We start from the raw sequence: 44,735 nt of genomic DNA on the forward strand, positions 1-44,735 counted from the left end.
AATAAGCGATACTGACGTAGGAGCGTGGCGATTTCACGTCGGGCCATCTCTGTTCCTTCTGTCAGTCCAATAGAGTTTATCGCAGCTTCAATAAGTAGCTTTGCTTTAGGTAACTGCGGAACTCTCATCCCCTCTACCTGACGGTAGAGAAAAACAAGCTGTTCAGCACTTTTCTGTTCAATATCCTGTGGCAACGGAGTCATTTCAAGCGTGGCAAGTGCCATCTTACCAAAAGACGGAAAGACTTGAGTAAACTCTGGAAAGTAACGATCCAGCCAACGAATGATTCGATATTTAATACTTGCTAAGTCCTCCGTTAATTTGGAACGAAGGGCAGAACCTTGCCGTTAAAATAACAAACACCGAAATTTGTCACAAAAATAACTACTTTTCTTTTCTATAAAATCGTTCACCTGTTTCTGCATTATAATATACTCTTTTTTTTTCACCCGTAACAGGGTCAAGATTCACCTCATTCGTTACCTCAAAACCTTTAGGAACTTCTTTTCCATGATTGCGTTTATATCGTTTGTCATATATAAAGTAACCAAGTAAGATACAAACGAGAGCAATACTAATTTGAAATAACAAATATATACCTATCCCCAAAAATGTCGTCATTTTAGCTTTTCCACAACAACTGCCGTTCCGTATGCAACAATTTCACTCATGTTTTTACCCATTTCACCAGAATCATATCGCATCATGATAATAGCATTCGCTCCCATTTCGTTGGCATTCATAATCATACGGTCTATAGCTTCTTTTCTAGAATCTTCAAGCATGGCAGTATATTGCTTGATTTCCCCTCCTACTAATCCTTTTAAGCCCGCCATAATATCCCCGCCTAGCCCCCTACTTCTTACAATCAGACCAAATACAGAACCTTTTACTTCGACAACTTTATACCCTTCAATGTGTTCTGTTGTTACTACTAGCACATTCATCATCTCCTATGTTCTATTTATTATGTTAGACTCCGAAATCAATTATCATCTTTCATCTGAATTATAAAAAAACATAAAAATTAATCTACCGTCTATTTAAATAAGTTATTTGGAATTCAATTGTTTTCCGGAATTATCAAATTGAATAATCCCCTACATTTTTCTCCCCCAAATTGTTTATTTACCCTTAATACGGTTACGTTCGTCTAATCGTTCACTCACGAAAAAATAAATAAAAAAAATATCAGGAATTTGATCCTGAGACCTTTCTTTTAAATATTTTTCTTGCAAAAACAAGGTAGATAATAAGATACGCTGGAAATTGAATAAGGCCTAAAAAGCCCCATAGCCAAGCATTGTGTCCCCTCTTCCGTGCATCCCAAAACATCCATGAGCTCTGACAAATCAGAATGACTGCAATCACGACGCATAACCAAAGCGGTGTGCTACTTAGTTCGTTTGAGTTCATTCATTACTGACCTTCTTTCTAGTTTTGTTAAGAGCTAAGGGCAATAAGATAATCCCCACAAGCTGAAAATAAAGAAAAAGAATTGGCTGACGATAAACGACAGCAATCCCAACCAAAAGCACAAATACTGCAACAGACATAAACGTGAGGAGGTCTTTCCATTGTTTTTTTTGTATTCTTTTTTTCTCTATTTCAACATTCTGTTGAAACCATTGTAAGTTTGGAGTAGATACTGGATTCCATTGATCCAGTTTTTCTAAACCATCTATTAATTGCTTAACCGTTAATTCATCTTCATCATCCAACATAGAATTGCTATTTTTAGAATCATACTCCTTCAAGTTCAGCCAACTCCTTTCGTACACTTTTTAGACCATTTGAAACTCGAGATTTTACTGTTCCTTCTGCAATACCCATCATTTCTCCAATTTCCTTATATGAATATCCGTAATAATGCTTTAACACGATTGGCATACGTATTTCTTCATTAATTTGAGCAAGTACATCAAGTACATCAGTCCATTCTTCGTTCATATTGGCTGCATTCCATTTCATTTTTCGGAGCGCTTGTTCCTGCTCTAGCCAGTTTTTCTCCCGCTTCTTTCTACGCTGTTGATCGATAAAAAGGTTCATTGCAATTGTGATAAGCCATGAGGAAAACTTGGATTCACCATTATACAGTTGGATTTTTTCAATACACTTCATCATCGTCTCTTGTGTTAAATCTTCTGCGATTTGTGGATGAAGGGTAACTTTCATTAAATACTTTACGAGGAACGAATAATTCTGTTGTAGCAGTTTCGAAAGCGCCAATGTATCTCCTTTTTTAGCCTTTCGAATTAAATCCTTTTCATCCATGAGATCTACTCCATACAATAATAATCTATATGTAATACGACTAACTGGGAAAAATCGTTCATTTTCAAACTAAAGAAACACAACAAAAACGTTTAGCCACCTATTAGTATTTATTAAGTAAGTTTACTTGAAAGTTATATATTTGGCCAAAAACCAAAGTATTGTTGCTCATTCAACGAGTTCAGAATACTTGTTCAATTATTTTAGTATTATCAAACTACTCACATGATTTGTTTAAGTATGTCTTCTTTAACTAACCTGTCCCGTTAGTTTAAGTACATTACTTCACAATCTTTATAGTAACATTAACATAAATATCCAATAAGAAAATCATCTCACCCGGTGAACATTACGAAGAATTGCTTGAATAAGCAATAACAAGAAGGTACGTGTTTGAAACATGTTTTTTTTCAGTGTTAAATTCTTTCACCCTTATTTGCTAATTATTCTCTAAGCCTTATGAATTATTAACTTACAAAATGGAGATAATGGATACCTGCACCAAACTCTAAAAGAAAGTGAGGATATTCAATGAAAGGACATTTTTACAAGAGAGGTTGTAAGTGCAAGAAGAAAAAATGCAATTGTGGTTCCAAATGGGCTTTTACCATCGATATTGGAATAGATCCTGAAACCGGAAAGAGAAAGTAAAAGACAAGGAGTGGTTTTAAGACTCAAGAAGAAGCTAAATCAACTGCTACCTCTCGCTTCCACGAAATAAACGAAGGAACCTATTTGGAAGAAACAAACCAAACGTTTAATGCATTTGCAATAGAGTGGCTTACGATCTACAGTGAAGCAAAAGATGTAAAGCCGGGAACAGTTCGCGTAAGGTAGCATGAATTGATAAGTTGATGCCTTATTTTGCTCAACTAAAATTGAAGGATATCACAAGAAAGCTCTATCAAGATGCTCTCAATGATTTAAAAGACAGAGGGTATTCTGACAGCACAAGGGAGGGAATATATCGAACTGGGAGGATGATTTTTCGGAAAGCATTAGAATTAGAGCTGATCAAGAAGGACCCCACCGAGTTTGCCTATCTCAAAAAAGGTAAAAAAACCATTGAACAGCTTGAGGAAGAAGAAATCCCTAAGTACTTGGAAAAAGAAGAACTTGCACTGTTCTTAAAAACCGCTAAGAATCAAGGATTGGCCCTAGACTACTTGATGTTTCTCACCCTATCCTATACAGGAATTCGCGTTGGTGAACTAGTAGCTCTCAAGTGGAAAGATATCGATTTCGTAAATCAGACAATCAGCATTACCAAAACCTATTACAACTCCAATAATAATACTGTTCAGTTTCAGTTGGTGACACCAAAAACGAAAAAATCTAGACGAAAAATTGTTGTGGACGAAGATGTGATAAAAGCTTTAAGCTTTCACAAAGAAACTCCAGAGAAAATCATTCAGCAATTAGGTGATGCTTATTATAATCAAGACTTCATCTTTGCTAAAACAGAGAGACAACCCGGATATCCTACAGTTATCAAAATGGTACAACTCAGGATGGCAAGACTTCTTGCAATCGCAAAATTAAATCCTGACTTAACACCTCATTCATTGAGGCATACACACACTTCACTATTAGCAGAAGCAGGTGTTGCACTCGAACAAATAATGGACAGACTTGGTCATTTAGATGATCAAATCACCAAAAACGTCTATCTCCATGTAACGAAAGAAATGAAAAAAGAAGCTTCCCAAAAGTTTGCACAACTAATGAGAAGCCTCCATTACTATCCTTTATATTAGCAAAATGTTAGCATTTCACTCTCACCTTACATACAAACCCTTATATATCAAGGGTTGCAGCGGCTTATTACATCATGCCGCCCTTAAGACCTTTTTCTTTTAGAAAACAGTACACATGAGTTGATGGTTGATGTGATTCATTTTTTCTCTAACTTTTTAAGAGTTACATCATTTCACTGTCCCCGTACATCAACATTCTTTTCCAAAGTTATCAAGTAATGCACGCACTTCATCTGTTGATTTCGTGTTCATCAATTGATTTCTTAATTCAGCTGCTCCAGGGAATCCTTTGACATAGATTTTGAAAAAGCGATGAAGCCCTGTGATTGAACGTGGTAATACTTCCGCATATTGATCTTGAAGGTCGAGCTGCAGTCTTAATAGATCAAGATATTCTTTACTGCTATGCTCTTTTGGCTCTTTTTCAAAAGCAAAAGGATTTTTAAAAATACCTCGCCCGATCATAACACCATCAATCCCGTATTGTTCAGCAAGTTGCAGCCCAGTTTGACGGTCAGGAATGTCTCCATTAATAGTTAGTAACGTATTTGGTGCGATACGGTCACGTAATTTTTTGATCTCTGGAATCAGCTCCCAATGCGCATCTACTTGGCTCATTTCCTCTCTTGTACGTAAATGAATAGAAAGGTTTGCAATATCCTGTTTAAAAATATGAGTTAGCCACTCCTCCCACTCATTTAAATCCTTAAAGCCTAGTCGTGTCTTCACGCTTACAGGCAGTCCGCCCGCTTTTGCCGCTTGAATAAGTTCTGCCGCAACGTCTGGACGTAAAATAAGACCACTACCTTTTCCTCTCGATGCCACATTCGGTACAGGGCAGCCCATATTAATATCGATGCCTTTATATCCTAGCTCCGCCATACCAATACTCATTTGACGGAAATATTCGGGATTATCCCCCCATATATGTGCCACCATTGGCTGTTCATCTTCTGTAAAAACCAAACGGCCTTGCACACTTTTCATGCCCTCTGGATGACAATAGCTATCCGAATTTGTAAACTCTGTGAAAAATACATCCGGTCGACCGGCTTCACTTACTACGTGACGAAAAACAACATCTGTCACATCTTCCATTGGTGCAAGTACAAAAAATGGTCGTGGTAAATCACGCCAAAAATTATCTATCATTTTAAACTCAAATCCTCTCACTATGACTACAACTTCAAACTCTAGGTCAAAAAATATAAAGCCAAATGTCCCACTTCTTTTACACTTATATCATGTTTAATAACTTATTATCAAACACAAGTACATTTGGAAATTAATAAATTTGTGAAAATCGGCAATGTTTATTTTAACGCAAATCTATCCTGAATGGTATTCTTATCACAAAAAAGCAGATGATATAGATTTTTTCTATATCATCTGCTTTTCTATTATACCAACTCCAACCACGTGACCGCTTCGACTTAATAGGTTTGAATTCTTTGTTGTGACGTTCTTGTTTCAAAACAGAAGCGTCGTTTCATAATCTTTCATAATTCTTAGGATAAAGATTTAATTTCAATGTGGCATACATCTTTACAAACTTCATGGATCTAATGTATTTTTTATCATTACATCAAAATGACTAGAAATGGCTAAAAAAAGAGGTTGAATAGTATTTTTTAGAACTAAAAAACAAAGCACGAAAAGATGCTACATACTATTCAAATTCTTTGTCAATTCACACAAACTATTTGTAGTGTTCCTCTGGTTTTTTCATTTTCAGAATAATCTTCTTGTTTCCATTTAGTACAGTACCCGCTTTAACACTTTGTTTTTGTACATAGCCTTCGCCGTTAATTTCTATTTTAGCACCAGCCATTGCTTGATACGTTAAAACGTTGCGGAGTGACCAATCTGTAAAATCAGGTACTACTGAATCCCCCTCTGTTTTCAAAAATACAAAACCGCCTGATAAGATTGCTGTTTTTTCTGCAGGGTATTGATCCGTAATTTTATTACCATTACCTATAATAACTGCTTCGACTCCATTTCCTTCAAATGCTTTTTCAACATCCTCAACATGTTGGCCTTTTAAGTTCTCCATCGTTTGAGATTTCGTTCTATTAATTTTTTGAGGCTTAATATTTAAGTACTTTAAACTACTTTCCATTACTGTATTAAATACTTTAGATGTTGGCTCAGAGCCTATTTCTGCTAGACCAAGTTTCGGTTTTCCCACAGCAATGTACATCACTAACTGAGGATCATCTGCTGGAGCCATACCTAAAAATGAATACAGAAAATAATTTTTCCCTCTTTTATCGTATTCGCCTGTTGAAGGGTCTGGCATTTGCGCAGTACCTGTTTTACCTGATACTTCATATTCCTGACTTGCAAAATCTTTAGCGGTTCCAAATTCAGAAGTAATAGTAGTAGTCAAAATCTCTCTAACTTCTTCTGACGTTTTCTTAGAAATTGGTTTACCTTTAATAGTAGGCTTGTTTTCTTTGACGATTTCCTTCGTATTTGGATTTACAATTTTCTCAATTACATATGGTTCCATCATTTTGCCATCGTTCGCAATAGCTGAAACAGCTTGTATTAATTGTACAGGTGTAACTGTAGAGCCTTGTCCATAAGTTGTTGTTACACGGTTAATAGGATACTTATCTAAGATTTGACCTGTAGCTTCATTTGGTAAATCTATTCCTGTTTTTTCACCAAAACCAAATTTATTTACATAAGAAATAAATTTATCATCTCCTATTAATTTCAATAGATGAGCCATTCCTACATTGGAGGAACGTTGAATTCCTTCTAAATAGGTGATTGTTCCCCAACCTTGTCTGTCATTATGATCTCCAATTGGTACATTTCCTACCAAGTATTGACCAGACTGAAACGTAGCGTTAGGAAACCATTTTCCTTCTTCGATTGCAGCTGCTAATGTAAATGTTTTCATCGTAGAACCTGGCTCTATCGTCAACTCTGTCAGTTGGTTTAACCAACTATTTTCAAGTCCAGTACCATCTTGTGGATTATATGTTGGTCTTTGCGACACAGCAAGTATTTCTCCCGTCTTCGGATTGGCAACGACTGCTACCATCGAATCAGGATTATATTCCTTATAAACTTTAGACATTGAATCTTCTAAAAAGTTTTGAATGGTTTTATCAATCGTTAGATATACATCCGCTCCATCTTTTGCAGGTTCTACCATCTTATCGCTATTAGGTAGCAAATACCCCCATATATCACTCTTATATTGAACCCTTCCATCAGTACCGGACAATTCTTTGTCGTAGATGGATTCTAGGCCCATTTTACCTACAGTTTTAGTTTGTCCATCTTGCTGAGTATCCCTTTGAGCTAAGCCGATTAAGTTCGATGCAAAGATACCATTTGGATAAAACCTCTTTGTTTCTTCCATGAAAATGATGCCTGGTAGCTTTTCACTACTAATTCCCTCCATTACTAAATGACTAATATTACGACCTGCAGCACCAAATTCTACTTGACGAATTTCATTACCTTGCGCATTCTTCGCTTTTGTATTTAATTTATCAAATATATCTTTTTCACTAATAGGAATATATTCCGATAAAATTTTGGCAGTTTTTTCTTTATCTGCGACGTGCATAAGAGTTTTAGTTCCTTCAGATACTTTAGGACTAATTACAGCTACTAAGCGATAGTTAATAGTATCTTCTGCAATAACTTGCCCTTGCCTATCGAAAATGTTCCCTCTATTAGCTGTAATTACTTTTGATCTTTCATATTTTGCTGCCGCTTTTGCCGCCAAAGCTTGCCCCTCTACTTGTCCTGATGCTTGGATAAAAAATATACGGAAAAACATAGCAAAAAAAAGTCCTCCGTAAACGATTAACATTAGAAAAGCTCCCCATTGAAATCGAAACTTTCTCTTCATTGGCTATACATTACTTTCACGATATTTTCGTTTAGCTTCAAGTCTAATGAGTTCGTAAATGACAATAATGCAATTACGATTATTATGGCATGGAGAACACTTTCTACCTTAAACGATATTCTTTTAGAAGGTCTAGATGTTGGCTGCTGGATGTACTTTTGTTGATACCGATTTTGTAATGCCATTTAATCACTTCCCTTTTTCTTTAATTTTTTCTTCTATTCTTATTTTTGCAGTGAGAGGTCATTTAAGATTCGCCTTTTAGATAAGGATGAGAAAATAAATTGGTTTTATAAAGAATTCACATTATTAGGAATTCGCACTTCTCTCCTAATCTACTTGAAAAAATGAATCATTAGAAGAGAGGACATCTGTTACAGTTAAAGATTCCATCTTGGTTGAAGCGTAGAAACGTTCCTATTATTTAAGACGACTTCTCTTTTTTTCTAATGTTCTTCTTTTCTACGTAAAAATCCTCAATTTTAAATATCACCCCAAATAAAATGACTACTCTATGTGAATAGTGTCTATATTCATTGGGAAGAAAAGCAATTAGTAGTATTGACGTTATTAAAATGGTGGCATAAGTATCTAGTAACACTTATTTTGAAAATGTTTAATTACAGTTCCCTCTTTTTCATTTTGGCTATGGTCTGTTCATAAATGAATGTTCTTATTAAACAAAACTGCAAGGTTAGTTTAGGTAATTTTCTTCACATTGATTTTAACATATATATCCAACAAAAAAATCACCTCTTAGAAAAACTAAAGAGATGATTTTCATCAAACTTTATATTAATGATCAATCTTTTCCCATTTATCTAGTAAATCCGAATTCAAATTACTGGATTTAGTTTAGTTGTATGGACACATTGGAGATAAGTCCTTCATCCTAGAATCTAACAGCAAAGCTTTATTAATCCTTACAAACCAATTACTTGACTCTCCAATATAGACTAGCGAGGTATGAACAAAAACACACTTTTACATATATCATCTATATTTTTCTGCATGCAAATAATTAAAATGAATTAATTGTTAGCTACATTCCATTTGGCTGGAATAGGTTCGCATTTGCTACTTATAAAATCACTTTTGCTAAAGTTCATAATTACCATATATGTCTTTAGAAAAACTCTTTTAATTGTAAAACATTAGTATACAGTAAATAAAATTTTGAAATCCCCACATAATAAAACGCGAGTTAAGATCAAAAAAGGAGGTGTTTTTTTGAAGCTCTTTCTAAAAGTAGCTATACCCCTATTTTTAATTTCCATATGTTTTAGTTTTTCACAATTTGCCCAAGCAGAAGAAAGTCATTTAGGAGAGATAGCTACAAGTGAAGGTAAATTAGTTTACAGATTTCAATATAATTATGATGAAATTTGTAAATTATTAGGTTTAACAACCAAAGAGTATGACGTTTATTGGAAAGAAGGTCTTTCTATAGGAGAGATGGCTGAAAAACAAGGAATTGCAAGAGGTGAATTAGAAGAATATTTTGTAACCTTTCACTATAACGAAATGGAAAAGTGGAAAGCTAAGGGTTTATTGGTAGGTCAACTTTACTTCACTCAAGTTTATGGCTTGAAAAGAGAAATAGATGATTTTATAGACAGGAATCCTGTATATAAAAAATAATCTATTTTATATAAATAAATAGAACTCTCAAAAATAAGAAGATCTCTTAAATGAAAAAACTGTGCTTAATACTTTTCATTCTATTTTTCAATGTGGCGAACTAGATTGCGGCAAGTCAATGCAAAATTTCAATGCAGGCGAGCTTAAACAAAAAACGTAGTCAAAAGAAACATTAAATCTTGTCTTTTAACTACGTTTTTAATATTTATATCATCGATTGTTATTGAGCAGTATATCCACCATCAACTAATAATGTCGTACCTGTTACAAATGAAGAATCTTCACTTGCTAAGAATAGTACCGTTTTTGCTACTTCTTCTGGTGTGCCAAGGCGGCCCATTGGATGTAGAGCGATTAGATGTTGGTTAATTGCTTCATCACGCCCTTTAATAAGTGGTGTATCAATGTAACCTGGGCATACTGCATTTACGCGGATACCTTCTTGAGCGTAATCTAGGCTAAGAGATTGAGTTAACAGTTTAACGCCACCTTTTGCTGATGCATAAGCTGTTACGCCTGCTTTACCGGCATGGCTATGAATCGATCCACAGTTAACGATGACGCCTCGATTTTCTTGTTTTAGCATTTGTTCAATAGCAAATTTATCACTTAAGAAAATACCTGATAAATTGATGTCGATTGTTTTTTGCCAATCTTGTACTGATAATTCATGAATCGGTCCATCTTGTGCAATACCTGCGTTTGCATACATGACATCTAAAGAGCCAAAAGTTTCAACTGTTTTAGCAACCATGTTTTTGACGTCGTCTTCACTTGTCACATCTGTTTTTACAAATAAAGCTTCAAAACCTTGTGCTTTTAAATCGGCAACTACTTCTTCGCCACGTTCAGAGAAATCAGCAATGACCACTTTTGCGCCTTCTTGTGCAAATAAACGGACCGTTGCTTCACCTATACCACTTGCTCCACCAGTCACTACTGCTACTTTGTTTTCTAATTTCATTATTTTTACCCTCTTTCTTGATTTGCAATTGTGTAATATGGCATTATTGTAACACTCATATTGTTTTAGTAAAATTTAATAATATTTAATCTATCTTTAATATTTCTTAAGGATGTGTGGAATTTGAAATTAGAGCAATTGGAATACATAGTGGAAATTGCACACTGTGGATCTTTGACTAAGGCTTCAGAGAAGCTACATGTGACGCTTTCTGCTGTAAGTCAGTCGTTATCTACATTAGAGAATGAGCTACAAATCACCATTTTCCACCGTTCTCGCCAAGGTACTGTCGCAACTGAGGAAGGAAAGAAGATACTAGAAAAAGCAAATCAAATTATTCAGCTTATGAAAGAAATGGAATCAGAAGTGGAAAATCTACAAAATGAGCTTACCGGACATTTGCGAATTGCGACAATTCCAAGCCCTATGCACCTATTTGTGAGTGCTGTTTCTGATTTTAAGAAGGTGTACCCAAAAGTAGATATAGATATTTTCGAAGGTGGTTCAAAGGATATTCTATCAGATTTGCTACAAGACCGGATTGATATTGGCGTCCTGATTCTGTATGAAAAAGTACTTGATAAATTAAATGGTCTAACCATTGAAAAGCTTAGTGATTGTAAAATGGTTGTAGGTGTACCATCTAATTCGCCATTAGCAACGCAACAAAGCATCACCCCTGAACAGTTGCTTCAATATCCACTCGTTGTTTATCGCGATGATTTTATCTTATGGTATTTAGACAACATCATTGCGCGTTATGGTAAACCTGATGTTCTCTTTAATACGAATAATACCGTTGCAATTCATAATGCTGTTAGAGATGGTGCACTAACTTTTGGCTTGGATTACTCTTTTCAAGACCAGGGTGGCATGATTGGATCTTCTATGGTGACAATTGATTTGGATATTGCAAACTTTTCCTTCATTCAATTAGGTATTGTTCATATGAAGCATCGTTATATGTCTCCATCAGTGAGTAAATTCATCAAATTGCTCCAAGAAAAGATATGATATTCATTTATTGGAAAACAATTTAAAAAGCCATTTAATCCTATATAGTGATTGAATGGCTTCTAGTTTTAAACTTAATACCGATATAGTTTTACTAACTCTTATTCACATGTTGTCTCCATTGGCAATTCTATTTGACCAGATGAATAAGGAGCGATTTCATATATTTGGAAAATAAGATTAATCCCTGATTCTGAATTCGTCCAGTAATATGGCGTCAAATTTAAATTCAAATTTTCATCAGCTAAAGGGTATTTTTCTTTATCGGTAAGGATTTTTTTAACAGTGCAAGTTGCCACTTTATTATATGCAGCAGTTGTTTTAAAATTTTGTTTCAGTGTCACTTCTTTTCCAGAGTTCGTATTATAGTTATAGCTTTCGCTGTAATACTCACCATGCGCACCGCCAGTATAGTAATACTTTGTTTTCACAATACTGACTTTGTTATTTTGATTGTATTTGACTGTAAAAAAAGTTTTATACTCATATGAAGCATAATCTTTTTTTGATATACCAAGTTCTTTTCGATCTTTGTCGTATCTTTTTAATATCTTCTTGCGCTCTTTATAATCTTGCTTAGCTAATTTTTTGAAATTTATATTGATTTGTTTTTGTCGTTGTTTATTCTTCATACCGCTGATTTGCGGATATTTTATATTGCTATCAAACATAAATTTGTGTGTTTTTACCGTCACTGCTTTTTTCGTTTCAGCATGCATTGTTAAAGGGCTCAATGTAAATATTAGTAACATGGCAATTAGTAAACTAAACAACATGGTAAGTGATCTTTTCATACGTCACAGCCTCTCACGGTTAATGTATTAACAGTATACCCTTATTTATTTTTACGATGATATTCATTAAGCCAGGTTTTTCTTTACAATTATGTACCTCAATCATTTATAATTTATCGCTAAATGGAGTACGGCCTGTTCCTCTGTTAAGTTTTTATAAGAGTGTTGTTCACTTGCAACAAATTGAATTGAGTCAAACTTATTAAGTGTATAGGATGACTTCCCAATCGTTATTTCGACTTCTCCCGCCATTACCGTCGCAATTTCTATAGCACCTGGATGATGTGCTTCTGGTTCATATTTACAGCGAGGTTTCAAGTATGCACGATACATTTCCGTACTTCCTCGAACATCATTAAATAAGGGCTCAATAACCCACTCCTGATCATTTCCAAATAATTTTGGTCCTTGTCCCGCACGTAAAACATTGATATTATTCTCCGGTTTCAAAAGTGCCATTAGAGGTACTGAAAGACCATTCGCAACTTTCCAAATCATCCCTAATGTAGGATTTGTTTCACCACGTTCAATGTTCCCTAGCGTTAATTTACTTACACCTGTTTTAGCTGCCAAGTCCTCTAAACTTAATTTTTGTTCCTTTCTTAGTTCACGAAGTTTCGTTCCCACAAATTGAATCAATTGTTGTGTTTCATCCTTATTTGAACTCATATTTCTTCACTCCTTATTTATATACACTTAACTTTTTATAATATTTAATAAATTATAACATACCTATTCGAGTCAAAATAAACTATATATTAGTATATTATACTTTACTTTATACGAAAATAAGTATAATATTTATCACCGTGAAAGAATTAAAATTGAGGTGATATTTAATGAAAGCAGTAGTAGTTGGGATCTTATCTTCCCTATTTTTTTCAGCTACATTTATAATAAATCGAGCAATGAATCTTGATGGAACAAGTTGGGCATGGACAGCTTCTTTACGTTTTATTTTGGCCATTCCATTCCTTCTTCTTATCGTAGCATTCAGAAAAAATCTAGGACAATTATTTCGTGAAATGGGAAAAAACCCTTCTCAATGGTTATTATGGGGAACACTCGGTGGAGTAGGTTTTTATTCATTATTAAGTTTTGCAGCTGTTTATGGTCCATCTTGGTTAACATCCGGTACTTGGCAAGTTACTATTTTAGCAGGTGCATTACTTTCTCCGTTGTTCTTTGTAACGGTACCGTCCGTTGATGGCGATAAAAAAGTTAGACAAAAGATCCCTTTTAAAAGTTTACGAGTGTCTGTAATCATTTTAATTGGTGTAATTTTAATGCAAGTAAATCAAGCGGGGCATATCAGTGTTAAAGCATTTATTTTAGGGTTTATACCTGTTGTCATTGCCGCTTTTTTATATCCATTAGGCAATCGTAAAATGATGGAGTTGTGTCAAGGAAGAATCGATACTTTCCAACGTACATTAGGAATGGCCATCAGTAGTTTACCAGTTGCTATTTTATTTGGTATTTATGGAACTGTTACAGTTGGATTACCTACTGGCTCACAATTCGGACAAGCATTACTATTAGCTTTATCTTCCGGTGTGATTGCAAGTCTTCTTTTCTTCTTAGCTACAGATATGGCAAAAAACAATATGGGTCTACTTGCAGCTGTTGAATCAACGCAAGCTGGTGCAATGATCTTTACCGTTATTGGTGAAGTGATATTACTAAATGGATCTTTTCCAAATGGTCTTTCCTTGTTCGGCATGATTCTTGTTATTATAGGAATGGTTATTAATAGTTTAGTTAATGGAAAGCAGAGAAGTATTAGTAAAAGAAAACTTGGTTAGATGATTGAAAATCTCCCCCTACCTTTATATCATTCTGACGATCTATATTAATGTTTGATAGATTCAGTTATTATAGGTTCAAGTTGGATGGAGTTAATGGTTGGAAATATACCGAGCGATCTACTCTTTTTAGAGTTGGTCGCTTTCTTTATGTTCCCCATTTCAGGTTCTAATGAGAAAAATGTTTATTTATTCAAATTTAATGTAGAAAATGGAATTGAAACATCTGATACTTTATATATGTATAAAAGTAAAAAACAAAATACGGAACTATCTCACTTTCAAGCTCGTCCTATTAATTACATGCTCTATGGAAAGATATCTTTGCTTTCCTTTATCTAATTGCTTTACAATAGTTAGGAATAGTAAGACTTTAATATTTTTCGATAATATATGGAAGGAGGAAGGTTTTGCAGATTTGCAATACCATTAAATGAATGAAACTACTAGCAAAATTACTAACAGGTATACTCATATTTTTCGCGATTATCGGCATAGGTATTTATGTACTAGTGCAGCAATTTGAAAAATCACCTAACGAAGCCAATACTTCTGAACAAGAATACGTTGAAGAAACAAAAAGTGTCGAAGAGTTTATCGGTTCCATTTCGGAAACTGCTCGTACACTTGCAGCAGAAAATGACCTATACGCTTCTGTGATGATTGCTCAAGCAACTTTAGAGAGCCAATATGGACAAAGCGGCCTTGGTTCTTCGCCAAACAATAATTTATTTGGCATTAAGGGAAAATATAAAAACGACTCAGTGAAACTTGAAACGTCTGAAGATGATGGCAAAGGTAATATGACAACAGTAATGGCTGATTTCCGCAAATACCCTTCCTACGAAGAATCTTTGGAGGATTATGTACGTTTACTACGGAATGGTCTTTCTTGGAATAAAAAGTTTTACACAGGCGTTTTCAAAAGTAATACAAAATCCTATAAAGATGCCACAAAGCATTTAACAGGATCTTACGCGACTGATTCAAAATATAACAAAAAACTAAATAAACTCATCGCTGAATATGACCTCACTCAATATGATAAACCAGTAAAAAATAAAACTACCATTAAAGTAGAAGACGGCGACTCACTGAATCATATTGCAGAAACCTATAATGTTAAAGTTACTTCCATTAAGCAATGGAATAAATTAAACACAGAAACTATTGAAGCTGGACAACAGTTAGAAATTTTCCAATATTAAAAGAAGATGATCCCGAATTATGTGGATCATCTTCTTTTTTCTATACCCTATCAACTATTTAAGAAGAATTATTTATAAAAATAACTCCTGAACGATTTTGGCTCTTACACCTGAACAACAACAACAACAACAACATGTATGTGCTTTAATAGAAAAACACCAGGAACCAATGCCGGATTATGTCAAAGAATACATCTTATCAAAAAAACGTACTGGTCTATCCCCTAACACACACTTACAGTATCTATGTAGATATAAGCATTTCTTCAAATAGCACTGATTTATTATTTCAGTCTCTTTAATTCATTTATCTTATTTTCTATAACTGTAGCCTCTTGATCAGTCAATAACTTACCAGGAATTATATTGAAAAATAATATATATTCATATAATCCAATATTATCTTCATCCAATTCAATTGCTTTTTTTGCATGGAAAAATGCAGATTGATAAGCTCCATCTATGTGACATAATGGCTGAGAAAGTAGTACTGAAGCAATATAATGTAATGAAGCTGTTTCATTCTCTATTATAAGATTAAGTATAAATGAGTAAGTTACTATACTCTGGGTATTAAAAGCAACTTCAAGTAACTCATCTTCAATTTCTTTTTCCGTTAAAGAATTTATTATACTCTTAGCCTCTGTAAACTCTAATGTAAGTATCAAATTTTCTAATCTATTCATCATTTATTCACCACGCATTTGAAATTCTGATTTTCCCCTTTACTCTTACAATATGCTTAAAAATATTTCCTTCGTAATTTTATTGTGTAGTTGCAATTGAATATTTTAAATTACAAATCACTATCTTCACGATTTAAAACCAAATCTGTTGGCATAAATGGCAATAACTTTTTAGGGGAATTTTTATTTTCATCTATAGTCTGTATGATTATACCTATTTCCGTTATCTTTAGGAATGTCTCTACTTCTTCTGCATTTAAATTGGGGTAGTCTATATTATTCTTTAAGTCATTTCTAAAGAGATGATTGAACGGGATTTCCTTTTTCTCACGTCCTATAATAATATCGATTTCCATTCCATTTAATGCATTCATATAGATAATTGGCATTATGTCTTTGAATTGCATTTTTGAATTAATCATTGCAATTAATGTCTTATTAACTCTTATTAACTTCATTTTATTTGCGATAACTTCATCCAAGGGAAATAATTCATCAAAAACAACAGTGCATGGATAGTCCGTTATTTCAATCAGCACTTTTTTTAAGTTAAGTTCTTGATGTTCCATAGAAAAACCTATTGCTATTAATGAAAAGTTTTGATCATCTCTGAAATTTTCACCTTTCCATATATTCGTTGCATTTTGAATAAAAAATTCATTATTCATTATGTTCCCCCCTCCCTAAAGAATCCTTATTTTATAATTTAATATCCATAGGGTGCTAAGAACCATAGTTATGATGTCCTCCAATTGGAAGATGATAGTTCCAATACCCTGACTTCTCTCTTTACCTTTCTTCCTATTTTTATTAGGAGCAATCCCATTATCAATTGCAATAAGATAAGTATACAGCAGCATTTGGATAGAGTAATGGTATCAGCCCTACAAGCTTCATCATAGCTTTGCTGTGGATTTCATTCACAATGATGGCGACACTATCCTTCTTCGTGATCAACTCGGTCATAATGACATTAAAACAATTTATCTATACACTAACATGACGAATACAGAAAAAACGTTAATTTTTATTTGCAATACTTTGCATAATTAAATTTCTTGCAATTGTAACGAAACCCACTACAATACATAATATTAATGCTGAAGATATTATCCCCACTATAATCCAATTAATCATAATTCTCATCTTTAATAAGATTAGGTAGCTCGTAATTAATCCTAAACAAATTGCAAAAGCAGTCCATACAAATATTTCCTTAGATAAATGAATTAGTATCCTCTTTCTAGTCCACCCAATAATATGATACATATTAAATTCTGCTCTTCTAGCATAAAACAAAGTGTTTAAGCATTCAGTTAGGCCAAAAGTCGATAAAATGAAGGTGGAAATTAAAATGAATAGTTGAAACCAAAAGATTACATCTACTGTATATTGTCCTAATGTAGTTTCTTGAGACTGGAATAGCGTATTACCAAAACTTGCTATTTGAACAACTAATAAGATTGTAGAAATAAAAAGAATGATCATAGTAGGAATAATAATATGACTATGATAGAAAAGAGACGGTGAATGTTTATAAGCTATCACACGGTCAAATTTTTTCCTCTTAATTGAAAAAATAATATTTATCATGAGAATTGCAATAATTAATATGCATGAAGAAATGAGATAGGCATTTATTTCCATATTTAATATACCGATAAATAAAATACTTAAAATAAATGCTATAAATAATAAAAAGTATTGTTCTAGGTAATTTCTTCGGATAATTTTTTCGCGTGGCCATCCTAATATAGTTAATAATTCATCTTCTTTTTCTACCGTGCCCTTTTCAAATAGTAATCTAGATACAAACCATACAAAAACAAAGGTAACAAATAATATCGTAGTTAATAGTGTTAAACCATTCCAACTTTCTTCTAATTCTTGTGCCACCCCTAAAGTTGTCCAAGGAGCTATTATTTTGCCTATCCCTTCAACTTCTAAAGTCGCATTTTTAAAAGAAGACCCTGCGACAATATCTACTTCATAACCGTCTTGCAGAAGTTCGGTTGCTACTTTTTCAATTTTTCGCTGTGCCAATTTATTATATTTGGAAATTCCCGAGACTCGAACTCTTATTGCGTCTATAGGCTTTGATCCTTTTATTATTTCAGCAGATTCAAGAGTTATTAATCCCCCTGCTGGTTGAGGAATAAAGCTTCCAGGTACAGTAGTTGGCTTTAATATTTGACCTTTTTCAGTTTTAATATTAGATGTTGTATAAATTCCCAAGGGACTCGAAGTAAAATTGTTTTTTTCATTAATCGGGGAAAATGTCCCTACTTGCTCAATAAGGAAGGGAGGAGTCGATTCATATAAACTTCTCCCCTTTTTCGTTAAACTTTTATATGAAGGAGGATTACCGTTTTCAACTATGCTTACGTTTAAACCTTTTTCTGAAGTATTATAATTAAGCTTTTCAGCTACATAGTAAATGGATGTCTCTCCTCGATCAGAAGCAAAATCAGATGCTGACTCTATATTAAAATCATTATTTATTTTAAGAGCGGTACCGTCAAAAGGTTTTTGAAAAGAAGAAAGATCTAAATTATATTCGGATGTAGTTACAGGCTTTTTCTTAATCAATTCTGCCATTACGTCCTCTTTATTTTGTAGGTTTGCTGACATAATCCATTCTTGGTCAGAAACTTCTAATTTTCTTCTATAGTTTGAAAGTTTGATATCCAGTTTGTCTACTTTTAATTTCATCATTATTGGAATATTAATATCTTTTCTTTGAATGACTTTAATAACTGGCATATCCCCAATGTTTTTGGTTATCATATCGAGTTCAAGAGGGTTTACTTCATTTTTTAATTCTGAGTAATCAACATTCGTTAGTTTATGCTCACTTTCAATATCGATTGCTGATAACAAATGATAAGTTGCAGGCAGCATTACATCCATACTGGCTCCTATGGCTGATTCATTTGGAATAACCTTTAAATACTCTATATATCCTGGTGATGATTCTTCGAAATAAACTAGATTTTGTGGCTTACTTATTGGATACTCTTTTTGTCCATCTGATGTATAAAACTCGAAGGTATATCTTGTAGGATCATCTAATTTTGGAAATTGGACGGTCAGCTTTTTACCACTGAAATAACCAATTGAAGCAACTGGCGCTGCCACTTCAACTGCAGGATTTTGTTTGATTCTTTCCCATTCTTTAATAGATATACCACCTTGACTATCACCTATGTAATTTTCTTCTACCATACCAACTTCTTTTTCTACTTTTGTTCTTGAATGACTTGGTCTTACTAGAATATCATAAGTGCCTCTACCTTGTTCTGCAATTGAATTATCAACAGCTAATTTTGTTTCATTTGTGTTTTGAAAGCCTATTGGTATCAGTAGGAAAATTCCAAAAAGAGCTAAAATGATTGTAAAGGAAACCAACTTCCTGCTAATTATTCGATTCCAAACTAAACGCATCATTTTTTTTCAACCTCTCTTCCAAAAAACCATTAGATAACCTGTATACTAAATCTCCTCGATTTGCCACTTCTTCATCATGCGTCACCATTATGATTGTCTTACCAGAATTTTTAAATTCGCTTAATAAATCTAGAATTATATTACGATTATTAATATCTAAATTCCCTGTTGGTTCATCACAAATGAGAACGTTAGGATTTGCTATTAGCGCTCGTGCTATCGCAATTCTTTGCTTTTCTCCTCCAGATAAGGCTTCGGGTAATCTATTAAACATTTGCTCTTTAATTCCCACTATTTCTAATAGGTTTTTAGCTTTAGCGTATAGGGATTTTTTGGGCTCATCATAAATTAAGGGCAATGCTACATTATCCAATACTGAGTAATGCGGTAAGAGTTTGAAATCTTGAAATATAAACCCAATATTAAGTCTCCTATACTCACTTTTCACTTTATCTTTTAGACTATAAATATTTATTCCCTCGTAAATAATTTCACCATCATCGGGTTGTAAGAGCCCCGCAACACAATTTAAAAATGTCGATTTTCCGGTGCCTGAAGGACCAATTATCGTACACCACTGGCCTTTATGAATACTTAAAGATATGTTATTAATTATTTTCACTTTTTCCGAAAGGTGGGTATAAGTTTTACTTAAGTCTCTGATTTCTATCATGGAATTTCCCCTCCAATTTCTTTTCTTTTTATGTTTCTTAAATTATTCCAAGACCAATCATTATCTAATAGGTTCTATTAAATAAAATATTGTATAATTTTACAATATTTTCATATTGTCAATTATAAATAAATATACAGTTTTTTGGTAGCCTCTATTATTTCAAAAACATATCATGATACTTTAAAGAACGGACATTAATTATAGAAGCAGAAGCAACATCTATAAAATATTTATCTTTCAATATGAAAAAGTACAAGAATCTGATGACGAAAATATAAAAAAACAGGAGATAACCAATAAACCTAATCAAAATAAACAATGGCCAAAAATCGTTAGTAACTTACACAGTGTGATGGCAGGAAAATCAGCATATGAACTAGAAGGTATTTAGTTGTAAAACAGAAGATGATGTCACTCTAATTGAAATAAAGACAGGACTAGAGAATAATGAAGATACCCCAATAATAATAAATGAGATAAAAAAAGCTCTTAACTCATATTTTCTTCAAGATTCTAACTAAAATGATGATTAATAATGACAATTACGAGGTTCGTATTTACGATAAAGATATGAATGAAATTGAAAAAATAGATAAATTCACTGAAAAATAGTACGCTGAATTATAAATAAATCTATAATATATAGAGGTGATAATAATGAAGTCAGTAGATAAAAAGAAAATCCAAAATCTCTACCGAAAACAAATATCAGAAAAACGAGAAAAAGAAAAGAACTTCATCGAAACACTTTTAATTATAATTGTAGTTGGTGTACTCATCTCAATAGGCGCATTTATCGGAGATAGATAAAAAGAAATTGTCTTCCATGTCGTACCTAACTAGCTTACGAACAATCACCAATCTATTTATAAATCAGCTTGATAATTCAAAGAGAGCTTCTATTCTGGGAACACGGCTTAGAATCCACTTCACTTGCTCAGTTGCGCGAAGCGATTCAACAGTATATCACTACTTATGGACAGGTTTCGGAAAGCGAGATATTCTTGCCAAATAACGAGAAAAGGTTCGCGATTGGATTAAGGATTGTATCGAACGGGCCGTAGCAAATGGGGAGTTGCCTAATTCTACGGATATTCACATACTAGCAATCTTATTTGATACATTTCTTCGAGGAATTTCGACACAAGCTCTGGACGGTGTTCCATACCAGATAATTGATGCTGCCATAACTAAATTGATGAGCATCTGGGATACATTGTCTACTAGCTAAGCCAAGCGTTTAGAGGCTTTTTGAAGTTAAACTAAATGGCGGGCAACTTGGTTTAAAACACAAAATTTGATTAAAAATGTATTTTAAATGTTAACTTTTCTATTAAATAGAGCTTCAACGGACTTGTTCAACTGCATTACTTGTACATGCACACCTTATAGGATAAAAATGAAAAAACCTTTGAGTGATTGTTCATTAAACAAGAAGCTCGATTTAATACATAAATACACTATTCTTTCCAGTTTAGATTTTCCACATGCCAATCGACAATCTGGTTTGGGTGGATAGAGTTTTTTTGTTTTGTGACAAACTCCAATCCATATAGAGGTCCGTTGGTAACCACTAATAAGTCTTCTTCATTTTTCATTTGAATTTCATCATTAAATTTTCTTTTATTAAAGCTTGAAATCTTATACGTTTTATTTTGAGAGAAAATCAAACCTTTTCCATCATATCCCGCACCTGTGTCATCTTCATTAGCATCTAATAGCTTAATTTTATTTGACTCAGTGTTCAAAAGAAGCAATCCTTCAGGTGAGTTGTGAATGGTATATTCAAAAAATGCTACAATTTCATCATCAACCGGTTTTAAATGTCCAATAAATTGAAATTGTGTTTTATAAGTTTCCAGTTTTCCACTCTTTAAATCTAAATTTTTGATGATTGCTTTATCATCGTATTTCCTATTATCTATATACCACATTTTATTTTCTGAAAAACAGAGTGACTCATTTGGATAATGGACTGTTTGTATTGTATCAATTTTCTTTTGATTACCAGTAACAATATCATAGCCAATAATTGTTGCAGAATATGTACCTAATTTCATTGTGTCACTCTCATTGTTACTCGGCTCTTGGTTTACGATTTTTGTGTTGTCTTCCTCTATCCAATAAATTGTTTGATTTTTAATGAAGGCCGCATTAATATTTCGCTTCTCCGAATCTTTATACGTTTTAATGACCTTTTCCTTTTTAATATCGTAAATCACCAATTCATTTAAATAGTCAACACCATTATTATCTAACCATATAACATATTGGTCATTTGCGGTTATATTACGAACCCCTCCCCCTTTGAACTTTGTATCATAAATCTGCTTTGTTTCGCCATCCTTCTTGTCAACTTGAAGTACTTTTCCTAACATAGTTTCATCCTTCATAATTGACGTAAAGAAGTGTCGTTTTGTATTTGCTACATTGAAAAGTGAATACTCGTCACTGGTCGTATAAGTAGTACGATCTTTATGATGATTAATGGCAAATGAAATTTCCGTATTAGACTTTTTGGAGTAATATATATATACACTTATACTCATAACTAAAATAATAATGGCGAAAATAAATTTATTTTTTTTCATAATTCTCCTCTAATAGATGAAGACCGGATTTGGACTACTTAAGTTTTTTTCGTACATTGCTTTTGTCAATGTTCCTTTTTTTCCTTTTCCAGTGCCAATAGGTTCCCACCATTTTGTAAAATGTTTACCATTTGTATCATATAAATAAGCTTGATGTTCATCAGCTACCTTCTTTACTGATCCAACAGTTAAGTAGTGACCTGATTTTATATTAGGGTTAACATTTTTATAACCATCTAAATAATACTGATGAACCAACACAATAGGTGCATTTGATTTTTTCTTTAACACACCATCTAATCTAGTTACAACTTTATTTGCTGCATCATTTCCAAATTCTTTTAATATACCAGTTTATTGACATTATTCTTGAGATAAATACAACCAATTTTTTTCATCAATTGATTGGATTTTATACTTTGAACCAACTATATCTAACATTCTTTGATAAGTTTTAATATCCCAAGAATCGTCCACATGTTCATATAAGTCTTTTTTTATAAATTCTTGAGTAATATAGTTTGTTACAGAACTAGTGTTAACTAATTCTCCAAAAAACTGTCTTAACATAATCGAATCCTCTTTTTCTAAAGGTTCATCTGATAGGAGATAAATTCTAAATACATTAACAATTTCATTTATATCTTCGTCATCTAAAAAACAAAGTGGCTCTAACTTTTTATCTTCCTCTGTAAAGGGTCCTCTAGTATCTTCAATAATGACATACGCCAGCATTTTGTTATCTTTAAAGAAACGAAAAACTTCTAAATCTCGTAATCTTAGTTTTCTATCGATCGAAATCATTTTTTTCACCTATCCCAATATGAATTTATGACCTGCAGTAATATCTATACATAATCTTCAGTCTAAACAGATTCCCCTTCTGAAACTATAAAAAACAGATATTTTCTTATTGAACTAACCTGCTCCTTCAGTACGCCTAATGTGTCAAATGCGACATAAAACCTCTACTTCTCTTATTGAATTTAGTTGAATAAAAAAGAGCTGTCTGAACAGCTCAAAGGTCTTATTACTAAACAACCCGTTAGTTGAACAAGCACTTTAGTTTCTAAATAAAGCGATATTTACGTGAAGATTGTGTGATAACCAAAATAATCGTTAAACCAACAACTAGATACCACATTATTTTAAAAGGAACTATGAATATTAATACACCAAATAATATAGCTGTTAAAGTACTAACTGTAATTGATTGTACACTCGTAAATTTATCTTTAATAAAATAAAATAAAGTGAATGGTAGTGCTAAAGTAAATATCGGAATATAAATTGTTATAATAGATGTTTTAATGAGGGAAATTGAAAGTACTGCTATTATGAAACCTATTGACGTAGTAAGCGTTCTTCCTACAAATGCTTTACATGAAAAATAGCCGTATAGCAGAATAAATATAATAGTTAAACTAGCACAAATTCCCGTTATTAAAACAAATGAATGGCCTATGAAGAAAGCTGACATTGAGAAACAAACTAAAGAAACGAATGGCAACAGCAATATTGAAGGATTTTGCGCTTTTTCTATATTCATTATATTTGTAAAACCTACAAGAAATAATAAAGTAAATGGAATCGTCAAATATCCTAATTCGATGTGATTACCTAGATTAATATGACTAACCTCAAGTTTGCCGACCATTATTATAACAAGTGATGCATAAACTTGACCAATCAACCCCCAAATGCTTGATAAATTAAAAGCTTGAGTAAGCTTATTCGTAATTACTATTGAAACGATGCCAATTAATAAAGATAAATATAACAAATTTTCCCATCCCAAAATAATCTTTTTCATTTTTCGATATTTACTAAATTATGTATACACCATGTTCCACTATCCTGCTCGTTAGTTCAATAAGAAAAAGAGTTACCTAAGCAACCTTTGATCTTCAACAAAAGCCCCCGTTAGCTTAATAAGGAACTGCCTTCTTTTTATTTTTGATTAGATACATTACCCACCAAACAAGTAGATATAAAAAAGCAATGATTACAAAAATAGACCAGAAAGAACCTTGTTGTAATTGAGTAACTAAATGTTCAAACTCGTTAACTCCTTTTTCTCTCCCGATACTGTTTGCAAAGCTAATTATCGGAACACTTACTGCAAAAACGATAGTAATAACGGATAAACTTACCATTTTCATTCGAATAACATTAAAAATTGCAGTTCCAAACGTCGTTATTAAAAATAAGTAGTAAATTATCCAAAACCATTTTGGTAGACTCTCCCAATACATTTTTCCACCCCGTTCAATTTTCAATTAATTTCACTCTTAAATCCAAGTGAGGAGATTAAAAATTTCTACACTAATTTAAGTAAACTTCGCCTTTACTTTTAAACGTCTGATATGAACATAGGTTCCAATTATAAATAATTTTTCCATAATGAGTAAACGAAAATCCGATTCTGCTTATTGAACTAACCTGCCCCTTTAGTTCAATAAGCAAAAAAGAGCTGCATATGCAACTCAATGATCTTCAAGGAAAGCACCCCGTTAGTTGAATAAGCACTGTTAAACTTTTTCATATCTACCCAATTTCTTGATGGATTTAGGAACGGAACTATATGTTATAGATTTCTTTTTAAAGACGCACGTCTTGTTTTCCCCCTAATTCCACTTAGTAGGAGTCTCGTCAGATTTATGCGGATTTACAATGTCCATTAAATGCTTTCCCAATCTCGCTTTGGGGACCTCTGTGCTGTTTAATAAAAATAGAGCTGAAAATTCTAAGGTTCACGGGTTACTTTTTTTGCTAATGCAATGTAAGCCCCTAACATAGCTAGTATTATTCCTATAATCAGATTAATAGAAAGAGTTGATTCCCCCATCATAACGCTGGCAAAGCCTCCAATCGCCGGGAACATTGCAACCATATAACTACTTTCAGCAGCACCCACATTTTTAATCAAATATAAATAAAATAACCACGCTACAAATGAAGCTAAAATAGCTAAATAGAGTAATCCAATCCAATAATTTATAGAACTTGGTAAACTAATGTCTTTTCCACTTACTAACGTTATCAGTGTAATTAAAATAATTGCTGAAAACATTCCAATGGTGTTAGCTGTAATCGGCTCAATTTTCTTTTTATTATTATAATAAGACAAGGTATCACCAACTGAAGTGATAACCGTTCCAACGAAAGCCAAAATAATTCCTAAAATAAAGTTTGAAGAAATAGTATGAATATCTGAATATAAAATAATGATTACGCTTAGTAAGCCTAGCGAACCTCCTAGGTATATTTTACGTTCTAGTTTTGTTTTAAAAACTATGCTTAGAAAAATAGGTGTGATAATAGCTTTTAAAGAGAAGATTAACGTTACTAAAGCAGCCGTACTATAAATCGTACCGTAGTAAAGTAATAAATAGCTTATTGCAAAGTTACAGACGCCGAAGCCAATAACTGTTAAAAAGTTAACATTTTCTTTTAGAATCTTTATTTTCTTTATCTTCAACAATATGTAGAAAAGAACAAATGCAATAATTGATCTGTATAATAATGATGCTTCTAGTGGAGCTTCTGTTCCTTGAATTTTAACGGCTATAAAATTCAATCCCCATATAAGCATACATGCTATGTACATAAAATAATTCAAGTAAACCATTTCCTTTATATATAAGAATCGTATTCTAAAAATCTCAATAAACCCTCGATATACATTACATAATATTCCATATTATAATATAGAATGTAGCGATACGAAATTATTTTAAATATAACAAAAATTAAGCTGTGTATTAGTAATCTTTTGTTTCGTTTTAGTCCTCAACTTGAATTTTCACATCCATTCGCTCCATAAAACTCACAAACCAAAGCCCCTTATTCCTTTCCATTTTTTAATATGTCCATGACAATTCACGTTATTGCTATACTGATTTAAGCAGTTCATGACATTATTTCAAGTATGTTTTCAAAAAAATAAAGAAGAGGGATTAGCATGCAGATTATTATTTCCAACAGTCCAAAGGAGCCGATTTATGAACAAATTACGAGTCAAGTTAAGTCGTCTATTTTAGCAGGTGAACTACAGGAGGGGGCAGCAATACCTTCTATGCGTAACCTCGCAAAGGATTTACAAATTAGTGTTATAACGACGAAACGTGCCTATGAAGAATTGGAGAAGGCGGGCTTTATCTATTCCATTGTCGGGAAAGGTTCTTTTGTCGCAGAGCAAAATTTAGAGGCTATAAGAGAGAAGAAGCTAAAGGTCATTGAGGAGCAATAGTTGCTTTGTATCTGTTGCTTCAAGAACGTACCACTTTCCCTTTTTATACTTATTGGAATCCTGGCACATATATATATTCATCATATGGCAGATTATCTCCCCAAACATCATAGCCCATCTTATAAATTTCTATCATATCCTCTTTTGTTGCTTCCCTAATTTTTTTCAAAGTACCTCTCCTTGCTTTATACGGTTTATACATTCTTTTCGACATTAAGGTTATCAAGACCTCTATTCTAATTGTGCTAAACGGCCCCTTTAATTGAATAAAAAAAAGCTGTCTGGACAGCTCGACGAATTTGTACTAAAGCACCCGCTAGTTTAAGAAGAACAGAGACGCTTATTAAACAATCGCGTCCGTTTGTAAAAACCTTCCGATTTTATTTTTTGGTCACAATTAGAGCCCTTTTCTATAACCAAAAAACACGTATCCACTCAGACATAACTGAAGAACGCTCAAAACTAAAAACGGACCATTTACTATATATGATTCCTCTAAAATAATGCGCTGAAAAATCAAGCTAAACAAGAAAACTGCTCCCATAATGGCAGATACATACCACGAACTGTTATGCCTTTTTTTAAAACTAAACACCGCCGCTAGTATGTTACCCAGTCCAAATATGATAATTGCAAGAACCCCAGGCATAACCCAACTATCAAAAGGGAGCCTGGATGCCCAACTATCAGGATATTCCTCAGCAAAGATTCCACTACTTGACATCACCATTTGGACTCCGAACCAAATTGCACCTGTCGCCAAAAACAAATCATAAATGCCCAACATTCTTGCTCTTATTGTTTGCTTCATCTTTTTTACCCCCCATAGTTTTCTTAAAAACCTCCTGCGATATTCAACAATCTGGACCCATTGTTGAACGCAAGTTAAATTAATCTGCCCCTTTACTTTAATACGTTTCAAACATACTAAAGTTCCAATTTTATATAAATTTTCCATATAAAATTATCTAATATCCATTTTCTCTTATTGAACTAATCTGTCCCGTTAGTTCAATAAGAAAAAAAGAGCTGCCTAGGCAACTCAATGATCTTTAAGTAAAGCACCCGTTAGTTGAACAATAGCTATCTTTTAAAGGCAATAAATTTATTATTGTACTTCTTACACTATAAGCTTTAATATACCGTCTTTGTACTCAAATAAATAATCATTCTCTTTTTCTAACAGAACAGGTAAGTACTGAAATACCATTTCAGCAACCCCTAAGTTATTCGGGTTAATTATCCAATCTATTTGTTTCCAATCGAGAATCCCTTCTCTTGTTTTTTGTATGGGTTCATTCCCTAATGTCGCATCTACTTCGAATAAGTACACATATAACCCATCTTTTTCCCCATCACTTTTATTCCATGTAATTACACCTTTTGAGTAATATTTGTTTACTTGGATACCTGTTTCCTCAAACACTTCACGTATTGCACCTTCATCAGCTTTTTCTCCTGCTTCATATTTACCGCCTACCCCGTTCCACACACCCATAATTGGTGGCTTTTCACGATTCAGCATTAGGATTCGGTCATTACTTTTCAAAAAACATACATTATATTTAAACACGACATCATCTCCACAATTAAATTAATTCATTATACTTCAACTAATATTGAACTAATTGCCCCGTTAGTTCAATAAAGAAAAAAGAGCTGCATATGCAACTCAATGATCTTCAAGTAAAGCACTCCTTAGTTTAAGTACAATTCTTCACACTCTCTCTTTCAAGGTAAGAAAAAAACTACCCTATTTATTTTAAAAATGTATCGCACATCCATTCATAAAATTTTTCCTTCTCTTCAAATTGTGGATAATGCGCTGATTGCTCAAAAGTAATAAATTCTTTTTTATTGGCTTCAATCATATCAAAATATTTTTTTGCTTCATTTGACGTAGTCATATAATCATATTTACCCATAACAAAATAAACCGGTAATTCAAGTTTCGTTTCGTTAGTAGGTAATGAATTTTTTAATATGTCCTCTAACAAAAACTTCTGAGAATAGGCCAACCCACGATTATAACGGATTAGATCTAATAAGTTATACTCACTACTGAGTAATATACCTAAGTTATCTCCATCGGGGTTATTAATGAGTCTGACACTTCCGCCATATTTCATAACATAATTCCGTGGGGTAAACATATCGCCATTTTTAATTTTTTCAGTTAACCCTTGTAAATATAAAACATCATCCGTATTGCCAGCTTTTTGAGCCTGCTTAATAACGTAGTTTAAACTTTCAATCTCGCTTTCTACTTGATTACTCATTTGTCCAATACCAATATATGCTTCATACTTCTCAGGAGCTTTATGGGCAGCCTGCGTGCCAATATATGTACCATAAGAATGACCAATTAGTATTACTTTTTCTTTGCCGAGCCGTTCTGATATATAATTCGTCAAAGCCAATAAGTCCTCCACCAGTAAGTCTGACGAAAGATTAGAATAGTCCTCAAAAAAATGATAGGATTTTCCACTTGCTCGCTGATCGTAATTAACAACCGTAAATTTAGTTTCCAGTAAGTCTTGGTATTTTTCTGCATATGGTATTTCCGAGCATCCAGGTCCTCCATGGACAAAAATTATAACAGGATTATCCTTATCAGTGCCACGTATCATTATTCCATGATTACTTCCATTTATCTCTACTTGTTCTAATGCACTTATACTGTTATCACCTTTTATATGCGAAGTCCAAGTAGGGTAAAAAAGTGCTATGATTAGTCCTATTATAATAATGGCTCCGATATATTTTATTAGCTTCTTTATGGTTTTCATCTGTTCTTCCCTTTCTTCTCATTTTTTTGTAAGTTGAATTGTCGAATCTTTATTTACGTCTTCTCCAACTTCATCAAAAATACATACTGTATTGATTTGAGCATGCTTTTTGACATCTATTATTAATTTTATTTCCAGACGTGTTGATTAATTGATTTTTACCATTACTATTAAAGTAGAAAGTTGATTTCCCTAACTAACATGCCTGTTTCATTTCATATTTCCACTCTACAGATGAAAGGTCATATACTGTAGTGTCAATAAGTCATTTATAAGTCATAACTATTTTGAAAAAATGACTAATTATGAAGATTGGCTATAATCTAATAGGCGATCCACGTAAGATTTTTTGAATGGTGGACCTTATGAATTGCCCATGATGTAAACAAATTCAAAATAACATTCCAGTTCGTTGCAATTAAAAAAGAGTGAAGACAAAGTTAATTTGACTTTGTCCACACTCTCTTACTTCAATATTTCTTATCTTCTATAAGACTCTCTTCCATTGCTTTCATAATAGCTGAGGATCTGTTTTTAACATTTAATTTCGAATAAATGTTAGAGACATAATTTTTCACAGTTCCTACTGAAAGAAACATCTTTTCTGAAATGTCTTTATTGGATAATCTTTGAGTTAAACATTTTAATACTTTTAATTCTTGATTATTTAATTCATATGGGTTTTTCATAGAGTTATGGTCAAGTTGTTTCGAGTGTTCGTTTTTAGTTAATTGTATCTGACCAAACACCTCTTTTGCTAATTGTTGAGGAATGAGGGAACCTCCGTGATACACCATTTTAATTCCCTGAACCAAAAATTCAGGATCAACAGCCTTTAATATGTAACCCTCTGCACCAGCATTTAAGGCATTCAAAACGTGTGTAACATCTTGAAAAGTAGTAAGTATAATAATTTTTATATTGGGCCATCGTTTTTTAATTTCTTCTGTCGCCTTTACACCATCCATCACCGGCATTTGAATATCCATTAGAAGAATATCAATATTTTCCCTTTCACATAAAGCAATGGCCTTCTCTCCATTTTCCGCAGTTCCAATAATCTCAATATCAGAAATGCTTTCAATTACAATTTTTAAGCTCTTTCTTAAAATCTCTTGATCTTCGACGATTGCCGCTTTTATCATGATAATGACACTTCCTTTGCCGTAGGTATGTGACACGTTATCCTCATACCAGCATTCAATTTCGAATAAAATTCCACTGTACCTGCCAATGCCGATATTCGATCTTTCATTGAACGTAAGCCAAACCCTAAATGCAATTCACTAAAGCCCATTCCATTATCTTCAATAAGAACAATCAATTCTTCTTGATTAAACGAAATAGTTACATTAATAATGGTAGCCTGCCCATGTTTTTTCGCATTTGTAAGCCCTTCTTGTATACAACGAATAATGGCAAACTTTATCCTTTCGCCTACTTTGGTCGCTTCTCCTTCGACAATCAGTTTTATATCCGTTGATGTATGTTTCATAAAATCAACAATCAATTCTTGCACAGATTCAATAAGTGTTTGATGAGTCATGGGCGACATCTGGTGAATTGTCTTTCTCACATCATGCAATCCATCTCGTGCTAAATCCGAAATCTCTTTTATACTTTTTTCTGCTTCTATTTTATCTGCCCGATATAGAAAAGGAAGAGCATCTAAACTCGTTATGACTGATGTGAAAATATGGCCTACTGTATCATGCAAATCTTGTGAAACTCTATTTCGTTCTTCCTTAATCGTCAGTTCCTCAATCTTTTTTGAGTAATATTCCAAGTCCTCGTTTTTTTCCTCAATAGAAGCAATTAACGTTTTATTGGCGTTATTGACAATGGTCATTCTTCCTAAACATAACCCGATACCATAAAAAATAGTTGTATCAATGAAGCGAGCAAAGAAACCCTCATCAGCGAAGAGATCGCCGGCCAATGTGCCAGCAAAAAAAATAGAAATATATAAGAAAGGTCCTAACCAAATTAACGGCTTCACTTGACAAGCATAAGCTACAGTAAGCATAGGCCAGAATAGAAAACCGTAAGTCTCTGATATTTCATATTGGATCGATAGGTAAATAAACGCTGAACCCGTTAGCAATACCTCGGCAAATACATACTTTGGGAATTTTATAAGCCCGGGCCTATAAAATAGGTGAGGTATTATGTATAAACTACTAGCCCACAAAAGTAAAATCCACTTGTTCAAACCTGTCGTACCTATGAATATCAAGTAGCCAATATTCGTAATCCATATTGTACGAATGAGAAATAGAACATAGTCCAACCAATGCCATTTCCTTTGTTCCCTTACTGCATTCATACTTTTATATCCCCCAACTTCCGCGTCTATACCATCATTCCTAAAATTACTTTGCCATTCTCGTTCGTATAATTGATTATGTTTAGTTTATCTTCAAGGGAGAAACTTGTATAGTTCTTCTTTAAAGCTTCCAGGCATAATAATGATATTTTCCCACCCAAAATGTAATCACTTCAATACTTTTTTGAGAGATTTAGCAATAATATCAATATTTCTATTAAAGCACCCTTTAGTTTAAGTACATTATTTCACAAACTTACTTTGAATTAATATGAACATTCTTTACAGGAATGCTGCCCCTTTAGTGAAATAAAAAAGAGCTGCCTAAACAGCTCAAAGATACTCTAAACTCTATGCTACTTTTTGCACCTCCATTTCTTATTGTAATAATGTACCTCGATAGTTCTATAAGATATTGGAATAAGGTTCCATACTTATTGTTTGGCTAACTAAGAAAATGAATCAGGGTAGCGAGCTAAAAATTGAATCATTTCATCTGAAATTTCCCATTTAAATATTGCAGTCAGTGTTGGGTTTCTAAAAAATGAATTCACAGCATTATGATTAAATTCTGTATTGTAAGTTTCAAATTGTTCAGTAACATTTTTTGCTCTAAGGCGCTGAAGATCGACAGATTGAGAAAGTGATCCATTGGCAAAATCAAAATCAACCATTTTTATAGTTTTTCTCTCGGTATTTCGGTTGGTATAAGCATGAACTTCCATTCGGTTAATATCATACACAAGACTAAAGACTGTATCCTCACGCTTTGCAGAGTTTAATACTTCGAAAGCAAAATCAATTACATCGACATGATTTGAATTTTCTTGCATTCTTTTCGAAACTGTTAATAGTCGTTGCATTGAGTTCTTCTGATATTCATCACAATCAGACCAATTTGTTTTTCCACTCTCGATTTCTTTCAACGCTTCCTCATAAGGGGAATTTACCATTATAGGAATAACCAGGTCCCCTTTGTATAAGGTCATTTTTCCATTTAAAAATTCTATTATTGCTCGATTTCCACTTCTATCTGCAATCAGATAGTGTAATTTAGAAGTACTCTGGTCAATCCGAATGGACGGGGCTGCTTCCAGGACTTCTTGAACTGTACTACATGTATCTAACAAATATTGAATCCATTGTAACTCGTTTATCGCAGGACGTACGTCAGAAGCAGGATATTCAGTTTGCCAAAGAGTGGTCTGTTCCACAACAAGACCTTTTTCATTAATACCGCCATTCGGATTTTCTTTTCCTATCTGTGAAACGGTCAAACTTCCAAAAGCAGAGACCCAAGAAGCTGGGTGAGTGGGTGGCATCATTAAAGCAGTCTTTCGAACACCACGTTGGTTTGTAAATAAATAAACCCCATCGTAGATCACATCTTGATTCTTACAAACAAAATAGTCACCGTTTTGTTTGATTTGAAAAGCTGTACTCATGTATTTTCCTCCTTCGAATTTAGTAATTGTTCAAGTAAGAAATAATTTCCGTTTTCCATTTGATCTAAAAAAGTTTCGCAAATTCTACAGGTTTGTTCCTTGTTTTGACTAACTATGGTATCAAACCTACTAATTAGGATATACTTTTCTTTTTCTGTTTGAAGAAAAACTAATTTTTCACGATACTCTTCAATTTCAACTTCGTTCTCACCTTCATCTAACTTTTGATTAAGGAAAAGAATTTGAATATCAATCTTCTTTTCTTGTGTTAGTTCTTGTAATTAATTTTTTTCATCGATTAATAAATTTGCCTCAATCTTAAAATACTCAGCTAAAGATTGTAGCCTCTCCTTAGGAACAGGACGACGCTTTTTAACCCAATCAGAAAATTGTTGTGGAGTAATCCCTGCAGCCCTACATACATTAACATACGAAACTTGATTGATTAGAGCCAAGTATTGTAAGACTGTTATTGATTCTTGAGAATTCATTTTCATCTTAATCACCTCATGACATAATATATGTCATTCATAACATCGACGTATATTATGTCAATTAGAATTTTGAATTTTTGAAATATTTTTGTTCCACTTTCTCAAAAAATTGAAATAAACCAGGTTATGAACTAACCTGCCTCGTTAGTTCAAAAAGAAAAAGGCTCTACTCCTTATTGAAGTAAAGCGCCCGTTAGTAAAAAATCATTTGTTTATTAAAGTAAAATCTTCGCTATTTCCATTCCAATCTACTTTTATTACTAACTCATCTTTTACAGTTGTAGATTGGCTATTCGAGACCGATAATTTATATATATATATGCCTTCTTTATTTAAAGATGCATCATTCTGACTAAAATCAAATACTCCGTTATTTTTTGTTTCAACATAGTAACTAAAAGCTTCAATATCATGAATGCTATGCCCTTTGTAGTTTATCTGAATTTGATATGTTTCGTCTCCGTCAGTCTGATTAACAGTTACTTTAGAGGACCAATTTTCACCCTCTCCAACAAACATTAAATCATTCTCATTTGCTTGACATGCAAACAATAATAGGATTACCAAAAAAATAGTTGCTAAAGTTAATTTTTTGACAGAAATCACACCCCTCAATCAATTAGTTTTATCACAACTTCCGTAATACCTTTATTCACTAAACTGCCCTTTAGTTGAATAAAAAAAGAGCCGTTTAGACAGCTCATAGAACTTCCACTCAAGCACCCGTTAGTTCATTAAGAATTCGGTTAGAATAAATTCAGTTATCTTTTCTGCGAAGCATCTTTATAATAAGTGCGAAAATAACTATACCAGTTAAAGAACCCACAGCGTATGACCAAGAAAAGTAATCAAAGATAAAGTAAATTATTAACATACTAACAAAATATCCTGCTGAAAAACCTATTAAATATTTTATCAATTTCACTTCCCTCTTCTCTCAAAATATTACATATACTTTATCATAAAACATGTGTTTCTTGTTCAACTTTCCTGCCCCTTTAGTTCAATAAGAAAAAAAGAGCTGCAGATGCAACTCAATGATCTTCAAGTAAAGCACCCGTTAGTCTAAGTATGATTCTTCACAAACTAATATTTATCTCTCAAGATATTTAATAATCCAACACTAAATATTAAAGTACCCACTAACATAAATGAATGTATGAATCCATTTAATATGGGAACATATTCTCCAGTTAAGTTTTCATTAGAATACACTACTTTAATTGAGAAATATCCTAAAGGTGTGCTTAAAATTATTACGATTAGCCCCAATATGAAATACCACACTTGATTCTTCACAAACTATTCCCCCTTTTATAGTGAATTATTGAACTAACCTACCCCGTTAGTTGAATAAAAGAAGAGTTGTCTGAACAACTTAAAGACCTTCTACTAAAGACCTTGTTAATAACAAGTTAATTTATATCTCCAAGATAAACTGGTGAATTTTCACCAGTTAAATATCCAATTATATATTTTCTTAACTCCTTTGGGTATAGCCTGTAATTTAATAAATCCTCAATACGAATCCACTCAACACCTACCTGATGATTATCAGGATTTGTTGGTTTTATTGGAATTTCAGTTCTGCTTAGCTGACATAAAAAATAATATTCTATTTGATGAACGACTAAATCAAATTCAGCGTATTCATGATTTTTCCCTATATACTCCCTGATATGTAATAATTCTTGGATATCTATATTAAGCCCAATTTCTTCCATACAATCTCTTTTTAAAGTGGTATGGAATGTTTCACCATAGTCTTGTCCTCCACCAGGACAAAGAAAAAAATACCCCTCGTCATCTTGGTTTTTAGTTAATAATATTTTTTCCCCATCCAAAATAATTGCCTTTACTGAGTTTCTAACTTTCATGTCTTTCCCTCCTTTCTTTTTTCTATATCCAAATTATAGCATTTCTTAATCAACTAGCCTGCCCCGTTAGTTCAATAAAAAAATCACTCGAGAAGGAAATAATACCCTATATAATTAAATACGTTTCTGAATCCTATATTTTCTGCAACTGCAATAGACGGCTTATTCACCTCCATACAATCCCAATACGGAACCAGATTACTTTCTAAGCAATCTTTTACAACACTATGGGCTAATTTTTGAGCTAATTTTTTTCCTTGATACTCCTCTAAAGTTTCAATACTTATACAGTGTACATTTCCAACGACAAAACCTGAAAAACAAACACTTACAATTTCATTTTTGTAAACAATACAATAACCAATACCATCATTAAAGAAACTCTCAGGTGAAGCCCAAAACTCTAAAATTTTAGAGTGTAAAAATTCAATGTTTTTTATTGGACCATCATTATTATCAAAGAAAGTATCAGAGATTTTTACAACTTCATATCCTTGTTCAATAGCAGGTTCATTGGTAGCTTTATAATCAACTTTATGTACTTCATAAACCCGCTGATTCCAGCTTCCTAACTTACGGTGTTCAAACACTTTTTCGATAGTCTTATTCCATTTTGTGTGGTTACCAATTCCTTCAAAGCAATTTAATCGGACTTTCTTTGCTTCTGGTATGATCACTCTATCAATAAAATTGTTTAATTCATTATTAAACGCTTCATTTTCTGCATTTCCAATAAAGAGAAATCCATCATTATTCCCTAACCAAACGAATCCAGAGGTAGGGGAAACGATATTATCTACAAATACACGACCAGGATTAACTCCTTCAATTACCGCTTTTATTTCCAATTGCCCCTTTTCATTTACTATATCTCTACACTTATAAAAATCATTTTTATTTAATTCAGAAATCATACGCTATTTCTCCTCCCTAAACATTTCCAATCTAATTCTACCACAATTAACAATATATCCCTTATCCAATTAAACTGCCCCGTTAGTTGAAGAATAAAAAGTATTGCTTTAGCACAATCATAAAAAACTGACTATCCATACACTATTCTGCAAAATTGTCACTCTTGTAGTATAAAAAAACGCTTTACTCTTAACTGGAGTAAGCGTTTTTTTGGTTTTTCCCATTCATCAGCAAATTTCAATAAAAAAATTCTATAATTTTCTCCGAATTAAATTCTTTTATAAAGTTGTTTATATCTAGTTTAGTATATGCATCTAATGACTCGTCATTTTTCTCATCATAATTTTGAATGATTGTTGTAAAAGTTCTGTCTTTAATTTGGATGTCAGAAGCAGCAATACTATACATTTTTCCGTTATTTTTTACTTTTTGATTTGCAATTAACTTCCAATCTCCCAAAGATTCAATCTCCACTTTATCTGAATCTTCCACTATTCCTTCTGATTTAAAGTTTTTTTCTAATTCTAATTCTTCTATACTTCCTTCGAAAATTGAAATAAAGAAAGTAGTATTACCTTTTTTAACATTTAAATAAATTGATTTCAAACCATATTCTTGTTCCTTCATATTTTTTACTTCGTCAATCTTTTCGACATTAGATTTTAATTTTTCTTCGCTGTAGGGTAAATAATATACTTTCTCATCTATCAAATTGTAAGAGTTGTCCAAAAATCCTTCTTTAACTTTGTTAACTTCCACTTTTGACATATTCCGTTCAAGATTATAACTAAGCTCAATCTCATTTGTTACATTTGAAGTGAAAGTTTGATATTCTCCAAAATCCAGCTTTTCCTTATGGACTTTAAGCTCTTGTAGTAAATCAGAATTTGAGATTTTAGGTCTTTCTATCACAGTTTTAAGATTTTCTTCTGAGCACCCACCGATGATTGGGATAATCATAATTGTAAGTAATAACAAACAATAATGAATATATTTAGATTTCAAATATAGACCTCCTTTTTAAAATTATAACATAATTTAAAAATATCAGAATATTATTGAAAATCGAAACCACTCGGGTTTATGCTCAATTAAGCGGGAGACATAGAAAAGAGTTTTATCAAAAGTACTTTTAAATAATAAAGGGCAACGTCCATATGACGCTGCCCTTTTTACTAAAGCTACCCGTTAGTTAAATAACAAAATTAAATCCACTCAGCAAACCAAGCAACGTAATATGCAGCAGGAATAAACAATAATTGTGCCAATATTGTTCCAAAAAATTTTGAGCTAATCATCGTTAATGAGTAACTCTTTAAAAAAACATAATCACATTGCTTTTTCATTACTCTATCTGCTAAAACTGAAGCTTTTGGGTCTATAAATAATGTCAGTAAAATAGTTGCAACTCCATTAATAATTCCAGAGGACATTAATGCTGCCTGCCCATAACCTTCTGGGACTAACATGGTTGCATATAAAGAAGACAAAACTCCAATTGTAAAAACTGCGGAGACAATGACATTAAAAACAAATAACCGTTTCGGTATTGTCTTTAGTGTAATGCCCTGCAAGTATGTCAATTTAGGTACTCGAAAACACATAATAATTTTTTTAATACCTTTAATGTTAAATTGCTTTAAAAATGTTGAAACTACCGAACCTCTTTCATTAGATAATTGAATAATTGCTCTTGAAAAAATGTTAATAAAGGTAGGAAATAAAAGTATACCAAGCAATACACCAAGAGATGTTACCCCAATTAAAATCCTATACTGGTCTTCTATAAAGCCTAATTTGTTTAAATCTGGTGCCTCTGCGATAAGTTTAGCTGTTAATGGTTGTTGAATCATTGTTGAAAATCTTGAAACAATCACTAAAGTACTAAACAATGATATAGCAGTTGCAATTAATTTTACCCTTGTACCTGAAATCCGAGTAGAATAGGCTAAAGTTTCAATCGCAGTAATGATTAGTAAGAATAAAGCTATTGCAACTACTTTACTTGTAATTAACTCCATACACACCCCTCCAAAAATAATTATCTCCATTAAATTAGATTATAGCCAAAATTCAAAATATAGTTTTTCGATTTAAATATTCAACTCATTTTAAATCTAAAATTTGACGAAAGATATGGAATAATGTTTCGCGTTTAATTGAGCTAACCTGCCCCTTTAGTTCAATAAGAAAAAAAGAGCTGCATATGCAACTCAATGATCTTCAAGTAAAGCACCCGTTAGTTTAATAAATCAAAATGAGATGTATCATTAAATTTATTTACAGCATTTTGCTGAAAACTATTTTGACTCAGAATTGTAACCCCACCTACTGATGAAGAAAAATAAGCGTTAACAATCATTTCTGGCTCAAATTTCATCCACCAAGCAAGTATATAACCTAAAGTTCCTCCGTGAGTGACAATCATTAGATTTTTGGTCTTTTCAGATTCATATATCCTATCCATACAACTACAAACTCGACTATAAAATTCTCGCCAACTTTCACCATCTTGAAATTCCTGATAATCTAAATCAAATCCATTTCTTGTTCTTGGATTTCTATTTTCTCTTGCCCAATCCTTTGTCTTTCCTGCCGCAACACCAGTATTTATTTCACGCAGACTTTTATCTTTAATAACATCTAAACCTAATTCTCTACCTACTATTTCTGCTGTTTGTAACGCTCTAAGTAAGTCCGAAGAATACAGAACATAATCATCATTACTATCTACCAATTCTTTTAATTTTCTGCCTAATGTTTTTGCTTGTTTTCTACCAAATTCAGTTAAAGGAGTATCAGTCCATCCACCTGACATATTATTAATATGATGCTCCGACTGACAATGCTGTATCAAGATAATCTTGCCCATTCAATTGACCACCTTTATGAAATTTTTACTGCCTTCAATGTTATTTTACTTCAACTAAACTGCTTCGTTAGTTCAATAAAGAAAAAAGAGCTGTATATACAACTCAATGATTTTCAAGTAAAGCACCCGTTAGTGAAAAATCATAATTAAGGCTTACTATTTTTTTCCGTGGCATTCTTTAAAATCTTGAAGAAATCACTATCATTTTCGATTGTATAGTATTCGTGCGTATCAATGATACTTAGTGATTTTTTATCTGAAACAGCATACATTGCATATCCTGTATTTAATGTAATATTTATTCGGTAATCGTAATCACTTGAACCATCTGTTACTCTTTTAAATTTTGCATTTTTAAAAGCTTCTATAAGTTCCTGTTGCGTTTCTTCTGGAATTTCAATTGATGAGAATATATCCTCTGTTTCTAAATCGATACTTTCAATGCTTACAAATGGGTTTTCTGCATTTAAATCAGCATAATCCCCTAATACATCTGATGCAGAATAAGTCCTATTAGCAAAGATAATGATACCCACCATAATAAGCAATAAAGCTACAATTATGATTCCCATTTTTTTAGAATCCCTCAATATTATCTCCATATTGACACCTTCTTTTTTTATTCTTATTGAACTAACCTGCCCCTTTAGTTGAAGAAAAAAAGAGCCTTTGTTCTTTTTAAAAAAAGTTTGATCAAAAACGACACTAAATCTGTTGTTTAATAGCAAATAGAAAGAATCCATTTTGAAAGTAGATTGATCAAAATGGATTCTTATTCTGTAGATTTAAGTTGCTAATTTATTAAGAAGTTTGCTCATTTTCTAACTGTTGTTCACAATCCCAGTCGATTTCTTAATCCCCTAAAGTTATTTTTTCTTCTTTCTTAAAGATACCAACCAAAAACAATACAAGTCCTATTATGAAAATAATAGGAAAAATATAAACCATGATCAATGCTGACCAACCATCTCTAACAATTACTGCATAAGTTAATCCTATTGAAAAAGCTAAAGATGGAGAAATTGGTAACATAAGAGCAATGCCCCACACCTTATATTTTAATCCTTTCGACTTGCCTACACTAAGTTGATAAGCGATAAAAGCACCTATCAATGCAATGAAATAACCTATGCCAATCGCCATTCTTAACCCCCTTAATTGTTAAAACCAGTATAACCTCATCCCAAATTGTTCCTCCGTTAAATAGCCCGTTTGCTGAACTTAGGATTTCTGCATATCAATTAAATTGTATCAAACTTTTTTTGGGATTATCTTACTTTTTTAAAAAATGATCAAACTGTATTTCAAAGCCACAGTCGTCTGAACAGCTCAATGTACTTTAACTAAGCCCCTCAGTTCAATAAAATGTATTATAAGAAAAACGTAAAAGGATAGAAAATATAATAATCATCCACATTATGGACTAAAAAACTCCATCAAGGATATGTTATACCGCATATCACGATTGAAGTGATGATAGGTACCACATAAGACTTGTGTTTTTTATATAACCCAAGATTCACAGCTATTCCAATCAACAATACAAAAATTGTAGGTAATACTACATATAAACCAACTGAAAAACCGCCAAGAAAACTGATGAAGTAAAGTAAAAAAGCAAAAATATAAAACCTAATTGCCATCTTCGTCATTGGTTTCACGACCTCCATTTACCTACTTATTAAACTATCCTGCCTCGTTAGTTGAATAAAAAAGAGCTGTCTGAACAGCTCAGTGATCTTCAAGTAAAGCACCAATTAAAGCTACGCTTGATGAAAATAGATTCCATAAGATATGAAGAGTAATTGGAACTAACAATCTGTTAGTTTGATAATAACTGTAAGTATAAACGATTGATAACCAGAATAATAAAGGAAAACTTGGTAAAGTCATATGCCACCCTGCGAAGATTACTGAGGTGAAAATAATACTTAATAAAATAGTGAATTTCTTTGAAAATGAGGCAAATATAATTCTTCTGAATATTAACTCTTCTAATATCGGTGCTATAAAAACAAAGGGAATAACTATCAAAGGGATAGCTTGTGTCATTTTCGAAGAATTAGATACTTCAGACTTGTAAAACAAAGGTGTTATTGTAGCAATGACTATAAAACCAACTATCGCAATAAAAAACCATTTGATAATTGCATATATTGATTGTTTAACCGTTGATTTTCTTTTTTCAAATACCATTAGTTTTATATCGTCTCTCAATAAATATAAAGTTATTAACAATAACAATGGGGAAAGAGTAAAATTAAGTATAATCACTAAACTTCTCGGATTATTAAATATCAAAGTGATTACATCACCTAAAATTACTACTCCAAAGTAAATTATCAATGCATATACATGATTTTGTTTCATTTATACCTCCACTCAACCATAATAGATATGCTTTATAATAAAAAAATTCCATCTTCTTCTAAACTGATTCGTTTAATTCAAGAAAAAAGTTCCACCCCCCAGACTTGAAGTAAAGCACGCCTTTCGCTCTGTAATTTACATATATTAACTTATTCAACACAATCATAAAAAAACCTTCTTACACTAACCTGCTGCGTTAGTTCAATAAGAAAAAAGAGCTGCCTAGGCAACTCAATGATCTTCAAGTAAAGCACCCGGTAGTTTAAGTACATCTGTTCACAAACTTTTTTATTTATTTATCAAAATATATCAAAGCTAGTTTCATTCATTACAGGAATGCTGCCCCGTTAGTTCAATAAGAACCCGGTCTTCAATATGTACGTACTGGTGAAATCAGATGAAGGAATGAAGAATTGTCAATAGGTTCAATTAAAATTGGTCTCATTGGACCACCAAAATCCATTCTTATCTCTTCTTCTTTTATTACCTTTAAGGCTTCCTTCAAAAAACTTCCATCAATTGAAATACTTAAGTCAGTCTCACCATTAATCGTCTTAATAGTTAGAGTTTCTTCTATTTTCCCTATTTCTGAGGAGTTTGAGGAAATTTTTATTTTTGTACCATCCATGATTTCTAAATATACATTGTTATTTTTCCATTCGCTTGCAAAAAGACAAGCTCTATCAATACCCTTTAATAGTTGATTTGTATTGAGAGTAATTATTGTCTTCGAATCATTTGGCAATAATCCTGAAACATTAGGATAATTACCATCAATTAACCTTAAAAAAAGTGAGATAGTATTTGATTTAAATACCATATAGCTGTCCATTACAAACACATTTATTACACCGGGTTCATTATTAATTAACTTGGTAAGCTCATTTAGGCTTGTACCTGGAACAATGAATGAGCCATTTACACTTGATTCTATTGAAAGCTCTCTTAACGCTAAACGTTGGGAATTAGTTGCAACACAAGTAAGTTGGTTATCTTTGAATGACATATTCACTCCTGTCAAGGCAGGTCTAGACTCACTCTTTGAGACCGCAAACACAGTTTGTTCAATAATTTCAATTAATTCAACACTAGGAATTTCGATATTTTCGGCTTCGTCAATTTGAGGAAGACTTGGATACTCCTCGGCACTAAATCCGTTTAGGTTGGTAATAATTTCATTGGATTGAATGGTAACTAATTTTTTTTCGTTTACTTTTAAATGTATTTCATTTGGTAATTTCTTAACAATTCCACTTAAATATTTAGCAGAAATAACAACACTACCTGTATTATAAACTTCCAATACTTTTACTCCATCTATCGTTAAAGGAATAACTTTTTCAATAACAATATCAGAATTGCTTCCGACAAGAATTAAGCAATTATCATAAGCAGTCATTTTAATACCTGTCAAAATTGGGAATGGTGTTTTTAAAGATACCGCTTTATTAACCTCTGAAATTGCATTTTTAAAACATTCATTATCTATTGTAAATTCCATAAAAATTCACCTCGTTTTAATCGTTAGTGAAACTAATTCGACAAAATACTAAAAAAATCCTGTTTCTTGTTCAACTAACCTGCTCCTTTAGTTGAATAAAAAAAAGAGCTGTTTGAACAGCTCATGGATTTTGTACTAAAGCACCCCGTTAGTTTAATAAGAAGAGCGACGCTTATTAAACAATCGCGCCCTTTAACGAAACTAAACAGCTATGAAAAACAGGGAAAATAAAGTTAGTATTATCACAATCAATGATAGGATTCTTCCTATTTTTGATCCCCAATCGCTTTTAAACTTGTAACCAACAATCAATGCTGATATATAAAAAACAAGCGCATAAAAAGTTGTATAATGTAGTCCCGTATTCCCCATTGACCAAGGACTTAATCCGATAAATTTCAGTATTTGATCTCCAAAAGCCCCGTGTTTACCAAATGAAAAGGAATACAACAAACTTTTAGAAAACAGCCTCAAATTATAAAAATCACTGCAGATGTCTCCTCAAAACTATTCTAGAGTATTAAAGAGTTTTATACATATTTATACCTGCTATTTGGAAACCTAATGTGTTGTATAACTTAATTGCCTTACGGTTTGTTCCAAAGACGTGTAATTTAAAATACAATATTTTTTTCAATGATAAATATTCTTCAATTTCTTCCATAACTTTTGTACCTATGCCTTTTGAACGACATTCATCAAATATATAAATCTCATATAAAAATGCACTTTTTTTGGTTTCATCTATTTTTAACCAAACGTAACCATATCGTTCATTTTCATTCACAATATTATAAAATTCATGTAGTTCTGTATGAAATCCATTTGGCAAATACTCTTGCAGCTGTTTCTTTGCTCGTACTGCAGCAGGTTCTGTAACTTCAAACGTATGTTCAGCTAAAGTTTCTGCAAATCGCTTTTCTTTATCTAAAAGATATTCGTTAAACTCATTTCCATTCATTTTCTTTACATACTGCATAGCGTCCTCCTATTGAAAATACTCCTTACCCTTAAAGTTAATAATACCTGATATAAGACTCTCTTGGACATTAATCAAAAACCTGAATCGGCTACACTAAGTTGGACATAAAAAATAAGGGCTAGTACACTTAGACTACCAACTTAAAGGAGCGTGCTATTATGTCACGTCAACGTCG

General features: G+C 32.6%; 47 protein-coding genes and 2 pseudogenes. 8 read left to right on the forward strand and 41 right to left on the reverse strand.

Features of this window, described 5'->3' with window-relative positions:
* The 5 genes and pseudogenes from ACQKM9_RS19535 to sigY form a co-directional block, all read right to left on the reverse strand.
* A pseudogene (locus ACQKM9_RS19535) lies at positions 1-347 on the reverse strand (IS110 family transposase); the annotation flags it as partial.
* 37 nt (positions 348-384) lie between these two features.
* Entirely contained in the window at positions 385-621 is a 237-nt protein-coding gene (locus ACQKM9_RS19540; protein WP_427736048.1) for a hypothetical protein, read from the reverse strand.
* Positions 618-941, reverse strand: coding sequence for a YbjQ family protein (locus ACQKM9_RS19545; RefSeq protein WP_427736049.1), 324 nt, complete (start codon positions 939-941; stop codon positions 618-620). Before ACQKM9_RS19545 ends, ACQKM9_RS19540 begins: the two co-directional genes overlap by 4 nt.
* Positions 942-1,412: 471 nt before the next feature.
* Positions 1,413-1,757: a YxlC family protein gene (locus ACQKM9_RS19550; protein ID WP_427736050.1), complete on the reverse strand. Its 345-nt coding sequence runs from the start codon at positions 1,755-1,757 to the stop codon at positions 1,413-1,415.
* The gene (gene sigY, locus ACQKM9_RS19555) at positions 1,744-2,274 is read right to left on the reverse strand and encodes an RNA polymerase sigma factor SigY (protein WP_427736051.1); all 531 of its coding nucleotides are present in this window, start codon (positions 2,272-2,274) and stop codon (positions 1,744-1,746) included. Before sigY ends, ACQKM9_RS19550 begins: the two co-directional genes overlap by 14 nt.
* A gap of 854 nt (positions 2,275-3,128) precedes the next feature.
* On the opposite strand from sigY, the gene ACQKM9_RS19560 reads away from it, so the two are divergent.
* Complete coding sequence (locus ACQKM9_RS19560; protein ID WP_427736052.1) at positions 3,129-4,031, forward strand: tyrosine-type recombinase/integrase; 903 nt, start codon at positions 3,129-3,131, stop codon at positions 4,029-4,031.
* Positions 4,032-4,220: 189 nt separating this feature from the next.
* On the opposite strand, the gene ACQKM9_RS19565 is transcribed toward ACQKM9_RS19560, so the two are convergent.
* From ACQKM9_RS19565 to ACQKM9_RS19575, 3 genes are all read right to left on the reverse strand, one after another.
* Positions 4,221-5,183 carry a tRNA dihydrouridine synthase gene (locus ACQKM9_RS19565; protein ID WP_427736053.1) on the reverse strand — a complete coding sequence of 321 codons (963 nt, stop codon included), beginning with the start codon at positions 5,181-5,183 and terminating at the stop codon, positions 4,221-4,223.
* A gap of 547 nt (positions 5,184-5,730) precedes the next feature.
* Complete coding sequence (locus tag ACQKM9_RS19570; RefSeq protein ID WP_427736054.1) at positions 5,731-7,911, reverse strand: penicillin-binding protein; 2,181 nt, start codon at positions 7,909-7,911, stop codon at positions 5,731-5,733.
* Complete coding sequence (locus ACQKM9_RS19575) at positions 7,908-8,096, reverse strand: hypothetical protein (RefSeq protein WP_427736055.1); 189 nt, start codon at positions 8,094-8,096, stop codon at positions 7,908-7,910. Before ACQKM9_RS19575 ends, ACQKM9_RS19570 begins: the two co-directional genes overlap by 4 nt.
* 1,045 nt (positions 8,097-9,141) lie before the next feature.
* Here ACQKM9_RS19575 and ACQKM9_RS19580 point away from each other — a divergent pair.
* A complete protein-coding gene (locus ACQKM9_RS19580) occupies positions 9,142-9,552 on the forward strand; it encodes a hypothetical protein (protein WP_427736056.1) in 411 nt (136 codons plus the stop codon).
* A 220-nt stretch (positions 9,553-9,772) separates the two neighbouring features.
* Here ACQKM9_RS19580 and ACQKM9_RS19585 read toward each other — a convergent pair whose 3' ends face one another.
* Positions 9,773-10,516: an SDR family NAD(P)-dependent oxidoreductase gene (locus ACQKM9_RS19585; protein ID WP_427736057.1), complete on the reverse strand. Its 744-nt coding sequence runs from the start codon at positions 10,514-10,516 to the stop codon at positions 9,773-9,775.
* Between the two features lie 123 nt (positions 10,517-10,639).
* On the opposite strand from ACQKM9_RS19585, the gene ACQKM9_RS19590 reads away from it, so the two are divergent.
* Positions 10,640-11,530 (forward strand): LysR family transcriptional regulator, encoded by an 891-nt coding sequence (locus ACQKM9_RS19590; protein ID WP_427736058.1) that lies wholly within the window; start codon positions 10,640-10,642, stop codon positions 11,528-11,530.
* 101 nt (positions 11,531-11,631) lie between these two features.
* Here ACQKM9_RS19590 and ACQKM9_RS19595 read toward each other — a convergent pair whose 3' ends face one another.
* The gene (locus ACQKM9_RS19595; RefSeq protein ID WP_427736059.1) at positions 11,632-12,324 is read right to left on the reverse strand and encodes a PdaC/SigV domain-containing protein; all 693 of its coding nucleotides are present in this window, start codon (positions 12,322-12,324) and stop codon (positions 11,632-11,634) included.
* Between the two features lie 102 nt (positions 12,325-12,426).
* Positions 12,427-12,993: a helix-turn-helix domain-containing protein gene (locus ACQKM9_RS19600; RefSeq protein ID WP_427736060.1), complete on the reverse strand. Its 567-nt coding sequence runs from the start codon at positions 12,991-12,993 to the stop codon at positions 12,427-12,429.
* Between the two features lie 170 nt (positions 12,994-13,163).
* Here ACQKM9_RS19600 and ACQKM9_RS19605 point away from each other — a divergent pair, with 170 nt between their 5' ends.
* The 3 genes from ACQKM9_RS19605 to ACQKM9_RS19615 all read left to right on the forward strand — a co-directional run bounded on the left by ACQKM9_RS19605 (position 13,164) and on the right by ACQKM9_RS19615 (position 15,337).
* A complete protein-coding gene (locus tag ACQKM9_RS19605) occupies positions 13,164-14,129 on the forward strand; it encodes a DMT family transporter (protein ID WP_427736061.1) in 966 nt (321 codons plus the stop codon).
* 96 nt (positions 14,130-14,225) lie between these two features.
* Positions 14,226-14,471: a hypothetical protein gene (locus ACQKM9_RS19610; RefSeq protein ID WP_427736062.1), complete on the forward strand. Its 246-nt coding sequence runs from the start codon at positions 14,226-14,228 to the stop codon at positions 14,469-14,471.
* A gap of 95 nt (positions 14,472-14,566) precedes the next feature.
* Positions 14,567-15,337, forward strand: coding sequence for a glucosaminidase domain-containing protein (locus ACQKM9_RS19615; RefSeq protein WP_427736063.1), 771 nt, complete (start codon positions 14,567-14,569; stop codon positions 15,335-15,337).
* Positions 15,338-15,621: 284 nt separating this feature from the next.
* On the opposite strand, the gene ACQKM9_RS19620 is transcribed toward ACQKM9_RS19615, so the two are convergent.
* The 4 genes from ACQKM9_RS19620 to ACQKM9_RS19635 all read right to left on the reverse strand — a co-directional run bounded on the left by ACQKM9_RS19620 (position 15,622) and on the right by ACQKM9_RS19635 (position 20,143).
* Positions 15,622-16,023: a hypothetical protein gene (locus ACQKM9_RS19620; RefSeq protein ID WP_427736064.1), complete on the reverse strand. Its 402-nt coding sequence runs from the start codon at positions 16,021-16,023 to the stop codon at positions 15,622-15,624.
* Positions 16,024-16,133: 110 nt separating this feature from the next.
* Positions 16,134-16,691: a hypothetical protein gene (locus tag ACQKM9_RS19625; RefSeq protein WP_427736065.1), complete on the reverse strand. Its 558-nt coding sequence runs from the start codon at positions 16,689-16,691 to the stop codon at positions 16,134-16,136.
* A 352-nt stretch (positions 16,692-17,043) separates the two neighbouring features.
* On the reverse strand, positions 17,044-19,470 hold the full coding sequence (locus ACQKM9_RS19630) for a hypothetical protein (protein WP_427736066.1): 2,427 nt from the start codon (positions 19,468-19,470) through the stop codon (positions 17,044-17,046).
* On the reverse strand, positions 19,439-20,143 hold the full coding sequence (locus tag ACQKM9_RS19635; RefSeq protein WP_427736067.1) for an ABC transporter ATP-binding protein: 705 nt from the start codon (positions 20,141-20,143) through the stop codon (positions 19,439-19,441). Before ACQKM9_RS19635 ends, ACQKM9_RS19630 begins: the two co-directional genes overlap by 32 nt.
* 660 nt (positions 20,144-20,803) lie before the next feature.
* Here ACQKM9_RS19635 and ACQKM9_RS19640 point away from each other — a divergent pair.
* Positions 20,804-20,956 (forward strand): hypothetical protein, encoded by a 153-nt coding sequence (locus ACQKM9_RS19640; RefSeq protein ID WP_427736068.1) that lies wholly within the window; start codon positions 20,804-20,806, stop codon positions 20,954-20,956.
* Between the two features lie 650 nt (positions 20,957-21,606).
* Here ACQKM9_RS19640 and ACQKM9_RS19645 read toward each other — a convergent pair.
* The 6 genes from ACQKM9_RS19645 to ACQKM9_RS19670 form a co-directional block, all read right to left on the reverse strand.
* Complete coding sequence (locus tag ACQKM9_RS19645; RefSeq protein WP_427736069.1) at positions 21,607-22,737, reverse strand: hypothetical protein; 1,131 nt, start codon at positions 22,735-22,737, stop codon at positions 21,607-21,609.
* A gap of 9 nt (positions 22,738-22,746) precedes the next feature.
* The gene (locus ACQKM9_RS19650; protein ID WP_427736070.1) at positions 22,747-23,028 is read right to left on the reverse strand and encodes a hypothetical protein; all 282 of its coding nucleotides are present in this window, start codon (positions 23,026-23,028) and stop codon (positions 22,747-22,749) included.
* A 72-nt stretch (positions 23,029-23,100) separates the two neighbouring features.
* On the reverse strand, positions 23,101-23,541 hold the full coding sequence (locus ACQKM9_RS19655) for a terpene synthase (protein WP_427736095.1): 441 nt from the start codon (positions 23,539-23,541) through the stop codon (positions 23,101-23,103).
* 265 nt (positions 23,542-23,806) lie between these two features.
* Positions 23,807-24,550, reverse strand: a complete 744-nt coding sequence (locus tag ACQKM9_RS19660) for a UDP-N-acetylmuramyl pentapeptide phosphotransferase (protein WP_427736071.1) — start codon at positions 24,548-24,550, stop codon at positions 23,807-23,809.
* A 115-nt stretch (positions 24,551-24,665) separates the two neighbouring features.
* Positions 24,666-25,016, reverse strand: coding sequence for a hypothetical protein (locus ACQKM9_RS19665; RefSeq protein WP_427736072.1), 351 nt, complete (start codon positions 25,014-25,016; stop codon positions 24,666-24,668).
* Between the two features lie 467 nt (positions 25,017-25,483).
* A complete protein-coding gene (locus ACQKM9_RS19670) occupies positions 25,484-26,359 on the reverse strand; it encodes a DMT family transporter (protein ID WP_427736073.1) in 876 nt (291 codons plus the stop codon).
* A 342-nt stretch (positions 26,360-26,701) separates the two neighbouring features.
* On the opposite strand from ACQKM9_RS19670, the pseudogene ACQKM9_RS19675 reads away from it, so the two are divergent.
* Positions 26,702-26,986 (forward strand): annotated as a pseudogene (locus ACQKM9_RS19675) (GntR family transcriptional regulator); the annotation flags it as partial.
* Between the two features lie 400 nt (positions 26,987-27,386).
* Here ACQKM9_RS19675 and ACQKM9_RS19680 read toward each other — a convergent pair.
* The 20 genes from ACQKM9_RS19680 to ACQKM9_RS19775 all read right to left on the reverse strand — a co-directional run bounded on the left by ACQKM9_RS19680 (position 27,387) and on the right by ACQKM9_RS19775 (position 44,557).
* Complete coding sequence (locus ACQKM9_RS19680; protein WP_427736074.1) at positions 27,387-27,947, reverse strand: hypothetical protein; 561 nt, start codon at positions 27,945-27,947, stop codon at positions 27,387-27,389.
* Between the two features lie 162 nt (positions 27,948-28,109).
* A complete protein-coding gene (locus ACQKM9_RS19685) occupies positions 28,110-28,538 on the reverse strand; it encodes an NUDIX hydrolase (RefSeq protein ID WP_427736075.1) in 429 nt (142 codons plus the stop codon).
* A gap of 208 nt (positions 28,539-28,746) precedes the next feature.
* Positions 28,747-29,778, reverse strand: coding sequence for an alpha/beta fold hydrolase (locus ACQKM9_RS19690; RefSeq protein ID WP_427736076.1), 1,032 nt, complete (start codon positions 29,776-29,778; stop codon positions 28,747-28,749).
* Between the two features lie 470 nt (positions 29,779-30,248).
* A complete protein-coding gene (locus tag ACQKM9_RS19695) occupies positions 30,249-30,923 on the reverse strand; it encodes a response regulator (RefSeq protein ID WP_427736077.1) in 675 nt (224 codons plus the stop codon).
* The gene (locus tag ACQKM9_RS19700) at positions 30,920-32,104 is read right to left on the reverse strand and encodes a sensor histidine kinase (RefSeq protein WP_427736078.1); all 1,185 of its coding nucleotides are present in this window, start codon (positions 32,102-32,104) and stop codon (positions 30,920-30,922) included. Before ACQKM9_RS19700 ends, ACQKM9_RS19695 begins: the two co-directional genes overlap by 4 nt.
* Positions 32,105-32,553: 449 nt before the next feature.
* Entirely contained in the window at positions 32,554-33,549 is a 996-nt protein-coding gene (locus ACQKM9_RS19705) for a linear amide C-N hydrolase (protein ID WP_427736079.1), read from the reverse strand.
* 281 nt (positions 33,550-33,830) lie between these two features.
* The gene (locus tag ACQKM9_RS19710) at positions 33,831-34,046 is read right to left on the reverse strand and encodes a hypothetical protein (protein ID WP_427736080.1); all 216 of its coding nucleotides are present in this window, start codon (positions 34,044-34,046) and stop codon (positions 33,831-33,833) included.
* A 201-nt stretch (positions 34,047-34,247) separates the two neighbouring features.
* On the reverse strand, positions 34,248-34,649 hold the full coding sequence (locus ACQKM9_RS19715) for a hypothetical protein (protein WP_427736081.1): 402 nt from the start codon (positions 34,647-34,649) through the stop codon (positions 34,248-34,250).
* Between the two features lie 480 nt (positions 34,650-35,129).
* Positions 35,130-35,342, reverse strand: a complete 213-nt coding sequence (locus tag ACQKM9_RS19720) for a glycosyl transferase (protein ID WP_390392455.1) — start codon at positions 35,340-35,342, stop codon at positions 35,130-35,132.
* A 116-nt stretch (positions 35,343-35,458) separates the two neighbouring features.
* Positions 35,459-35,920, reverse strand: a complete 462-nt coding sequence (locus ACQKM9_RS19725; RefSeq protein WP_427736082.1) for an NUDIX domain-containing protein — start codon at positions 35,918-35,920, stop codon at positions 35,459-35,461.
* Positions 35,921-36,003: 83 nt separating this feature from the next.
* Complete coding sequence (locus ACQKM9_RS19730) at positions 36,004-36,834, reverse strand: GNAT family N-acetyltransferase (RefSeq protein WP_427736084.1); 831 nt, start codon at positions 36,832-36,834, stop codon at positions 36,004-36,006.
* A gap of 238 nt (positions 36,835-37,072) precedes the next feature.
* Complete coding sequence (locus ACQKM9_RS19735) at positions 37,073-37,840, reverse strand: hypothetical protein (protein ID WP_427736085.1); 768 nt, start codon at positions 37,838-37,840, stop codon at positions 37,073-37,075.
* Positions 37,841-38,040: 200 nt separating this feature from the next.
* The gene (locus tag ACQKM9_RS19740) at positions 38,041-38,856 is read right to left on the reverse strand and encodes a lipid II flippase Amj family protein (protein WP_427736087.1); all 816 of its coding nucleotides are present in this window, start codon (positions 38,854-38,856) and stop codon (positions 38,041-38,043) included.
* Between the two features lie 218 nt (positions 38,857-39,074).
* Positions 39,075-39,707 carry a histidine phosphatase family protein gene (locus tag ACQKM9_RS19745; protein WP_427736088.1) on the reverse strand — a complete coding sequence of 211 codons (633 nt, stop codon included), beginning with the start codon at positions 39,705-39,707 and terminating at the stop codon, positions 39,075-39,077.
* 146 nt (positions 39,708-39,853) lie between these two features.
* The gene (locus ACQKM9_RS19750) at positions 39,854-40,279 is read right to left on the reverse strand and encodes a hypothetical protein (RefSeq protein WP_427736089.1); all 426 of its coding nucleotides are present in this window, start codon (positions 40,277-40,279) and stop codon (positions 39,854-39,856) included.
* A 280-nt stretch (positions 40,280-40,559) separates the two neighbouring features.
* Positions 40,560-40,850: a hypothetical protein gene (locus ACQKM9_RS19755; RefSeq protein ID WP_427736090.1), complete on the reverse strand. Its 291-nt coding sequence runs from the start codon at positions 40,848-40,850 to the stop codon at positions 40,560-40,562.
* A gap of 293 nt (positions 40,851-41,143) precedes the next feature.
* Complete coding sequence (locus ACQKM9_RS19760) at positions 41,144-41,359, reverse strand: hypothetical protein (protein ID WP_427736091.1); 216 nt, start codon at positions 41,357-41,359, stop codon at positions 41,144-41,146.
* 79 nt (positions 41,360-41,438) lie between these two features.
* Positions 41,439-42,077, reverse strand: a complete 639-nt coding sequence (locus ACQKM9_RS19765) for a CPBP family intramembrane glutamic endopeptidase (protein ID WP_427736092.1) — start codon at positions 42,075-42,077, stop codon at positions 41,439-41,441.
* 370 nt (positions 42,078-42,447) lie between these two features.
* On the reverse strand, positions 42,448-43,578 hold the full coding sequence (gene dnaN, locus ACQKM9_RS19770) for a DNA polymerase III subunit beta (RefSeq protein ID WP_427736093.1): 1,131 nt from the start codon (positions 43,576-43,578) through the stop codon (positions 42,448-42,450).
* A 520-nt stretch (positions 43,579-44,098) separates the two neighbouring features.
* A complete protein-coding gene (locus tag ACQKM9_RS19775; RefSeq protein WP_427736094.1) occupies positions 44,099-44,557 on the reverse strand; it encodes a GNAT family N-acetyltransferase in 459 nt (152 codons plus the stop codon).
* Positions 44,558-44,735: the final 178 nt, after the last annotated feature.

The organism is Viridibacillus sp. NPDC093762, from assembly GCF_050279675.1.
In the GTDB taxonomy this organism is placed as follows: Bacteria; Bacillota; Bacilli; order Bacillales_A; family Planococcaceae; genus Viridibacillus.

What these genes read in the sequence shown, in the direction of transcription:
- ACQKM9_RS19635 (WP_427736067.1), bottom strand. Translation starts at nt 20,143, where the DNA reads ATGATAGAAATCAGAGACTTAAGTAAAACTTATACCCACCTTTCGGAA.
- dnaN (WP_427736093.1), bottom strand. Translation starts at nt 43,578, where the DNA reads ATGGAATTTACAATAGATAATGAATGTTTTAAAAATGCAATTTCAGAG.
- ACQKM9_RS19765 (WP_427736092.1), bottom strand. Translation starts at nt 42,077, where the DNA reads ATGAAACAAAATCATGTATATGCATTGATAATTTACTTTGGAGTAGTA.
- ACQKM9_RS19575 (WP_427736055.1), bottom strand. Translation starts at nt 8,096, where the DNA reads ATGGCATTACAAAATCGGTATCAACAAAAGTACATCCAGCAGCCAACA.
- ACQKM9_RS19700 (WP_427736078.1), bottom strand. Translation starts at nt 32,104, where the DNA reads ATGAATGCAGTAAGGGAACAAAGGAAATGGCATTGGTTGGACTATGTT.
- ACQKM9_RS19585 (WP_427736057.1), bottom strand. Translation starts at nt 10,516, where the DNA reads ATGAAATTAGAAAACAAAGTAGCAGTAGTGACTGGTGGAGCAAGTGGT.
- ACQKM9_RS19745 (WP_427736088.1), bottom strand. Translation starts at nt 39,707, where the DNA reads ATGGGCAAGATTATCTTGATACAGCATTGTCAGTCGGAGCATCATATT.
- ACQKM9_RS19565 (WP_427736053.1), bottom strand. Translation starts at nt 5,183, where the DNA reads ATGATAGATAATTTTTGGCGTGATTTACCACGACCATTTTTTGTACTT.
- sigY (WP_427736051.1), bottom strand. Translation starts at nt 2,274, where the DNA reads ATGGATGAAAAGGATTTAATTCGAAAGGCTAAAAAAGGAGATACATTG.
- ACQKM9_RS19625 (WP_427736065.1), bottom strand. Translation starts at nt 16,691, where the DNA reads ATGAATAATGAATTTTTTATTCAAAATGCAACGAATATATGGAAAGGT.
- ACQKM9_RS19680 (WP_427736074.1), bottom strand. Translation starts at nt 27,947, where the DNA reads ATGGAAAATTTATATAAAATTGGAACTTTAGTATGTTTGAAACGTATT.
- ACQKM9_RS19560 (WP_427736052.1), top strand. Translation starts at nt 3,129, where the DNA reads ATGCCTTATTTTGCTCAACTAAAATTGAAGGATATCACAAGAAAGCTC.
- ACQKM9_RS19740 (WP_427736087.1), bottom strand. Translation starts at nt 38,856, where the DNA reads ATGGAGTTAATTACAAGTAAAGTAGTTGCAATAGCTTTATTCTTACTA.
- ACQKM9_RS19710 (WP_427736080.1), bottom strand. Translation starts at nt 34,046, where the DNA reads ATGAAAATGAATTCTCAAGAATCAATAACAGTCTTACAATACTTGGCT.
- ACQKM9_RS19615 (WP_427736063.1), top strand. Translation starts at nt 14,567, where the DNA reads ATGAAACTACTAGCAAAATTACTAACAGGTATACTCATATTTTTCGCG.
- ACQKM9_RS19570 (WP_427736054.1), bottom strand. Translation starts at nt 7,911, where the DNA reads ATGAAGAGAAAGTTTCGATTTCAATGGGGAGCTTTTCTAATGTTAATC.
- ACQKM9_RS19600 (WP_427736060.1), bottom strand. Translation starts at nt 12,993, where the DNA reads ATGAGTTCAAATAAGGATGAAACACAACAATTGATTCAATTTGTGGGA.
- ACQKM9_RS19695 (WP_427736077.1), bottom strand. Translation starts at nt 30,923, where the DNA reads ATGATAAAAGCGGCAATCGTCGAAGATCAAGAGATTTTAAGAAAGAGC.
- ACQKM9_RS19730 (WP_427736084.1), bottom strand. Translation starts at nt 36,834, where the DNA reads ATGATTTCTGAATTAAATAAAAATGATTTTTATAAGTGTAGAGATATA.
- ACQKM9_RS19610 (WP_427736062.1), top strand. Translation starts at nt 14,226, where the DNA reads ATGGTTGGAAATATACCGAGCGATCTACTCTTTTTAGAGTTGGTCGCT.
- ACQKM9_RS19760 (WP_427736091.1), bottom strand. Translation starts at nt 41,359, where the DNA reads ATGACGAAGATGGCAATTAGGTTTTATATTTTTGCTTTTTTACTTTAC.
- ACQKM9_RS19755 (WP_427736090.1), bottom strand. Translation starts at nt 40,850, where the DNA reads ATGGCGATTGGCATAGGTTATTTCATTGCATTGATAGGTGCTTTTATC.
- ACQKM9_RS19605 (WP_427736061.1), top strand. Translation starts at nt 13,164, where the DNA reads ATGAAAGCAGTAGTAGTTGGGATCTTATCTTCCCTATTTTTTTCAGCT.
- ACQKM9_RS19725 (WP_427736082.1), bottom strand. Translation starts at nt 35,920, where the DNA reads ATGAAAGTTAGAAACTCAGTAAAGGCAATTATTTTGGATGGGGAAAAA.
- ACQKM9_RS19595 (WP_427736059.1), bottom strand. Translation starts at nt 12,324, where the DNA reads ATGAAAAGATCACTTACCATGTTGTTTAGTTTACTAATTGCCATGTTA.
- ACQKM9_RS19640 (WP_427736068.1), top strand. Translation starts at nt 20,804, where the DNA reads ATGAAGTCAGTAGATAAAAAGAAAATCCAAAATCTCTACCGAAAACAA.
- ACQKM9_RS19620 (WP_427736064.1), bottom strand. Translation starts at nt 16,023, where the DNA reads ATGAATAGATTAGAAAATTTGATACTTACATTAGAGTTTACAGAGGCT.
- ACQKM9_RS19645 (WP_427736069.1), bottom strand. Translation starts at nt 22,737, where the DNA reads ATGAAAAAAAATAAATTTATTTTCGCCATTATTATTTTAGTTATGAGT.
- ACQKM9_RS19630 (WP_427736066.1), bottom strand. Translation starts at nt 19,470, where the DNA reads ATGATGCGTTTAGTTTGGAATCGAATAATTAGCAGGAAGTTGGTTTCC.
- ACQKM9_RS19705 (WP_427736079.1), bottom strand. Translation starts at nt 33,549, where the DNA reads ATGAGTACAGCTTTTCAAATCAAACAAAACGGTGACTATTTTGTTTGT.
- ACQKM9_RS19775 (WP_427736094.1), bottom strand. Translation starts at nt 44,557, where the DNA reads ATGCAGTATGTAAAGAAAATGAATGGAAATGAGTTTAACGAATATCTT.
- ACQKM9_RS19655 (WP_427736095.1), bottom strand. Translation starts at nt 23,541, where the DNA reads ATGATTTCGATCGATAGAAAACTAAGATTACGAGATTTAGAAGTTTTT.
- ACQKM9_RS19750 (WP_427736089.1), bottom strand. Translation starts at nt 40,279, where the DNA reads ATGGGAATCATAATTGTAGCTTTATTGCTTATTATGGTGGGTATCATT.
- ACQKM9_RS19690 (WP_427736076.1), bottom strand. Translation starts at nt 29,778, where the DNA reads ATGAAAACCATAAAGAAGCTAATAAAATATATCGGAGCCATTATTATA.
- ACQKM9_RS19540 (WP_427736048.1), bottom strand. Translation starts at nt 621, where the DNA reads ATGACGACATTTTTGGGGATAGGTATATATTTGTTATTTCAAATTAGT.
- ACQKM9_RS19660 (WP_427736071.1), bottom strand. Translation starts at nt 24,550, where the DNA reads ATGAAAAAGATTATTTTGGGATGGGAAAATTTGTTATATTTATCTTTA.